Here is a 41,730-nt window from a genome sequence, read left to right as displayed (position 1 = left end):
AACTACAACCCTCACGTGCCACACTCAGAGCTTAACTGACGACACGCCGTAGAATATGGAGAGTGAGAGTTACAAAAAAAGCGGCCAATTTGGCCGCTTTTTTATTTAGTAAGGCTGCTGGCCTCAGGCAGTGCCGGGGCCAAACTCAGCATCATGGTCGATCAAGGGAATAGGGTAATCCCCCGTAAAGCAGGCATCGCAATAGCGGGCATCGCTTGCCTGACGGTCTTTGTAACCCATGGCGCGGTACAAGCCGTCTAGCGAAATAAAGGCAAGGCTATCCACGCCAATCAATTCCGCCATAGCTTTCAGATCATTCTGGGCCGCCAGCAGTTTGCTGCGTTCTGGCGTATCAATGCCATAGAAGCAGGAATGCCGAGTGGGCGGGGAAGAAATGCGCATATGCACTTCTGTTGCCCCCGCAGCCCGCACCATATCCACAATCTTGCGGGATGTGGTGCCGCGCACAATGGAATCATCCACCAGAATAACGCGTTTGCCGCTCAGAATTGGGCGATTGGGAGAGTGTTTCATCTTCACGCCCAAATGCCGGATCTGATCAGTGGGTTCGATAAAGGTGCGGCCCACGTAATGGTTGCGGATAATGCCGAGTTCAAAAGGAATGCCGCTGGCTTCGGCATAACCGATAGCTGAAGGCACGCCTGAATCGGGCACTGGCACCACGACATCGGCATCTACATGGCTTTCACGCGCCAGTTCGTGGCCGATCTGCTTACGCACTTCGTAAACAGGCAACCCTTCCAGAACGGAGTCTGGGCGAGCAAAGTAGATGTATTCAAACACGCAAAAACGCGGGTGCGTATCACCAAACGGGCGCAGGGAGCGGATACCGTTTTCATCAATCACAACCAGTTCGCCCGGTTCCACATCACGCACAAATTCTGCGCCGATAATGTCCAGACCACAGGTTTCTGATGCAAGAACCCATGAGGGCTGCTTACCATCTTCAGAAGGTAGCTTGCCAAGCACTAGTGGGCGCACACCCATAGGGTCACGCACACCAATCAGTGCCTCTTCAGACAGCACAACCAGTGAATACGCGCCGGTTACCCGTTTCAGCGCATCAATTAGTCGGTCTTCCACTGTTGCGTACAGGGAGATGGCAATCAGATGGATGAAAACTTCCGAATCCGTGGTGGACTGGAACAGGCAGCCACGGCGGATAAGTTCGCTCCGCAGGGTATCGGCATTGGTCAGGTTACCGTTATGGGCCACGGCCAAGCCGCCAAACGCAAATTCAGCAAACAGCGGCTGCACGTTGCGCAGCAGCGTGGCGCCTGTTGTGGCGTAGCGGTTATGACCAATGGCGCGTGTGCCTTTTAGCGTAGCCATAACGCGGGAATCTGCAAACACATCACTTACAAGGCCAAGGCCTCGGTGAGAGTGGAAGCGACGTTCCTGCGGGTCAAAACAGACAATACCGGCGGCTTCTTGCCCGCGGTGTTGTAGGGCGTGCAAACCCAGAGTGGTAAGGGGAGCAGCATCCTTAGCGTTCCAGATACCAAAGACAGCACATTCTTCGTGTGGATGATCATCATCCAGTGTCAGTGGATCAGGCAAGGAAGCAGACGGCGTGGGATGGGCGAGCATAAGCGTGCAGGGCCTCCGCAGAAGGTCAGAAACTGGCCGTATGGGATCACAAGGTGGCGTCATGACCTGTAGAAGGATTCCGCGCAACCCCTTTTGCGCTTAAATCCGGTAGATATGGCTGGATATGGGATGCGCCGAGCCGGATGTAAGGGGTAAGCCGGCTATCTTCTGTCAGGGCGGCCATGTCTTGGGGCTGTAGTAACCATTGTGCGGCCATAAACAGCACAACCACCAAAAACATCCCGCGCACAATTCCAAAAAGCAGGCCCAGTAACCGATCCAGCGCATCCAATGGGGTGGCTTTGACGATTCGGACAATGACAGCAGAAAGCACATAACCAGCGCACAATACCCCAAGCAGAAGCAGAGCAAAGGAGCCTATCTGTGCGCCTGTAGGGGAGGTGATAAAGCGCTGCACAAAAGGCAGAAAAGCTGCGTGAAAGCGCAGCGCCAGCACAATGGCAATGCCCCAGCTCACAAAGCCTAGCGCATGCTGGGTGAACCCTCGCCAAGCACCATGCAGGGCAGACAGGCCAATAATCAGCAGGGAAAGGGCATCTATGGCAGCCATGAGGCAGGCTTTATGCCAATGAATGAGCGACCTGTCATGCGCTTCTGTATTTTATGGCAGCTTGCTGGTGGTCACGCGCCAAGGGCGCATAACCTTGCCATTTCTTTTTTTTCGGTGCGGAGGTTGATTCAACTTCATCAACAGCTCGGCCACTTCCAGCCTGCGCAGCAGTTCTGTCCATACTTCGGCCGGATCAACATCCTGGCTTTCCCACAATTTGTGCAGGGTTTGCAGGAACAAAGTGCTTTCATGCACGATATCCTGCTGCCGGTTATCTATAAACGCGGCAGTACAGTTTGTGGCATGGAGCCCGACCTGCCGGCAGAGCCGCTTGAGCGCGGCACTAGCTGGAGGAGAGGCAGGTGGCGGTGAAGTAACCATAAGGTGAATGATGCGCTGCATCTTCACCCTTGGTCAATGGTATTAGATTGTGAAGTATTTTGCGTGCTTGTTTAGAATAACAAGTGCAGAGGTAGACTGTTCCGGATGGAGTTGATCTCCATCTGTTAAGGAAACCCCAATACGTTCAGCGTCCAGCAGGGCTAGAATGGGGTGCTGATCTTCCAGTCGTGGGCAGGCCGGATATCCGAAGGAATAGCGAGAGCCGCGATATCCCTGCTGAAGCAGTTTTTCCATATCCCGCGCATCTTCCCCGGCAAAGCCGAGTTCTGCCCGGATACGCTTGTGGGTGTATTCGGCCATGGCTTCGGCCATTTCAACGGAAAGACCGTGCAGATACAGATAATCCTGATATCGGTTTTCCTCAAACCAATCACGGGCAATATCAGAGGCTTTCTGGCCAACGGTTACAACCTGCAGGCCAATAACATCACGTTCCGGCTCTGAGATGTCGCGCACAAAGTCAGCAATACATTCACCATCCGCCTTGGGCTGGCGTGGTAGCGTAAAGCGGCAGGCTTCGGTTGTGCCGTCTTTTTCAAACAGCACCAGATTATTGCCATCTCCGGCGGCTTTCCAGTAGCCGTAAATAGCCTGCGGTTTGAGAATGTGTTCTTTGGCTGTCAGATCAAGCATCCGGCGCAGAATTGGACGGAGTTCTTGGCGCGCCCATACCAAGAAATCATCCAAAGAGCGGCCTTGTTTACGGAAGCCCCACTGGAACTGATAAAGCGCGCGTTCATTCAGGAATGGCAGAACGGCTTCTGGCGTAGCTTCCAAGACGCGGGAACCCCAGAATGGCGGAACCACGGGCGGTTCATCTGCTGTTAGGCGTTCACGCCGTGCACGGGCCGCAGCAACATCAACGGGGCCAAAGCCACGTGTTTCTGCTGTTTCTGGCGTGCGGGCATTGGTGCGTGTGGCTTTACCTTCGCGCCGTTTCTGGATGGCTGCCAGATAATCATCAAACTTCTTCTGGCTGATCTGGTCCATAAGCGTCAGACCATCAAAGGCATCACGCGCGTAGGCTACACGGCCTGTAGGCGCATAGGCGGCAACGCAATCTTCTTCCACATAGTTGCGGGTAAGTGCGGCACCACCCAACAGAACGGGTGTATCCAGCCCAGCGCGGGAGATTTCTTCCAAATTTTCGCGCATGATAACGGTGGACTTCACCAACAGGCCAGACATGCCAATGGCATCGGCCTTTTCCTTGCGCGCAGCGTCAATCATATCCTGCACAGGCACTTTGATGCCCAGATTAACAACGCGATACCCATTGTTGGTGAGAATGATATCCACAAGGTTCTTGCCGATATCGTGCACGTCACCTTTAACCGTAGCCAGCACGATTGTGCCGCGTTGCTGGCCATCTATCCGCTCCATATGCGGTTCCAGATAGGCCACAGCGGCTTTCATGGTTTCGGCAGATTGCAGTACGAATGGTAGCTGCATCTTGCCTGCACCAAACAGCTCCCCAACCACCTTCATGCCATCCAGCAGAACAGTGTTGATGATATCCAGCGGGGCCATGTTCTGCATGGCTTCTTCAAGGTCTGCTTCCAGCCCTTTTCTGTCGCCATCAACAATGCGGTCTTTCAGGCGTTCTTCTGCTGTTTCAGCCCGTTTGCGCTTCACCGCATCTGCGGCTTTACGATCTGCAAACATGGCCAGAAGCGTTTGCAGTGGATCGTAATCTTCTGTGCGGCGGTCAAAAATCAGGTCTTCCGCAACCTTCACTTCCTCAGGGGCAATCAGGTGCAGAGGACGGATTTTGGAAACATGCACAATGGCGGCTGTCATGCCCGCTTTAACGGCGTGGTCCAGATAGACCGAGTTCAGCACGGCACGTGCCGCAGGATTCAGCCCGAAGGAAATATTGGAGAGGCCGAGCACAATCTGAATATCCGGGAAGGCATCCCGAATCATTTTAATGCCCTCAAGGGTCCACTGCCCCAGTTTGCGGTCATCTTCCGCACCGGTGGCGATTGTGAAGGTGAGGGGGTCAATCATCAGGTCAGACTGTGGCAGACCGTATTTTTTGCAGGCAAAGTCTACAAGGCGGCTGGCAATACGCAGCTTGTCTTCCGGCTTGCGGGCCATGCCCTCTTCATCAATGGTCAGGGCAACAACAGCGGCGCCAAACTTGCGGGCCAGCTCCATGCGGTCTGATGCAGGGCCTTCGCCATCTTCAAAGTTGATGGAGTTGATGATGGGTTTGCCGCCGTGTAGCTTGAGGGCTGCCTCAATAACCGGCGTTTCGGTGGAATCAATTACCAGTGGTGCATTTACGGATGAGGTGAAGCGCTTGATCACTTCATCCATTTCTGCACGTTCGTTACGGCCTACAAAAGCTGTGCAGATATCCAGCGCGTTGGAGCCTTCACGGATCTGCTCACGCCCAACGGTTACGCAACCATCCCAGTCATGCGCTTCCTGGAGTTCACGCCATTTTTTGGAGCCGTTGGCATTGCAACGTTCCCCAATGGAGAAATAGGCGTTTTCCTGCCGGAGGGGCACCTGAGAATAAAGGCTGGCAACAGAAGGCACCCATACGGATGTGCGCGGCACAGGGGCAGGGCGTAGGCGGCCAGTGCCTTCTGCACGGCGGCGCAACATGGCATCCAATGCTTCTGTATGTGGGGTGGAGGTGCCACAGCAGCCCCCAATCAGGTTCAGGCCATCCTCTGTAATAAAGCGCTCAACCCATGTGGCCATTTCTGCGGGTGTAAGAGGGTAATGGGTCTGGCCGTTCACCAGTTCTGGTAAACCCGCATTGGGCTGCACGGAAATGAGTCGCGGCCAGTTTTCAGACAGCCATTTCACGTGTTCGGCCATTTCCTGTGGGCCGGTTGCGCAGTTCAGGCCCATCAGATCCACATCAAGGCTATGAATGACTGTGGCTGCCGCAGCAATGTCCGGCCCAACCAGCAAGGTGCCTGTGGTTTCTACCGTGACCTGCACAAAAATCGGGGTTGTGGTGCCCAGTTCTTTCCGTGCAATCTTTACGCCGTTTACAGCTGCCTTGATCTGAAGTGTGTCTTGGCAGGTTTCAATCAGGATTGCGTCTACGCCGCCTTCAATCAGGCCACGGGCTTGTTCTGCCAGAGCGGCTTCAAGGCTATCGTAATCAATATTGCCCAGAGAGGGCAGCTTGGTGCCGGGGCCCATGGAGCCCAGAACATAGCGGGTGCGGCCATCGGCAAAGCTTTCTGCAGCTTCGTGCGCCAATATGGCGGAGTTCTTGTTGATTTCCCGTGCTTTGTCTGTCAGACCAAATTCACCCAGTGTGATGGGAGAGCCACCAAACGTATTGGTTTCCACCATGTCTGCGCCGGCTTCAAAATAACCGCGGTGGATTTCACGGATAAGTTCCGGGCGTGAGAGCGTGAGAATCTCGGTGCAGTTTTCCTGCCCCCAGTAATCACGCTGGACATCCAGATCCAGCATCTGGATACGTGAGCCCATGCCTCCATCACAAAGCAGAACCTGATCACGGAGGGCATCAAGAAGGGGCAGACGAGAAGACATGGCGACCATAAAATATAAAAGGAAAGGGAAGGGTGCTTTCCCAACACCGCAAAGCACAAGGCTTCACGTTATTCCAGAGAGCAGCCCGTATGTCCACTAGCCTTATAGAGCAGAGCGTAAAGCCTAGAGATGGGCGGATCATGCTTCATGTTTGTATATCGGTGCCAGACAAGAAGTCTGATGACCATGAAGATGCGCTTTTATTTGTTAATACAGAAATAACGCAAGAACAGAATGCAGGGTGGTGCCATATTTGGCGTTGGAATGGAGAGGTGGGGCAGCATGCCGCGCATTGTGTGTGCTGTACCGGGCAAGGCAGCTTATCGGCCTTTTTGCTGGCGCGTGCTCAGGAAAGCGTTTTAGGGCGCTGTGCACCTTACCAATCTGTGTGGGTTGTATGCCGCAAAAATGAAGCAGAACGTGTGCAGAAACGATTGCAGAAAGAAGGATTTTTAAATTCTTTTTATAAATTTGTCGCTTAAAGCCAGTTTTCTGCCTTTATTACTACTCAGTTTTCTTTACATATTTTGCAATAACCTACACAGAAAAACTTGGAGACTGTGTCTTCTCCTGTCATAACGGCGCATGTGCCGGGCAGGAACGTATCTGCTGTATTTGTGCGGTACGCTGTATTGTTAAGTTGGTTTAACCAAAAGGGTTGTGCGTGGACCAGACTGATCATGTGCCGGAACAGGCCGGTTCTCCTTCAGATACAGATCGCGGTCAGGGAGCTCCCGTTTCTGCGCCTGTTATCCGGTTAAAAGCTGTTGTTGCAGCGGCCAAATATCATGGTCTGGAACTGGATATCCGTGATTTTGCAGCGGAACCGGGAGAAGATACGCCATCCCCCGCAACATTGGTGCGCTGGTTGGAAGAACAGGGCGCAGTCGCAAAGGCTGTGCGGATTAAGTGGCGTTATCTTGTCAAGATGGCCAACTCCCCGCCGATTGTTCTGATGTTCCGCGATGGTTCTGCCGCGCTGATGGTGAATGCGACACCAGATCGTGGGGTCGTATGGCTGCAGGATCCGCTTAAAGGCGCGGCTGTGGCTGCTGTGCCTGTAGATGAGTTGCGTCTGTCTCAGATATGGACAGGCGATATTCTTCTTATCAAACGGCGCAAAGGGGAAACAGAAGCTGATGCGCCGATCAGTCTTGGCTGGTTGGCCAATATGGTGCTGCGTGAAAAACGCTCTTTGCGCGATATTGGTATTGCATCCATGACACTAAGTGTTCTGCAGATTTTTCCGCCGCTTATTGTTATGCAGGTTATCGATAAAGTGGTGAATTACCATTCCATGTCGACGCTTGTGTCAATTTCTGGGCTGCTATTTATATTTTCACTTTACGAAGTGCTTATCAGCTATGGGCGGCGTGAGTTGTCTATGGTGCTGACAACACGCATTGATTCTCGTATTTCCCTGCATCTTTTCAGTCGTCTTTTGTCTTTGCCGCTGGAGTACTTTGAGCGTCAGCAGGCGGGGAACGTGCTTGGGCGTGTGACAGCTATTTATAAAGTGCGAGATTTTTTGACAGGACGGTTAATGAATACCGTTCTGGACTTGTTTACACTTGTTGTTATTCTGCCCTTCCTCTTTATTCTCAGTTCAACGCTGGCTTGGATGACAGTCGCCTGTGCAGGCCTTATTGGCTTGGTTGTTGTGATTGCTATGAGCCCGCTTGCCAAACTCATGGCGGAACAGCTTGCTGCTGATCGGGATAGAAGTGCCGTTCTGTACGAAAGCGTTGCGGGTATCCGCACCCTCAAAACACTTGCTTTGGAACCTATTCGTAAACAGGCGTGGGATGATGCCACAGCAAATGTTATTCGTTGGAAACTTGCAGTAGGGCGTTTTTCCAACTGGACCCAAACAATAGTTATGCCGATTGATCTGTTTATCAGTCGTGGCATTATTCTGGTGGGTGCTTATCTGGCGCTTTCTAGCTCTTCTTCCGTAGGTATGGGGGGCTTGGTTGCTTTTATGATGCTGGGGGGGCGCGTTGCATCACCTCTGGTTGGCTTGGCAAGGCTCATGGACGAGTTCAACGAAGTTATGGCATCGTTGGGAGAGGCTGCCTCGGTCCTGAACCAACCCACAGAAACAAGAGCACTAACAACAGGTATGCGCCCACGTATCAAAGGGGCGCTTTCGTTTGAGGACGTGAACTTCTCTTACCCTGGATCTACGCGATTGGCGCTGAAGAACGTCAATTTCTCCGTGCCAGCCGGTACTATGCTGGGTCTTGTTGGCCGAAGCGGATCTGGTAAATCCACCATTACACGTTTGTTGCAAGGGGTGAGTCGATCTTATACGGGCTATCTCAAGCTGGATGGTGTTGATTTGCGTGAAATCAATCTTACCCACTTGCGCCGGTCTTTTGGTGTGGTGTTGCAGGATAACTTTCTGTTCCGCGGCACCATTTATGATAACATTACGGCAGGTCGTCCCGGATTTACGATTGATGACGTAGTGCATGCAGCCAGAATGGCTGGGGCCGAAGAGTTTATTGAACGGATGCCCGCTGGTTATGAAACCTTCATTGAAGAAGGTTCAACCAATATTTCTGGGGGGCAGCGTCAGCGGCTTGCTATTGCGCGTGCTGTGATTACAGATCCTAAGCTGATGATTTTGGATGAAGCAACGTCAGCGCTGGATCCAGAAAGTGAAGCTTTGGTGAACGCCAATCTGGAGCGGATTGGTAAAGGCCGTACGATGGTTATTGTTTCTCACCGTCTATCTTCTCTTGTAAACTGTGATCAGATTTGTGTGATGGATCAAGGGGAAGTGGTTGATATTGCGCCACATGATGTTCTGCTTGAACGGTGCGATATTTATCGGACACTTTGGATGCAGCAAAACCGGCATACAGAAGGACGCGCTTCTTCTGCAGATGCATCTTTGATCGCGGAAGGAGAATAATCCCATGAGCGAACAGGATGCACAGGTCGTGCCGAACGATCCATCTGATGACAAGCAGCAGCAGGCCGTCTTGCCGGTTTCGGATGATTTTCTCAAGCAGGCTGATGATCCCTATGCACAAGGTGATATGCCCGTTGCGCTCTTGGAGTTTCATTCTCCAACAGCGGCACTGGTTAATATGCCGCCTACCCCCAGTGCGCAGTATATTATTTGGGTGATTGGCGGGCTGGTGCTGTTTTCCATGATTGGAATGACAACCTTCCCGCTTGACCGTATTGTTTCTACTCAAGGTCGTTTGGTTTCTAGTGAGCCATCGCTTGTGATCCAGCCGCTGGATACATCAATCATCCGCTCGATTGATGTGAGAGAAGGGGATTTTGTTCATAAAGGCGATGTTTTAACTTATTTGGATCCTACGCAGGCGGGCGCAGATAGTGAAAATCTGAAAACCCAGATGGATCAGTACCAAGCTGAAGTGGATCGCCTTACGGCCGAAGCGAATGGGCAGGACTATAAACCTGATGTGAATAATCTGGCTTCGTTACCGCAGGGTGAGGCTTATTTGCGGCGTATGGCTGAATTTAACGCTAAGGTTGAAAATTATAATAAGCAGATTGCCAGTTTGCAAAGTGACTTGCAGGGTTATGTTGCAAATGCTGCAATGTATGCCGCGCGTTCCAAGGTGGCTGGTGATGTGCATAAAATGCGTATGGAGCTTCAGAAGGACCAGGTAGGGAGCCGACTATCTACTTTGAGTGCTCAGAATGAGTTGATGGAAGTTGAACGTTCGCAGATTTCGGCTCAGCAGCAGGCAGCTTCCACCCGCAACAAGTTGGCTGCCGCAGTTTCCGAAAAAGAAGGCTATATTCAAACTTGGAAAGCCGAAATTTATAAAGATTTAATAGTAGCACAGCATAAACTTGCAGAAGCGAAAGGCGCGTACCAAAAAGCCATTTTACATAGTAGTATGGTAGCGCTGAAAGCTGATGAGGACGCTATTGTACTGAATATTGCTAAAATTTCTGTTGGGTCTGTTGTGACCCCAGCAGAAAAATTGATAACCCTTGTGCCTGTAGGGAAAGGGTTGGAAATTGAAACAGTTATGTCTGGGCAGGATGCCGGCTTTGTAAGGCTTGGTGATAAAGCACAGGTGAAATTTGCGACCTTCCCTTACCAGCAATATGGTGGTGCAGAAGCAACAGTTAAAACCATTAGTGCGGATTCTTTTGTATCGGGTGGAAGTAATGGGCCAAGCTCGGAAGAGGTGACACCAGATAATACGTCCAAGTCTTTTTACAGTGTCCGTCTGCGGGTTGATAAATATACATTACATGGCGTGCCCAATTTCTTTCATCCTCAACCGGGGATGCCAGTTACAGCGGACATTCGTGTGGGTAAGCGCACGATCATGCAGTATTTGTTGAATAGTATGGTGCCATTGATGTCCAATGGGATGCGTGAACCCTGATTGATAAAGGGTGTAATATAATACTCTGTGTATAGAGGATCGGGGCTTTGGTCTGGAAACTGTTTCAGAAAACATTCGGGAAGTCGGGTAAAGATGTTGAATCTCGACTTGAACAGGCCAAAACACAGTTAAAAGAGCAGCCAGCAGAAGCATTTAGCAAGCTGGCTGTTCTTGCGAGAGAAGGAAGTGCTGAAGCTCAATTTTTAGTTGGGCAGTGCTATCTTACAGCGCAAGGCGCTCCCCCAGATTTGGTGGAAGGTGCGCGCTGGGTACGTCGTGCAGGTCACAATGGATGGGCACAGGCTTCTTTCGTTCTGGCAACATTATACCTGCACGGTTTGCCACAAGAAGTGGATGCTGATTCTCCGAAATCCATTTTTGATGATGCACCCGAGCAAAGTAAGCGCGAGCCCGATTTTGTTAAGGCTGAAGAATGGGCGCGGCGTGCAGCAGATGCAGGATATGCAGATGGGCAGGCCCTGTATGGATATATCTTAACGGCTGGTCCGGAAAATATTCGTAATCCTGAACAGGCTTTGGAGTGGTATCGAAAAGCTGCATCTAATGGATGTGTGCAGGGCCATTTAGGGCTTGGGCTTGCCGCACTGGCACAGGCAAAAACACAGGAAGATTACAAGGCCGCTGCAGTCGAGCTTAAAAAAGCGGCTGATGGTGATATGGGTACTGCCCTGTATCTTATGGGGGTTATGACGGAACGTGGTATTGGCGTTCCACAAAACATTACTGAATCCACAAAGTATTTTGCAAAAGCAGCAGAAAAGAAAGTGCGTGGTGCACAGGCCAAATATGGTTTGGCCCTACTTTCTGGCAAAGGTGTTGCGCGTGATACTGTACGAGGAGAAACATGGCTAAGACGTGCCGCTTTGGCAGGAGATGCTGAAGCCGCTGCCATTTTGGGGGATATGCACGGACGGGGTGGCGAGATGCCCCCCAATTATGCCGAAGCTATTTCTTGGTATCGTTTTGCTTCAGATCAGGGGCACGCGGCATCTAGCCGTACATTAGGCAATATTTATCTCACTGGTGTAGGGGTGCCCAAAGACCCACAGGCCGCCGCGCAGTGGTTCAAGATTGCAGCAGAACAAGGTGATAAGGAAGCCACGGCTGAATTGGGTAATCTGGCCTTGGCTGGCGTTGTCCCCACTGCAGAGGCTGCCGAAGTTCTGGAATGTTATCGAAACGCTGCAGCGCAGGATGATTTTCTGGCCGCGTTCAACGTAGGGGTTGCACTCGCTCAAGGGGTGGGTTCCCAGAAAAATGAGGAAGAGGCTCTTAAGTGGATTCGTAAAGCTGCCGATAAAGTCGTGAATGCGCAGTATTGGTACGGACGTATGCTGCTAGAAGGGCGAGGGGCAGAACGGAACCCGCAAGAAGGGCGGGAGTGGATGGAAAAGGCCGCTGAATCTGGCATGACCGAAGCTCAGCTTGCCTATGGGCACTTGCTGATTACAGGAACAGGTGGCGTAAAAGACCATCCAGAGGCTTTGCAGTGGTATAAAAAAGCCGCTGAATCTGGCAATGTGGATGCTATGTTTTCTATTGGTGCCATGTATGGCGGCGGCCATGAGGTTCCAGAAGATTTGGTTCTGGCACGGTCATGGTTTCAACAAGCAGCTGAAGGTGGTCATGGCCTCGCGCAGTTGATGATGGGGCGTTATCTGGCCAACGGCATTGGCGGAGACAAGGATCTGGAAGGGGCCAGAGCTTGGTATCGGAAAGCAGAAAAACAAAATGTTTTGCAGGCAAGTATTGAGCTTTCCAAGCTTGGTGTTGGTGAAGGTGCGCAAACACCTTCCTAGAAAAATTCCTGAAAATTCCAAAAGGTTTAGCATTTTATTTTCACAGTATCATTAAAAGAATAGGTGCATGTCCATGGCCGCCCTGAATCAGTCTGAGAGTCAGCAGGCAGGGTTTGTCACGGAGGCAGACCGAATAGCATATGAACAGCGCGCAAGTGCCTTAGCGCAGGAATCTTTCAGGCAGGGGAATGCCGCTTGGCAGGCAGGGTCTCATGCTCTTGCGCGTGATTGGTTGGAAAGAGCCAACAGACAAGCGCGTGATAACCCACACGTTATGTTTGCACTGGTTTTGGCGCGTCAGGCTGTTGGGGATAATGAAGGCGCCATTAAACTTTTAGATCAGCTTTTAGAAAAATTTGATTTTCGCGAGGGATGGAGTCTGCTGGCAACATTAAAGCAGGCCAATAGAGTGGGTTACCAGGCCTTACTCGCTATTCGGCATTTGCTTACATATTATGCGTGCACACCAGATATAGAAAAACTGGCAACAATTATTACCCGTTTAAATGGTGTTTCCTGTTGGTATGGATTGCAGGGAAATGGCCAAATTGTAGGGGTAGGCCTTCCGGCAAAAGGGCTGCAACTGGTTGTTGATGGCAAAATCAAAAAAGCCGTGCGTAAAAAGGGAGCATGGTTTTGTCCTGCAGGATGGCAAACGGCGCGCACACTTTGCATAATGTCTTCTCACGGCATCTCTTTTCCAGATAGTGGCGTGTGCCCACAAAAGATCGTGCAGTGTGAAGGACTGGTGGACGTTGGGGAGAAGGGGCTGACAGGCTGGGTCTGGCAGCCGCATGATTCTGATAATGCACCCGTTTTAGATATTCGAGATGCGAAAAATAATAAGAAAATTCTAACATTTTGTGCGGAAGATTTTTGTAACTCTGTGAGTTCCAAACAGCCATTAGCGCGATATAGAGCGTTTACAGTTCCTTTTTCTGCTCTGCCGGAAGCTCCGGTAAGAGTGATAGGTCCAGACGGAAAAGATCTCGCCGGTAGCCCAATAGATCCGGATATACTACGTTCTGCAGCCAGCCAGAGTGCATCTTATATGGCAGAGCGGAGTAAAGGTAAGGAACCGCCTCGAACACACGTATCTATTCCAAAAATTATACCTATTCCAGTTATGGATGAGGGTAACGCACAGCCAAAGGTTTCGGGGGATACGGCTGAAACTGTTATTGTCATTCCAGTGTTTAAAAATGCCATGCGTACTTTGGCTTGTTTGCAGAGTGTGCAGGCAAGTCTGAAACCAAGGGCATCCGTGCACGTTTGGGTGGTGAATGATGCATCCCCGGAGCCAGAATTGGTCACCTCTGTTTCAGATTTTTGCCAGCAGGCGGGTTTCCGGTATCTGGCAAGGGCCCGCAATGGCGGGTTCCCATGTGCAGTCAATGAAGCACTTCGTCATCTCTCTGGATATGATGTTGTATTGCTGAACAGTGATACATTGGTGCCAGAAGGATGGCTGCAAGCATTGCGGAAAGTTGCCTATGCAGCCTCAGATACAGGAACAGTCACTCCACTTTCTAATGACGCCAGTATTTTTTCCTATCCAGATCAACAAGGTACAAATCTTGTACCAGATCTGGAAGAAACAGATTTATTCATGCAAATGGCACAGGCCGCCAATACAGGGCGCAGTGTAGAAGTGCCTACTGCTCACGGTTTTTGCATGTATATTCGCCATGATTGCTTGCAGCAGACAGGGTTGTTGCGTGAGGATGTGTTTGCGCAAGGCTATGGTGAGGAAAACGATTTTTGTATGCGCGCACGTGCTCTTGGGTGGAAGCACATGGCAGCCACTGGTGTTTTTGTAGCGCATGTTGGCAGTAGTTCGTTTGGGGAAAGTGCTAGCCCTTTAATGCTACGGAACCAAAAGGTTCTGGAGCAATTGCATCCGGGGTATCATGATTACGTTGCGCGATGGATGGCAGCAGATCCTCTTTTTGCGGAACGCAGGCGCCTAGATCTTGTCCGGTTTAGAAGTGACAGGGCAGAAGATTTTTCAGATCAGGCGGTCTTGTTGGTTACGCATGCCGCAGGTGGTGGCGTGGAAAAGGTCGTACAGGAACGCGTAGACTTTTGGCGTGATCGAAAAATACGCCCGCTTATTCTCCGCCCATCTGAGCAAGGATGTCTGCTGGAAGATGGAGGAAGCAAGGTAAAATATCCTTCCCTATGTTTTACGTTTACCAAGGAAATGGGGCTCCTGCTGCGGATTTTGCGTGCAGAAGGTGTGAGATGGATAGAGTTCCATCAAATAACTGGTCATGATCAGCAGGTTAAAGATCTGCCAGCACGTTTAAAATGTATATATGATGTGTTTGTGCATGATTATATCTGGTTTTGCCCCCGCATTTCATTGATGGGGTGGAAAAACCGTTATTGCGGTGAACCAGACGTGGCAACATGTGAAGTGTGTGTGACGGTGCTTGGTCGGCATGTGGATGATACCTCCAGTGTTGCGGCCTATCGCAAGGTGGCACATGCTTTTCTGCAAAAAGCAGAGCAGGTTTTTGTGCCATCACGTGATACGGGGCGGAGATTGGAAAAATATTTCCCCGATGTTCCGTTTACAGTGCAAAGGTTAGAAAAAGACAGTTTTTTAAAAAAGCAGTTTCAGATTCCAGAGCCGGTGGAGCGGAAAACCGCACAGGCAAGTGCATTTTTGGCGCAGGGGCTTAAGCGCGCCACATCGCGCATCCGGGTGTGTGTTGTGGGCGGTATAGGCCCACAAAAAGGCTATAATATTTTGTTTGAGGCTGCGGTGGATGCTGCTTTGTACGATCTGCCTTTGGAATTTGTGGTGGTAGGACATACGCCGGATGATGCAACATTATTAAAAACAGGACGCATTTTTGTAACAGGTCAATTTCAAAAAGAGGATGTTGTTTCCTTAATTCATGCAGTAGATGCCGATATTGCCTTACTTCCATCTGTATGGCCAGAAACATGGTGCTTTGCTTTGGGAGATATTTGGAAAGCTGGGTTACATGTTGTTGCGTTTGATTTGGGAGCTCCGGCAGAACGCATTCGTGCTACAGGTTTGGGGAGTGTGGTGCCATTTGGTATTTCCATACGGGAGTTGAATAAAAAATTACTGGAAAAGGGTAGGGAATTGCAGAACAAAAGAAGGCTTTCGCTTGCCTAACTCTTTCTTTACTTACTGGTGTTTTTTTGTTTTACAGTTTAGCTGAAAATTTAGGATGGAAGAGGTTTTATGTCTCAGGCAAGCCAGCAGCGGATTACTGATCTGAAAGTCACAGGTCATCTGATGACACTCCAGACCGGTCTGTTCTGTATCAGCCATGCAACAGGTCAGCAGCCGCCAACATCTGCCGGTTTGCCTGGGGTTCGTGTTTCTCTTCCACCTGTTTCTGTCCCGGGCAATGTACAGATTGTCACGTTTGAGCAAGATGGCTGGATGGGCGGCAGAAACAATGCTGCGCTAGTGCGTGTACGTCGTGGTCCAGCACAGGTGATGATCACCATTTATCAGGAACTGAACACCCGGCATGATGCGCCGCGTTTGCAGGTGATTCAGCTGAGTGCGGAATCTGATCCGCTGCCAGTTCCTGTCCCTGCTGCGATGCCTGTGGTATCTGAGGCAGAAGCACCAAAAGAAACTGCACCAGCAGAAGCTCCACTGGTTCAGAAGCCCGAAATCGGCGCGCATATTCAACGGCGAGGTGATGTTACCGGCATTCTTGGTGAATGGATGGGGGTTCCGGGTAGTCAGGCGTGGATTGAAGGTTTTGGTATTGCACCAGCTCATCTGATCCAGTCTGATGATATTGAATATCAGGCTGTTTTGGGTAAGGGTTGGCTTTCTCCGTGGGTGGAAGGTGGCCAGTATTGTGGCAGCCGCGGCATGGCATTGCCTATTTTGGGTTTATGTGTGCGCCTGAAAGGGGCCGCAGCTAAAAAATTCATTTGCCGTGTAACAGCCAGCTTTACCGACGGTACCAAAATCGGACCCGTTGATAACGGTGAACCCGTAGAAGCTGATAGCTTGGCACCGTTGGAAGCGTTCCTTGTTGAAATTCTTCCTCGTGATGCAGAAAGCAAACCCAAGCGCGGCGGCCGTAAGCGGAAGCAGAATGCTGCAGAAGATCTGGCTGCTCTCTTGGAAGAAGAAATAGAAGAACTTGAAGCCGAAGTTCTGGAAGAGGCAGCAGAGCTTCTTGAGGAAGAAGGGTTTGACGAAGAAATAGAGGAAGACGTTGAAGAGGAAATGCCGGTTAAACCGGTAAGGCAGGCAGCCAAATCTCAGCCACGTCGTGCGTCTTCAGTAACTCAGAAGCCAGCAAAACCCAAAGCGGCAGGGCGCGGTGGAGCACGCGGGCGCAAGCCTTCTCGCCGTTAAAATATTCACGGACAGGTCTGGTTTTAAATACCGGGCCTGTTTTTTATTTGTGATTAGAGCAGCACGCAGGTGCAGGTTTGAAATACCTTTTTATCCATCAAAATTTTCCCGGCCAGTACCTGCACATTGTGCGCCATCTGGTGCAGAATGATGACAACGAAGTTGTTTTCATTAGTGAAGATAACCAGAACGCCATTAAAGGTGTGCGCCGTGTAAGATATCGTATGCCTCGTGGTGCTGCGGCACAGGCGCATCTGGCTGTGCGCGAACTGGACATGGGTATGGTGCGCGCCAATGAGGTTGAAAAGGCCGCTCGCACTCTCAAAAATCTGGGGTTTCAGCCCGATATTATTATCGGCCATCACGGGTGGGGAGAACTACTGAATATTCAGGATGTGTATCCTGATGTGCCCGTCTTGGGATATTTTGAGTTCTACTATCACACTGAACCTGGGTTTGATGTTGGGTTTGATCCAGAATTTCCGCTTCAGCCCCAAATGCTGCCCATTGTGCGGGCCAAGAACGCCATTAATCTATTGGCTTTAACAGGCCCCAGTTACGGCCAGACGCCTACTGATTTTCAGAAAAGTGCTTATCCGGCGTGGGCCGCAGACAAAATTACGGTGCTGCGTGAAGGGGTCGATCTGGAGACCTGCAAGCCAGATCCCAAACTGGCAAAGAAGATTTTCAAGCTAGGTGACATTAAAATTTCACCTAAGGATAAGCTGATTACCTATGTCTCGCGTGATTTGGAGCCCTATCGCGGCTTCCATGTATTTATGCGTGCGCTTCCGCAGATTTTGGCAGAAGAGCCCAATGCTCATGTTGTTATGGTCGGCGGAGATGGTGTCAGTTACGGAGCTCCACTGGCATCTGGTTGCTGGCGAGAGAAAATGCTTCAGGAGCTGGATGGGCAACTCGATCTAAGCCGTGTGCACTTTGCGGGTAAAGTTGATTACCCGGATTTTCTACGTCTTCTGCAACGTTCAGATGCGCATGTTTATCTCACATATCCTTTTGTCGCATCGTGGTCTCTGCGTGAGGCAATGGCTATGGGGTGTGCGATTGTAGGCAGTGCGACTGCTCCAGTGCAGGAATTTCTGACCGATCAGGAAACAGCTGTGCTGGTGCCGTTTACGGAGCCAGACAAAATTGCCGATGGCGTGCTGGAAGTGCTGAATAATAAGCCACTGGCAACCCGCTTGCGCCGTGCGGTTAGAGAAAAAGCTGAGCAGACTCTTTGCATTAAGTCGTATCTGGCAGAGTATGAAGCTCTTATTGCGCGTTTAATCGCAACACATAAGGCTGAAGCTGGCCTTCTTCCTCAGGAAAAATTGGAGGAAGTAAAAAAGCCAGTCAAGTCAGCAAGGAAGCCAGCATCACGCCGGGTTTCCGGTAAGACTGTTGCCGCACGTGCTACCAAAAAAGCCATGCCTTCTGTTGCAGCAAAAACAACACGTTCTGCTGTGCGAAAAACAGCAGCAAAACCACGCAAAGCAGCTTCTGTTAAAAAGTAAGATCAGAGGCTCAGCCCGATATAATCAGGACTTATTATATCGGGCTGCTTTATTACTGTGCAGATGGAATGGACAGATTAACCTGATCGGCCAGTTGAATAACCAGCTTACGCATTAAGGATGCTGTATCCGCATCTGTAGAAACAGATCCTGTAGCCGTAAGGTGCGCACGGTTGCGAATAAGCGGTTTTTTAGGATCCCGCGGGATAACAGCCCAGTTTGCATCCAAAATTGCCTGACCATCTACGTTCACATCAAAACGTGAAACGTTAATCTGAACACGCATATTGGCGGCATCTGCCAACGGCTGGTCTGTAATCAGTTCGTTGGGGTGGGACGATGCAATTTCGTTGGTCACCAAATCTGTAATGCCCAGAGAAAGCCGTGTCGCCCAGCGTGAGCGCGGGCTGCGGATAACTTCTTCCCCCTGCCGGGTGATCATGTCTTGGCTATCAAGATAATCGGGCAGTACTGCGCGGCTCACTTCTATGGTGGTCAAGCGGGCAGAAAGATGCGGCTGCTGAATATCCCGGTCTCCCGGCATACCAAGCGTATAAAGCCGAAGGGGCGGAGAGGCGCAGCCTGCAAGCAGGGTGCATGCCCCCAGGAAAGCCAGAGCAATACGGCGAGGAGGAAACATCATGGACGGCGTCCCATCAGCAGAAGTTGCGGGTTACGTTCCACATCGCTGGCGAAGCCACGTAGGGAGGCTGCCGCAGCAGCAATATCCCGCAGTGAGGCATCCAGATTTGCTCGGTCGATAGAACGTGGTGAGAGAATATCCTGCAAGGAATCCAGAGTTTTTGTAGCAGAGGCCAATGTTGCGTGCAGATCCTTGCCACGAGCATCAAGCTGCGTATTTCCGGTATCCATCAGCTTGTCCATTTTCAACAGCGTCACGTCCAGTTTGGCCTGTAGATCCTTGATGGCATCTGTTGCAGCCTGCACTGTTTCGTGGGAACGGTCAGCCGTTTCCTTCACGCTGGAAATCAGCGGCGGCAGATCCTCACGCAAATGATCGCTCAAAGAGGTAATGGAAAGCAGGGCCAGATCAGCATGATGGCTGATATCCTTAATGGGAATCTGGCCGATAGTGTCTTTCAGCTTTTCCATGGTGGAAAGACGGACAGGAATTTCCGGCAGGTTGGTAATGCGTGGATGCAGAACAGGGGTAACGGATTTATCAAAATCCAGTTCAATGTTGGACTGTCCTGTTACAAAGCTTTGCAGGTTCAGTTCAGCACGCAAACCATTGCTGATCATTTCCTGAATGCTGACTTTGGTGCCTCCTGGCACGTCTTTCACCACATGGATCTGGTCAGGCTCCAGCGTGAGCACAACGGGAATGTAAGCCTTACGGTCCTGTGGATCAAAGCGCAGGGTAATGCTTTTAACCGTGCCTACCTTAACGCCGCGGAAATTTACGGGCGCGCCTACAGACAGGCCGGTGATGGAGTTTTGGAACACAACGGCAGCTTCACGCGAGGGGGTGAAGAAGCGCATGTGCCCAAAAGCCATGATAATGAACAGGCCCAGCAAGCCGCCAAGGATCACAAACGCGCCGATCAGAGTTTTCCGGTTTGTGCTTTGAGACATGCCGTTCAGCCTTCTGTCTTGTCTGCGGAGGGGATAGAGGCAGATCGGTTCATAAACGCCGTTACCTCAGGAATCTTGCAGGTGTCGTGCAATGCGCGCGGTGAACCATGCGCAATGGGTGTGTGTGTTTTGGCATCTAAAAAGATGCCATCGTCTGCAATGGCAAACAGGCTGGGCAGTTCGTGGCTGACAATCATAATGGTTGCCCCCAACCCATCGCGTAATGTCAGGATCAGATCATCCAACCGGGCAGACGTAATGGGGTCTAGCCCAGCGGAGGGTTCATCAAAAAACAGAATATCGGGTTCCAGGGCTATGGCGCGTGCAAGACCTGCACGTTTGCACATGCCGCCGGATATTTCGGAGGGGAACAGATCAATTGCCTGTTCCATACCCACAAACCCCAGCTTTAGTTCCACCAGACGTCGAATGGTGTCGGGCTTGAGCGAAGTGAACATTTCCAACGGCAGAGCTACGTTTTCTCCTACCGTCATGGAACTCCACAAAGCGCCGCTCTGAAACAGTACACCGTAGCGATGGTTGATATCCGTGCGGCGCGCATCGGATTGTGCCCAGTAATCTTCCCCATCTACCAGAATCTGCCCGGCAGTTGGGCGCAGCAGCCCGATCATGCTTTTAAGCAGCGTGCTTTTGCCGCAGCCTGAACCACCCATAATGGCAAAGATGGAGCCACGCTTCAGATCAAAGGAAACATTCTGCTGAATGATTTTGGGGCCGAACGATAACTGCAAATCGCGAACGGAAATAAGAGTTTCTGCGTCAGACATCATCAGATTCCAAGCGCGTTGGCTATCACGGCAAAAATGGCATCCATGGCAATAATGCCTACAATGCCAATAACGACGGCGCGTGTAGCGGCAACACCAACATCAGCCGCACTGCGTCCGGCTTTTAGCCCCACACGGCAAGCTGCCAGTGCAATAAAGCTGGCGAAAAAGAAGGATTTGATAAACCCGAAGATAAATTCCTTCAGTTCCACACCATCAAAGGTGGAAATCCAATAGCCGATGGGGGAAACATCCATCATGCTCATGGAAACGGCAAATCCGCCAAAAATCGCAACAATGGTGCCGTACAGATAAAGTAGCGGCATCATGAGCGCGAGAGACACAATGGATGGCAGCAAAATGTAACTGGAGATAGGGATGCCAAACACTTGTAAGGCATCAATTTCTTCGTTACCCAGCATGGTGGAAATGCGGGCTGCATAAGCACCGCCAGTTCGGCCCGCCATGATAATGGCTGTCATGATAGCCGAAATTTCACGTGCACAGGCAATGCCCACCAAGTCTGTAACGTAAATTTCAGCCGCAAACTTCCGTAGTTCCACTAGCCCGACAAAAGCCAGAATGGCACCCACAAGAAAGTTGACAATACCAACAATAAGCAAGGCATCGGGTCCGGCGTTCCAGATATCCAGCAACAGGTCTTTCATGCGCATGGCACTTTTGCCACGCACAGCCTGTGTGGCGCCTTTAGCTGTCTCTAATGCCAGCTCACTTACTGTACCAGTTTCAGTAAGCCCTTTGAGGGTTGCATCACCCACCCGTGCAAAAATACCTTCGGTATTGCGTGGGGGTTGCGCAGGTTCAGCTGGCGCATCCGGTAAAAGTGCCAGAAGCCTTTGTGCGGGTGCCGGAAGATTTTGCTCATCAAAATGAAGCTGCGCCTTGCTGGCAGCCTGTTTGACATCCCACAAAAAGGCAACAAAAGCCGAATCCCAGTTTTTTAAGCCGGATGTATCAATGTGGAGCGTATGGCCGGGTTCTACAGGCAGTTTGTCCTGCGGAAAGGGTGTGGCACCCCCTGCCTGAACGGTCCAAGCCCCTGCAACATTCAAGCATACACCGTCTGCCGTGTTCTGGAGAGACCACGCAGGAGTGTCGGCAGCCTTGTGAAGACCGGAAGAGGGAGATTGATCAGCCATAATTTGGTGGCGACATTACGGCACAGGCAAGCCTATGACCAGCCCCCTTGGTTCACGCATGTTAGAAGGGGTAAACCTTGAGTTTGCCTTGGTTTAAGAACAATAACTTAGCTGGCAGTCCTTTTTAACAGGCCAGCGTTGCGCCTGATGGCAGCATTGCATGGCAGGGCAGCCTTCGGCTACATGCAGCGCCAGATGGAGTGCATGCTCCATTATAAGTTTGTACTAAACGCAAAAACCTTCTGGCTGAGCCGTTTGTGGCTGCTGCATGGTATTTGATGAATCGCATACGGGAGTTTTCATGCGACGCAGACGTGGGCGGCCCCTTAACGGCTGGCTTATAGTAGACAAGCCTTCCGGCATGACATCAACCCAAGTGGTGGGGCGCGCCAAGCGGCTGTTTGATGCACAAAAGGTAGGGCATGGCGGCACATTGGACCCGTTGGCGACGGGGCTGCTGCCTTTGGCTTTTGGGGCCGCCACCAAAACCGTGCCTTATGTTATGGACGGCACCAAGGTGTACCGTTTCACCCTTAAAATGGGTGAGGCACGTGATAGCGATGATGCCGATGGTAATGTTATTGGTACATCTGATGTGCGTCCTTCTGATGAAGAACTACGGGCAGCCCTGCCGGCGCTTACAGGCGATATCATGCAGGTGCCTCCCGTTTTTTCTGCCCTGAAAGTGGGTGGGGAGCGTTCCTACGATATGGCGCGGGAAGGCCGCCCGCCAGAATTGCCGCCACGGCCCGCGCGGGTGGATCGGTTTGAGCTGATTGAACGGCCAGATCGGGATACCGCAGTGTTTGAGGTCGAATCCGGTAAGGGTGTTTACATGCGTGCGCTGGCGCGTGATGTGGCTTTGGCATGCGGGACTGTGGGGCATATTACCGTGCTACGCCGCCTGCGCGTGGGGCCTTTTACAGAAGCCGATGCGATTGTGCTGGACAAAATCACCCCAAACGACGACAACGCCCATGCTTCACCGGAACTTCTGCGTCCGGTCTCGACCGCGCTGGCCGACATCCCGGCGCTGGCCTTGACACAGGATGAAGCAGTTCTGCTACGGCACGGGCAAGCTCTCGGCCTTGTTGATCTGATGGGGCGTATCCCACAGACCGCCGAGGAGGGGGGCGTTGTGCGTGTTATGGACGGTGAGCACGTGCTGGGTATTGGCCGTCTGGAAGATGGATGGTTGAAGCCGGTACGGATTCTCTAAAACCTGATATGTTTTTTGATGGAGACATGTGATGTCGATTACTGCTGAACGTCGCACGCAAGTTATTGCTGAATACCAGACTGCACCGGGTGATACGGGCTCCCCGGAAGTGCAGGTGGCGATCCTGACCGAACGGATTAACAACCTGACCGAACATCTGAAGGCCCACGCGAAGGACTTCCATTCTCGCCGTGGTCTGCTGATTCTCGTTGGTCGTCGCCGCAGCATGCTGGATTACCTGAAGGGCAAGAGCCAGACGCGTTATGAAACGCTGATTGGCCGCCTGGGCCTGCGCCGCTAAAAACGGCTTAACGGGCGGGAAGAGGTGTTGTGCATACATGATCTCTCTTCCCGTTCGGGATTTTCGCTAGCACTTGTTTGCTGGCGTCACCATATTGGATACAGCCACAGGTTTTACATCAGGGCGTTTCGTGCCCGGTAAGCCACGGCGTTTCCGACCACATGGCGCCTGGGAGGTTTGTTCCGCCAGTCACCATGCCGTCCGAGGCGCTGTCCGCCCAGCCGGTCTGTCCTGTTGTTCTGTGGCTCTGAAGTGAAATAAAACAGAGGCTTACAGAATGTTTAACTACTTCCGTAAAGAGATTGAATGGGGCGGTCGCCCGCTGATTCTGGAAACCGGTAAGGTTGCCCGTCAGGCTGATGGCGCTGTTATGGTTACCTACGGTGAAACCGTTGTGCTGTGCACCGCCGTTGGTGCAAAAGACGTAAAGCCGGGTCAGGATTTCTTCCCGCTGACGGTTAACTATCAGGAAAAAGCTTACGCTGCTGGTAAGATTCCAGGTGGTTTCTTCAAGCGCGAAGGTCGTCCTTCTGAAAATGAAACCCTGGTTTCCCGTCTGATTGACCGTCCGCTGCGTCCGCTGTTCCCCGAAGGGTTCCGCAACGAAGTGCAGGTGATTGCCACCGTGCTGACGCACGATATGGAAAATGATCCTTCCATTCCTGCGCTGATTGGTTGCTCCGCAGCTCTTACCCTGTCTGGCATTCCGTTCTTTGGCCCCGTTGGCGCTGCTCGCGTTGGCTTTAAGGATGGCGCATTCATCCTGAACCCCACACAGGAACAGATCAAAGAATCAGATCTGGAACTGGTTGTGGCTGGCACGGCGGAAGGCGTGCTGATGGTGGAATCCGAAGCTTCTGAACTGTCTGAAGAAGTGATGCTGGATGCCGTAACATTCGGCCATACAGCGTTCCAGCCGGTTTTGGATGCCATTATCTCTCTGGCAGAACATGCAGCCAAGGAACCTTGGGCACTGGCAGAGCCGACCAAGGAAGAAATTCAGCTGCGCAAGCAGGTGGAAAAAGCTGGCCGCAAGCTGATTGCCGATGCCTATAAGGAAAAGCAGAAGCAGGTTCGCTACGAAAAGCTGAAAGCTGCGCGTGAAGCGATTATTGAAAAGCTGACGGCTGATGAACTGGACGTTGCAGCCGCCAAGCCGATGATTAAGGATCTGGAAGCTGACGTGGTGCGGTCTTCCGTTCTGAAAACCGGCAAGCGTATCGATGGCCGTGATTTGGTAACCGTTCGCCCGATCGTGCCGGAAGTGGGCATTCTGCCGCGCGTGCATGGTTCTTCTCTGTTCACCCGTGGTGAAACACAGGCGCTGGTTGTAACCACGCTGGGCACTGGGCAGGACGAACAGGTTATTGATGCGCTGGAAGGTGAATACCGCACCAACTTCATGCTGCATTATAACTTCCCACCCTTCTCTGTGGGTGAATGTGGGCGTATCGGTTCTCCGGGCCGTCGTGAAATCGGGCATGGCAAGCTGGCATGGCGCGCTATTCACCCGCTGATGCCTTCCCGTAAGGAATTCCCGTACACAGTGCGCGTGGTTTCCGAAATTACGGAAAGCAACGGGTCTTCCTCCATGGCAACCGTGTGCGGTGGGTCTCTGGCTCTGATGGATGCTGGCGTGCCGTTGAAGCGTCCGGTGGCTGGTATCGCCATGGGCCTGATCAAGGAAGGCGATGATTTCGCTGTTCTGTCCGATATCCTTGGCGATGAAGATCACCTTGGGGATATGGATTTCAAGGTGGCCGGCACCGAGCAGGGTGTAACCGCTCTGCAGATGGATATTAAGATTACCTCCATCACGCCGGAAATCATGAAGATTGCTCTGGGTCAGGCACGTGATGGCCGGATGCACATTCTGGGTGAAATGAGCAAGGCGCTGACAGAAACACGCACCAACGTGTCTTCCACAGCACCGAAGATCACCACCATGAAGGTGCCCCGGGAAAAGATTCGTGATGTGATCGGTTCTGGCGGTAAAGTGATCCGCGAAATCGTGGAATATTCTGGCGCCAAGGTTGATATTGGGGATGACGGCACAATCACCATTGCCGCAGCTTCTGATGATCAGGCACAGAAGGCCATTGATCGGATCAACGGCATTGTAGCGGAACCGGAACTGGGCCGCATTTACGATGGTAAGGTTGTTAAAACCGCCGACTTTGGCGCGTTTGTAAACTTCCTTGGTGCGCGTGATGGCTTGGTGCACATTTCCGAACTGGCGCAGGGTCGCGTTGGTAAAACCACAGACGTGGTGAAGGAAGGCGATACCGTGAAAGTTAAGGTCATCGGCTTTGATGATCGCGGTAAGGTTAAGCTGTCCATGCGTGTTGTTGATCAGAACACGGGTGCGGATATCACGGAAACTGTGGGTGAAAAGCCCTCACGTGGCCCCCGTCGGGATGCTGAATAAGCATCCCTTTTCGGGTCACTTTCAACCATACGGATAGTTGCAGGAACGATAGGACGGTCATGAAGGCGATCAATACGGTTCGCATGGGGGGTGTGGATATCCTACCGCTGGTAGAAGGCGGTAAGGGGGTTTCTGTCTCCACAGGCGTATCGGCCGGGGCGTGGGCTGCAGCAGGTGGCGCAGGCACGGTTTCTATCGTCAATGCAGATAGTTATGATGAAAACGGGCAGCCAGTTCCCCAGATCTATCACGGTCGTACGCGCCGTGAGCGGCATGAGGAACTGGTAGATTACGCCATTCGTGGCGGTATTACCCAAGCGCGTGTGGCGCATGAAATGTCCGGCGGAAAAGGCCGGATTCATGCCAATATTCTGTGGGAAATGGGATCAGCCGAACGGGTGATTACCGGCGTACTAGAAGGCGCACCGGGCCTTATCCACGGTCTCACATGCGGCGCAGGTATGCCGTATCGGCTGTCTGAAATTGCAACACGGTTTGGGGTGCATTATTATCCCATCGTGTCATCTGCACGTGCTTTCAATGCATTGTGGAAGCGGGCTTATCATAAATCTGCCGATCTGCTGGGTGGCGTGGTTTATGAAGATCCTTGGCGTGCAGGGGGGCATAATGGCCTTTCCAATACGGAAAATCCATTAAAGCCGGAAGATCCTTACCCGCGTGTGGCGGCCTTGCGTAAACTTATGCGTGGGTTTGGGTTGGATAATACGCCCATTATCATGGCGGGTGGCGTATGGTGGCTGGAAGAATGGGAAGACTGGATTGATAATCCTGAGCTTGGCCCCATTGTGTTCCAGTTTGGCACACGCCCACTGCTGACGAAGGAAAGCCCTATTCCGGAGGCATGGAAGCAGCGTTTGCTAACCCTGAAAAAGGGTGATGTATACCTGAACCGCTTCTCTCCCACGGGTTTTTACTCTTCTGCGGTCAACAACAGTTTCTTGCAGGAACTGCGTGAGCGTTCGGAACGGCAGGTTCCTTTTGCTATGGCGGCAGAAGAAGATCTGGTCGTGCCCTACGGCATTGGTGCACGTAAGCGCGAAGTGTTTGTAAAGGCAGAGGATCTGCCGCGTATTCAGCAGTGGGAACAGCAGGGCTTTACGGAAGCTCTTCGTACCCAAGATTCCACTCTGATTTTTGTGACGCCAGACAGAGCGCGTGAAATTCTGGCAGATCAGGCCGATTGTATGGGCTGTCTGTCTGAGTGCCAGTTCTCTAACTGGAGCCAGCGTGGCCCCAATTATTCCACGGGCCATAAGGCAGACCCACGTTCTTTCTGTATTCAGAAAACACTTCAGGCTGTGGCGCATGCCAGCGGGCCGGATGCGGCTCAGGTGCTGGATCATAACCTGATGTTCGGTGGCACAAACGCATGGCGCTTTGCGACCGATCCTTTCTATGCCAACGGGTTTGTGCCAACGGTGCAGCAGTTGGTGGATCGGATTATGACCGGGCGCTAAATCCGGCAGGATGTAAATAATTTCCAGAAAAAAGGCGGCTTCCATTGGGAGCCGCCTTTTTGCATTAAGCTATAATTATTGGGTTTTTATCGGCCCATCCGGGAAAGTTTTTTATCTGTTTCATACTGGTTGAGCGCATAAACGGACCAGATGGCTGCCGGAATCCAGCCAATAACAGTTATCTGCAATATCAGGCAGATAATGCCCGAAAATGGGCGGCCAATCGTAAAAAACTGAAACCACGGAAACAGTAATGCCAAAAGCAGGCGCATGGTTGGAACTCCTTATAGTGTGCCTCATGATGGGCACAGCCTTTTGCCCGAAGCAAGTCTGCTATTTCAGCCGCTAGGTGGTGCGGGTTTTGTGTGCTAGAAAATATCTGCAAGTGCCGGGTAACCGGTGCAGAAGTGGATTTGGCACATGCTCCATAATCTGGAGCGTGCAGCATGACAGAGCGGATAAACCTTGACCGAGATTTCTGACCAGCCGGGTGTACCGGAACCCTCAGACCTTCTGCCCGTAACCATTGAGGAGGAGATGCGCTCCTCCTACCTCGCGTATGCGATGTCGGTTATTGTCAGCCGTGCGCTGCCGGATGTGCGAGATGGTCTTAAGCCTGTTCATCGTCGCATCCTGTATGCCATGCATGAAAGTGGTTTTACCTACGATAAACCTTACCGCAAATCTGCCCGTGCAGTGGGTGAGGTGATGGGTAAATACCACCCGCATGGTGACTCCTCCATTTACGATGCCATGGTGCGTATGGCTCAGTCCTGGTCCATGCGGGTCAAGCTGATTGACGGGCAGGGTAACTTTGGCTCGGTGGATGGTGATAGCCCCGCCGCCATGCGTTATACCGAAGCTCGGTTAGCCAAGGCTTCCACATTTCTGCTGAATGATATTGACCGCGATACGGTCGATTTTCAGCCGAACTATGATGAAAGTGAGGAAGAGCCAACCGTTCTTCCGGCCACTTTCCCGAATCTGCTGATCAATGGTGCCACGGGTATTGCGGTGGGTATGGCCACCAACATTCCCACGCATAATCCATCAGAAGTTATTGATGCCACGTTGGCACTGATTGCCAATCCTGATCTCTCACTTGATGATCTGATGGAATATGTGCCGGGGCCGGATTTCCCTACAGGCGGCATTATCCTTGGGCGGTCTGGCATTCGCAGTGCTTTTGCCACAGGGCGCGGGGCCGTTATTATTCGTGCCAAGGCAGATATTGAAGAAATTCGCAAAGACCGTAAGGCCATTATCGTTACGGAAATTCCGTATCAGGTTAACAAGGCCACTTTGCAGGAACGTATTGCCGATCTGGTGCGCAACAAGCAGATCGAAGGCATTGCAGATATCCGCGATGAATCTGATCGCTCCGGTATGCGGGTGGTTATCGAAATCAAGCGTGATGCCACACCAGAAGTGGTGTTGAACCAGCTTTATCGCTTTACCCAGCTTCAGACATCCTTTGGCGTGAATATGCTGGCGCTGGATGGTGGCAAGCCCCGCCTGATGGGGCTGAAAGATGTGCTGGAAGCCTTTATTGCGTTCCGTGAGGAAGTGATTCTGCGCCGTTCGCGGTTTGAGCTGAACAAGGCGCGTGATCGCGGGCACATTCTGGTTGGGCTGGTTATTGCCGTTGCCAACATTGATGCGGTCATTGCGCTTATTCGTGGCGCGCCAGATGCGGCTGCTGCGCGTGAAGCTCTGATGGCTGCTCAGTGGAATGCCGCAGATGTAGAGCCCTTGCTGGCCCTGATTCATGATGACGGTAACGTGGTTGTGGACGGCAAAGTGCGTCTGACAGAAGCACAGGCACGCGGCATTCTGGAACTGCGCCTGCAACGTCTGACTGGGCTGGAACGCGATAAGATCCAGCAGGAACTCTCGGAAGTTGCCCAGCGCATTAATGAGCTTCTGGAAATTATCGGCAGCCATGTCCGCCGTATGGAAGTGCTGCGTGATGAACTTTCTGTAGCACGGGCAGAAATTGCCACCCCACGCATGACCGAAATTGCGGATTATGCAGGGGATCAGGATGATGAAAGCCTGATTGAACCTGGCCAGATGGTTGTAACCATTACGCGGGAAGGGTTTATTAAACGCACGCCTCTGGATGTGTTCCGTGCGCAAAACCGTGGTGGCCGTGGCCGCACAGGTGCTAGCACCCGTGGCGACGATATTGTTGTGCGGTCCTTTAACGCCCACACCCATCAGTGGGTCATGTTCTTCTCTTCTGGCGGTAAAGTGTATCGTCAAAAGGTCTGGCGTTTGCCAGAAGCCGGGCCAGCCGCCAAAGGCCGCGCCTTGGTGAACCTGTTGCCCGATCTGGGGTCCGATAGCATTACGGCCGTGCTGCCGCTGCCGCAGGATGAGGAACTGTGGGAAGCCCTGCATCTGGTGTTCGCAACAGCCAGTGGCAATGTGCGGCGTAACCGTTTGAGTGATTTCCGCAATATCCGCTCGTCCGGCATGATCGCCATGAAATTGGATGAAGGGGATAGCCTGATAGGCGTTGCCACCTGTCGTGAAGGGCAGGATGTGTTCCTTGCCACACGTGGGGCACGGTGTATCCGCTTCCAGATTACCGATGACACATTGCGTGTGTTTGCTGGTCGTGGGTCTTCTGGTGTGCGGGGTATCCGCCTTGCAGAAGGTGACCGCGTAATCAGCCTTGCTGTGTTGAACCATGTTGAAGCAACAGTAGAAGAACGCTCGGCTTACCTGCGGATGGCGAATGCCAAGCGACGGGCTGAAAACGCAGCAGAAGCGGTTGAGGAAGATGCAGATACCGTGCAGGCCGATTCGGATGAAGAAGAAGGCAGCAATACAGATGCACTGCTTTCTCCAGAACGCTTTGCACAGCTCGAAGAAGCTGAAGAAATTCTGCTGATTGTCAGTGATGGTGGGTTTGGGCGTCGCTCTTCCGCGTATGATTACCGTGTAAGCGGGCGTGGCGGGCAAGGCATTACCAACATGACGTTCTCAGCCAACAAGCGCGGGAAAGAAGTGGCTGCCACCTTGCCTGTTCTAGAAGGCACAGATGTAATGCTGGTCACGGATGCGGGGCGCCTTATCCGTGTGCCGGTTGATCAGGTGCGGGTCATGGCGCGTCAGGCCAGCGGTGTAACGTTGTTCCGCCTGAATGATGATGAACGCGTTACCAGCGTCTTCCCCGTTATGGATGATGGAGAAGATGAAGCAGGAGAGGCTGAGGGGGAATGAACACCCCCGTAGGTTTCGTGCCAAAGCGGGTAGGCTTTTACGCGGGCACGTTTGATCCGGTAACGGTTGGCCATCTGGATGTGATTGAACGTGCATCCCGTTTGGTGGACCGGCTGGTGATAGGTGTGGCCCACAACCCCGGCAAAAATCCGCTTATGCCATTGGATGAGCGGATTGCCTGTGTGGAAGAAGCCTTACCCGCCATTCGCCACAACACGGGTGGGGATATTGTGGTGGTGCCATTTAATTCCCTGCTGGTGAAGGCTGTGCGAGAACACGGTGCAACGCTTATTTTCCGCGGTCTTCGGGTGCTTTCGGATTTTGATTACGAAATCCAGATGAGCGGCGTAAACCGCAAACTGGATGCCGGAATTGAAAGCGTGTTCCTTATGGCTTCGGAACATACCCAATTTATTTCTTCCCGTCTGGTGAAAGAAATTGCCAGTTACGGCGGAGATATTTCGGAATTTGTAACACCAGGCACGCAGGCGCGTTTGTTGGCACGTCTGGCTGACAGGAAAAACGTTTCTGCCTGAAGTGGCAAGTATAGGTGTTACAAACACAAGGAGAGTTTCTGATGTCTTCAGAAGATAAAAACGATATCATTCATATGGATATCCCGCACGGTCGCGTCATTATTAAACTGCGCCCGGATCTGGCCCCCAAGGCTGCGGAACGTATTCGCACGCTGGCGGCAGAAGGTTTTTACGATAACGTACCTTTCCACCGTGTTATTCCCGGTTTTATGGCGCAGGGTGGGGACCCAACGGGTACGGGTATGCATGGCAGCAAACTGCCGGATCTGCCCGCAGAATTCACCAACAAAGCCAAGTTTGAACGTGGCACCATCGGCATGGCTCGGACGTCTGATCCGAACAGCGCCAACAGCCAGTTCTTCATCATGTTTGAACCTTCTCCGCACCTTGATGGTCAGTACACCATTGTGGGTGAAGTGATTGAAGGCATGGAAAACGTAGATAAAATCAAACATGGCTCTGGCATGTCCGGCATGGTGAAGGATCCGGATCGGATTTCTCGCATGCGTCCGGCAGTTGGCGAAAAATCCTGATTTTTCCTAATATCTGCAAAAAAGCGTCACTCCTGTTGGGGTGGCGCTTTTTTTTTATGTCTGAAACCCATCAAACCATCTGATTTTACAGGAATGGCACAAAATTCTTTCTACTGCTTGACAGGGGTAAGGTAATCCGTTTAGGAACACCTCCATCGCGCAGACATCACGTTTTGCACGGTTAAAGGTGTGAGCCGGTAGCTCAGTTGGTAGAGCATTCGACTTTTAATCGAATGGTCGAGGGTTCGAGTCCCTCCCGGCTCACCATTTTAAAATCTTCCAAAATATAAAAGATAGTTTCAGCCCATATACCTGTTGGGCTATGCCGTTTTTTCCCATGGGGGAATCGGGCCGTAACATTCAGCAAGATAGTCAATCATGGCCCTCACTTTTAACGGAATGCTTGTGCCGGGCGCATAAACGGCGTGTAAGTCTGGCCCCGGTGTAGTGGGGTAATCCAACGATAAAGCAATCAGTTGGCCGCGTTGCAGTTCCTGGCTCACAACAAAAAGTGGCAAATAAGCAATTCCAGCGCCAGCTACTGAGGCCTCCCGCAAGGCATCTCCATTATTGGCGGAGAGCAGGCCGGAAACAGAAACAGTTTTTTCTCCGTTGTCTCCAAAATGCCAGCGCGATGCACTGTTGTTCCCGCTCAGGGTGTATCCAAGGCAGTTGTGATGTTGCAATTCATCTACCTGCGTGGGTGTGCCAGCTTTTGCCAAATAAGACGGAGAGGCACAGATAACCATACGCACAGCAGCCAATTTACGGGCACGCAGCGTGCTTATCGTAAGGTTGCGGATACGCAGTGTAAGATCCCAACCTTCCTCAACCAGATCTACAGGACGGTCATTCAAGCCAAGCTCTATCTGAACCTGCGGATACCGTCGGCTGAATTCCGGCAGATAAGGTGCAACATACCTTATGGCGAAGGAAACAGGGGCATTCAGGCGTAATTGCCCGCGTGGTTCACGGTACTGTTCGCTTACGGTTTGTTCCATGTTTTCCACATCAGCCAGAATTTTCTGACAGCTTTCCAAAAACAGGCGTCCTGCTTCGGTTAAGGAAAGATGCCGCGTGCTGCGATGAAAAAGAGAAACGCCTAACCGTGTTTCCAGTGCCGTAACATGTTTGGTCACCATTGTTGGGGACAGCGCCATAAGACGCGCGGCCCCAGTAAAGCTGCCTGCGGCTATAACTTTAACAAAAATCTGCATACTGGTGATGCGATCCAGCATTTATAACGCCCCAGCATGATGGAAACGGTTGGTTTTTTCTAGCATAGGCTGTGGCTCCTTTGTCATGCAGGCCGTATGCTGCCAAAAGCAGCATTGCGGCATGTTTGAGGTTGGAGGAGATGTGGCAACAGGTAAATCTGTAATGGGCAAATATATGTGCGGAATGCTTTCTGCCTGTTTATTGCTGCCCATGTTGCCGGCTGTGGCGGGTGAAGATGGCCTGCATGCTCTTCCCGTTCCTGCAGTGCAGGAAGAATCTCTGGATGGCCAGCAAAGAGCATCTCTTTTTCTGCCTATAGGGGCGGAGGTTGCTCTTGCTGCTTTTTGGTCCGGGCCTGACCTATTGATAGTAGCGGATCGTCCTGTGGCTTCATTCGTTCATAATTTGATAGGGCAGGGCGTATTTGCAGATACGGATGTTACGGTTTTAGAAAATGCAACTATTCTGCGTATTCATGCGCCGTCTCATCCACATATTATGCTGCGCAAAAAGCTGGATGGTTGGTTGCTGGAGCAGCTTCCACAAGGCGATGCGACGAGCGTAAAGTCTGCACCGCCTGCTGTTATGCTGCCAGAAGCCGTTCTGTTCCCTCAAAAACAGTCTGGGCACGTTATTTCATTTCCAGATCCAGCTACCGGCGTGCGTTTGCTGATTGCACCATCTATTATGGAAACCGGGTCTCGTTCTCCCTATCGTGGCATAGGGTATGGCGTGCGTGGATCTGCCCAAGGTGTTGTGGTGGCGGCAGATTCATCACAGATCAAACTGGATGTTACTGTAGATAAAGGCGTCTTTCTTTCCGCATTAGGGCTTGATGCTTTGCCAGTAGGGCAGGGAGCACCAGAAACCGCACCACTGGAAGGTGGGCAGGATTGGTTCTGGTTAGGGTTACATTCTGCACCAGCCGCTGTTTTGCAAAAGGACTGGCTTGCAGCAAAGGCAGACGCTGAGAAGGCCACCCCTTCTTTGCGGTGGCCTGCGCAGGTTGCTGCTGCACGCGCTGCTTTTGCCGCCGGACACCCAGAAGATGCATGGCATCTTGTCAAGACTATGCCCCAGCGTTCTGAACCGGGCGGCCCACCAGCGGGAGTGCTTTTTCTGCGGGCTTGTGCAGCGTTGTTAAGCCACGATGTAAATACCGCAGCGCCCGTTCTGGCTCAGATGGAAGGGGCTGCTCCAGAACTGGAGATATGGCATGCGCTGTATTTGATGTTGAGTGGTGCAAACAGCAAAGATGCATCTGTTCTGCTTGCACGCCATTACGAACAGATCCTCCACTACCCACAACCAACGCGCGATCTGCTTCTTCCGCAGGTTATAAATTATATTGCACGTTATGGCACGGATGAGGCAGCACTCATTCTGGAACCTCTGCCCACTGATGGCGTTTATGATCTGGCGCGTGCGCATATGCAGGAACGTGAAGGAAATGCAGAGCCAGCACGGATTACTCTGGAAAATCTGACAGCTGCGGCAGACCCGGAAAAAGCCGCCTATGCGCGTGCAGATCTGGTGGCCTTTCTGTTGCGGCATGATCAGATTGATGCAGGCATGGCTGCAGAGAGCTTTCAAAACCTTCTTGATGGAAAAGAAGGCGTTGGAAAGGCTATGCCTTCCGTGCGCGCATATACCAATTTCTTACTGTCTTCAGCACTTGTGCAATCTGGGCAGGTAAAACAGGCTTTAACAGTGCTGGATGGGCTTTCTGCCTCAGCAGAAATTCCGCAAGACAGGCTGGAGGTTTTGCGACGTCAGGCCTTGTATGTGCTTGCGTTTAATACTTTGCCATCTGGCAAAGCTGTGAGCGGCAAGGATGGGGCATTATCCGCAGAGCAACGGGTGCATATTTTACAAATCCAACTGCCTTTGCTGGAAGATAATACATCCAAGGCAAAACTGTTGAGAGGCTATGGAGCACTTTTGTTGCAGATAGGGCAGGCCGATGCTGCAGTTATGGCGTTTAAACAGGCGGTTGTACTCACGGCTGACCCGGTAGCGCGGGCGGAAATACAGGAGCAAATTGTTCAGGCGGCTTTCAGGGCAGGCAACGTGAATGCCGCCATGGAGGCATTGGAGCAAAGCACTGTGCCCGGTTTGCCAGAGGATATGGCAGCGCGTCGCCATTACGATGAAGCGCATCTTGCATTGACCAAAGGGGATAGAGCAGGCGCATTGGCCCTATTGTCTGATGATGAATCCGACACGGGTTTGGAACTGCGCGGGCAATTATATGAGCAAGGCAAGCAATGGGCAGATGCCGTGCAGGTGGTAGGGCGTTTGGCTAGTCATGCCCTGCCAGAAACAGGGGCTTTAACACCGCAGCAGCAAGACCTTGCCATGCAGCTTGCCACCGATTCTGCCGCAGCACATGATGCAGATACTTTGCTGCGCCTTAAGGCTTGGTTGGCGGGGCGAACGCTGGGAAAAGAGCAGGATCGCCAGTTTGACGTGCTTGTGAAACAAACTGTGCATTCTTCTGCAGAGCGTTGATTATTCTGTATTTTGGGGTGGCGTGTTTCTGAAAAATTTATGAAACACGTAAATAATGCTTGCAACGTAAGCGCAGGGGTCCTACCAAGCGCGCTCTTGGCCCAAGGGGGCAATTTTTGCCCAACAGGCTGTCTACTGGTTTGGGGGTACGTCAATGAACGCACTTGCTCAACTGGGGATGGTCTCGGAACACCCGAGCAATAACCAGGCATTTTCTGTTCCGGTCTCGTCTGCTGACGAAGAGCGTAAAGATTACTTCGTCGAAAAGAATGGCGAGAAGTTTGCAGGTACTCACCTGCTTGTCGATATGTGGGGCGCCACAAATCTGGATGATCCAGAAAAAATCGACGCAACACTGTGCGAAGCAGCGAGAGCTGCCGGGGCCACAATCCTGCACAGTCATTTCCATCATTTTTCACCCAATGGAGGTGTTTCTGGCGTGGTGGTGCTGGCTGAAAGCCATATTTCCATTCACACATGGCCAGAACGCGACTTTGCTGCGGTGGACATCTTTATGTGTGGTGCGTGTGATCCGCACCTGTCCATCCCTGTTATGCAGCGTCTTTTTCAGGCTAAGCGGCTTGAAGTGGATGAAGAACGCCGTGGCCGCGTAATTGCCTAAAGGCTGTTTTTCTTAAAGTTGTAAAACTCTGTTTGACGGTCGTGCTGATACAGTTCTGAAAAAGGGCAGTGTCAGCACGGCCCATCTGCGTATGTGGAAGATAAAGCTGGTATGGCAGAAACATGGATTGAAGAAACCCTGTACGATAACTGGGGGCAGCGGTTCCGTGTGGTAAAGGAACTGGCGCGCACGCGTAGCCCGTTTCAGGATATTGTTGTTTTTGAAAGTGACTCCCACGGTCGTGTGCTCATGCTGGATGGCGTGGTGCAGATTACCGAGAAGGATGAATTTGTTTATCAGGAAATGCTCACGCATGTTCCGCTGTTTACACATGCCAACCCGAAAAATGTGCTGATTATTGGCGCAGGGGATGGTGGTGTTCTGCGCCGCGTTCTGGAACATCCCGGTATCGAAAAAGCCGTGATGGTGGAAATTGATGGTGCTGTAATAGAACTTTCAAAACAGCATCTTCCTTCCATTGCCGGCGATGCATGGAATAACCCACGCGCGGAAGTGATTGTGGGGGATGGGATAGATTACGTTGCGCGCGCGGCGGATGCCTCGTTTGACGTGATTATTGTTGATAGCACAGACCCGATAGGGGTGGGCGAAGTGCTGTTTACAGATTCCTTTTACGAACATTGCGCACGTATCCTGACCGCTGAAGGGCTGATTGTGAACCAGTGTGGCGTGCCCTTTATGCAGGCGGATGAACTGCATGAAACCAGCGTGCGACGTGCCAAGTTCTTTCCGCATGTGTCTGCCTATGTGGCCGCTGTGCCAACCTATGTAGGTGGGTTCATGACACTAGGGATCGCCAGTAAGGGCAGCAACCTGCAAGCGCAGGATGTGGAACAGGTGCGAGCCCGTGCGCAGGAAGCTGGTATTTTGGGGAAAACCCAGTACTGGACGCCTGAAATTCACGTAGGGTCTTTTAATCTGCCACCGTATATTGCCAAGCATCTGCCCAAGGTTGCTGGCTAATTATCGCGCCAGGAACCGTGATTGACTTGAAAGCGAAATGATGTCACGGTTCCTGAACGCAGAGGGAGAGACTGGCCTAGCCAGCGCCGAAGGAGCAACCGCCCCGGAAACTCTCAGGCAGAAGGACCCTGCGTTTTAAAACTTCTGGAGAGAGGTGCAATCGCACCCGCCGACGGGATAGCGATCTCAGGCAAAAGCACAGAAGGGGCAGCGGATTGTGTAATCCGGAGCCTCGTGTTGTGCTGATGTGTCTGTCAGATTGCAGTGGGTTCCGGCCTTTTTGGCAAGGCGGCGTGCATGGGCACCGATACTCTCCTTCATACTCCCCTCTATTCATTGCATGAAGAATCCGGCGGCAAGATGGTGCCGTTTGCGGGTTATGCCATGCCTTTGCAGTATGCAGATGGCATTATGGCCGAGCACCGGCATGTGCGTGAGCATGTTGGGCTGTTTGATGTCTCCCATATGGGGCAAGTGCTGCTGCGCCCGCGTTCGGGTGATGTAGATGATGCTGCTTTGGCGCTGGAAAAACTGGTGCCAGCAGATATCGCTGCCCTTAAGCATGGTCGCCAGCGTTATACCCAGTTCACCAATGCCAAAGGTGGTATTCTGGATGATCTGATGGTGGCGCGTCTGGAAGATGGCCTTCTGCTGGTGGTGAATGCCGCATGTAAGGAAGCAGATCTGGAACTTCTGCAATCTGAACTGGTGGCAGAATGTGTTGTAGAACTGCAGGAAGATCGGGCGCTGCTCGCCTTGCAGGGGCCAGAAGCCGAACAGGCTTTGGCTGTGTTTGCCGATGATGTGCGCAAGATGGTGTTCATGGATGTGCGCACTCTGGATGTGGATGGCGCCCGATGTGTGATTTCCCGTTCTGGCTATACGGGCGAAGATGGGTTTGAAATTTCTGTTTCCGCCAAGGATGCAGATCGGGTTGCCCGTAAACTGCTGGAACAGCCCAACGTAAAACTGATTGGCTTGGGTGCGCGAGACAGCCTGCGGCTTGAAGCCGGCATGTGCCTGTATGGTTCCGATATTGATACTACCACCACGCCGGTTGAAGCTGCACTTGAATGGTCTATCCAGAAGTCTCGTCGTAACGGTGGCGCACGTGCTGGTGGTTTCCCCGGTGCGGATATCATTCTTGGCCAGCTTGAAAATGGTGTAAGCCGCCGCCGCGTTGGCTTGCGGCCGGAGGGGCGTGCACCTGTGCGGCATGATGCGCCTTTATATGCCGATGCAGAATTTGCCACGCATATCGGCAAGGTCACCTCTGGCGCATTTGGCCCCACAGTGGGTGGGCCGGTAGCGATGGGCTACGTGGCGACCAATGACAGCCAGACAGGACACACCGTTTTTGCAGAATTACGTGGGCGTTCCGTGCCTTCCGTAATAAGTGCACTGCCTTTTGTGCCAGCGCATTTCAAACGCTAGGCCGTTGAGACACTGATTTAGCTTGACTGGAGAAATTGAGAAAATGACCCTGTATTTTACAAAAGAACATGAATGGCTGCGCGTTGATGGTGAAACGGCAACCGTTGGCATCACGCGCCATGCAGCTGATGAACTGGGTGAACTGGTGTTTATTGAAGCCCGCCCATCCGGCACGGAAGTGAAAGCCGGGGAATCCATCGCAGTTGTGGAATCTGTTAAGGCAGCTTCCGATATTTATGCGCCAGTTGATGGTGAAGTTTTGGAAAACAATGCTGCGCTGGCAGATGATCCGGCACGGGTAAGTTCTGACCCGGAAGGAGAAGGCTGGATTGTTAAATTCCGCGTTGCCAATCCAGATCAGCTTTCCGGTCTGATGGATGCCGCAGCATATGCAGCTTTTGTAGGCTGATTTCTGCCTGATTGGAAAAAATGGCCCGTTCCAGACGGGCCTTGTTCAGGAAAAATTTCTACATGTTCTCCCTTGCTCCCGGTTCGGATGCACGTTCCCAACACAGTCTTGAAGCTCTACCTGCTTTTGCTGCTCTAAAAGCTGAGGGCGAGGCGTTTGCTACGCGTCACATTGGCCCAACTGCAACAGATCAGGCTGAAATGCTGCGGGTTGTTGGTGCTGCCTCTTTGGATGATCTGATAGACCAGACACTTCCTGCTTCCATTCGCGCACAGAAGCCCTTGGGGCTTGGTGCGGGGTGGACGGAAACGCAGGTGCTTGCGCGTCTGCGTGAACTGGCCGGACAAAATCAGGTTATGACATCCCTGATCGGGCAAGGGTATTACGGTACGGTGCTGCCAGCTGTTATCCAGCGGAATATTCTGGAAAACCCGGCATGGTACACAGCTTACACGCCGTATCAGCCAGAAATCAGTCAGGGCCGTCTGGAAGCTCTGCTGAACTTCCAAACCATGATTACAGAGCTAACAGGGTTGGATATCGCCAACTCTTCTCTGTTGGATGAAGCCACGGCAGCGGCAGAGGCCATGGCATTGGCCCGCCGGGTGGCTACCTCCAAATCCAATGTGTTTTTTGTGGATGCAGAGTGTCTGCCGCAGACAATCGCGGTATTAAAAACCCGCGCAGAACCTATGGGCATTACGCTCCAGATTGGTCGGCCCGAAACCGATCTGGATGCCCAAAACGTATTTGGGGCTATTTTCCAGTATCCCGGCACATCTGGCCAGATTACAAACCCGCAAAAACAGATTGAAAGCCTGCATGCTGCTGGGGCTATTGCGGTTATGGCGGCAGATCCGCTGGCTTTAACGCTGCTTGCCGCCCCAGGTGAACTGGGGGCGGATATTGCCATTGGTTCTACCCAGCGCTTTGGTATTCCCATGGGGTATGGTGGGCCGCATGCCGCTTATATGGCTGTGCGAGATGCCTATAAACGCAGCATGCCGGGGCGCTTGGTCGGTGTTTCAGTCGATAGTGCTGGGCGTCCGGCGTATCGTCTTGCCCTGCAAACCCGTGAACAGCATATTCGGCGCGAAAAGGCCACGTCCAACATTTGCACCGCGCAGGTGTTGCTGGCTGTTATTGCAGGTATGTATGCTGTCTATCATGGGCCAGAAGGTCTGAAGGCAATTGCACAGCGTATTCACGGTCTTGCTGCTACATTGGCCGCTGGTTTGCGGGCGCTGGGTGTAACCGTTGAAACAACCGCATTTTTTGACACGTTGACGGTAAATGTAGGTGAAGGTGCTGCTGATTTACTGGAACGTGCACGTTCTGCAGGCATGAACCTGCGGGATGCAGGGAACGGACGCATTGGCATCAGTCTGGATGAAACCAGCACCCCAGAAACCGTTTACGCTGTGTGGTCTGTTTTTTGTGCCGAGCACGGACGTGTAGAAAAAATGGCACAGGCACTGGCTGCTGCTTCCATAGCATTGCCCGAGGATGTGCGCCGCCAGTCTGGTTTTATGGCACAGCCTGTGTTCCGTTCCTGCAGTTCAGAAACAGATATGCTGCGTTATCTGCGTCGCTTGTCAGACAAGGATCTGGCGTTGGACCGGACAATGATCCCGTTGGGGTCTTGCACCATGAAGCTGAATGCCACGGTGGAAATGCTGCCGATTACGTGGTCTGGCTTTTGTGACATTCATCCGTTTGCACCGGCAGATCAGGCAAAAGGCTATCAGGTTCTTTTGCAGGATCTGGAAAAGTGGCTGTGTGCCATTAGCGGTTATGATGCGGTTTCTTTCCAGCCCAATTCTGGCGCGCAGGGGGAATATGCAGGCTTGCTTGTTATTCGCGCATATCATCAGGCGCGGGGGGAAGGGCATCGGACAGTTTGCCTGATTCCAGCTTCTGCACATGGCACCAACCCGGCTTCTGCCCAGATGGCGGGCATGAAAGTTGTGGTCGTAAAGTGCGATGCAGGCGGCAATATTGATCTGGAAGACATGCGTGAGAAAATAAAAACGCATGCGAATGATCTGGCCGCAGTGATGATTACCTATCCTTCCACTCACGGTGTGTTTGAAGAAAACATGCGTGAAATCTGCGACCTGGTACATGCAACCGGCGGGCAGGTGTATGTGGATGGTGCCAACATGAATGCTCAGGTAGGGCTGGCGCGCCCGGCTGATTATGGTGGGGATGTCAGCCACTTTAACCTGCATAAAACCTTCTGCATTCCGCATGGCGGCGGTGGCCCGGGTATGGGGCCAATTGGTGTGCGGGCGCATCTGGCACCTTATCTGCCCGGAAACCCGGCAGATGTAGATGTTTCCATGGCTGTAAGTGCGGCTCCTTTCGGGTCTGCTTCTATTCTGCCGATCTCATGGGCCTATATTCGCCTGATGGGGGATGAAGGGCTTAAGCGGGCTACGCAGGTGGCTATTCTCAACGCCAATTATATTGTGAGCCGCCTGAAAGATGCTTACCCCGTGCTTTATCAGGGCGCGCATGGGCGTGTTGCGCATGAATGTATTCTGGATCTGCGTCCAATAAAGAATGCAACAGGCGTAACCGTGGATGATATGTCCAAGCGTTTGGTTGATTACGGTTTTCATGCGCCAACGGTGAGCTTTCCGGTGGCTGGTACCTTTATGATTGAGCCAACCGAATCTGAAGGAAAAGCAGAGCTGGATCGTTTTTGCGATGCCATGCTGGCCATGCGTGAAGAAGTGCGTGCTGTTGAAAATGGTGAGGTGACGGCAGAAGATGCAGTATTACGTCATGCGCCCCATACAGGCCTTGAGCTGACAGCAACGGAATGGGTGCATCCTTATACACGGCAGGAAGCATGCTTCCCCGGTAATGTGCAGCTAGCGACCAAATATTGGCCACCAGTAGGCCGAATTGACAACGTATATGGTGACAGAAACCTAGTTTGTTCTTGCCCGGACATTGCGGAATGGATGGAATGAATTAGACGTTTCTTCTTGCTATTAAAAAAGGGGAGCAGCAAATCTACGGCGTGTCGTCAGTTAAGCTCTGAGTGTGGCACGTGAGGGTTGTAGTT

The 41,730-nt window shown here is 52.1% G+C and carries 29 protein-coding genes, 1 tRNA gene and 1 riboswitch; of the genes, 20 read left to right on the top strand and 10 right to left on the bottom strand.

From position 1 onward, the window contains the following. Nucleotides 1–123: 123 nt before the first annotated feature. Genes purF through metH form a run of 4 tightly spaced genes read right to left on the bottom strand, consistent with a single transcriptional unit; the run spans nt 124 to nt 6,112 of the window. Complete coding sequence (gene purF, locus APA10_RS04030) at nt 124–1,611, bottom strand: amidophosphoribosyltransferase (RefSeq protein WP_003630129.1); 1,488 nt, start codon at nt 1,609–1,611, stop codon at nt 124–126. A 46-nt stretch (nt 1,612–1,657) separates the two neighbouring features. Next, nucleotides 1,658–2,182: a CvpA family protein gene (locus APA10_RS04025; protein ID WP_003630130.1), complete on the bottom strand. Its 525-nt coding sequence runs from the start codon at nt 2,180–2,182 to the stop codon at nt 1,658–1,660. A 51-nt stretch (nt 2,183–2,233) separates the two neighbouring features. Next, nucleotides 2,234–2,584, bottom strand: a complete 351-nt coding sequence (locus tag APA10_RS04020; protein WP_003630131.1) for a hypothetical protein — start codon at nt 2,582–2,584, stop codon at nt 2,234–2,236. 21 nt (nt 2,585–2,605) lie between these two features. Further along, nucleotides 2,606–6,112, bottom strand: coding sequence for a methionine synthase (gene metH, locus APA10_RS04015; protein WP_035365958.1), 3,507 nt, complete (start codon nt 6,110–6,112; stop codon nt 2,606–2,608). 664 nt (nt 6,113–6,776) lie between these two features. Here metH and APA10_RS04005 point away from each other — a divergent pair. From APA10_RS04005 to APA10_RS03980, 6 genes are all read left to right on the top strand, one after another. Continuing rightward, nucleotides 6,777–9,032 (top strand): peptidase domain-containing ABC transporter, encoded by a 2,256-nt coding sequence (locus tag APA10_RS04005; protein WP_003630137.1) that lies wholly within the window; start codon nt 6,777–6,779, stop codon nt 9,030–9,032. A 4-nt stretch (nt 9,033–9,036) separates the two neighbouring features. Continuing rightward, a complete protein-coding gene (locus APA10_RS04000; protein ID WP_003630139.1) occupies nt 9,037–10,500 on the top strand; it encodes an HlyD family type I secretion periplasmic adaptor subunit in 1,464 nt (487 codons plus the stop codon). Nucleotides 10,501–10,547: 47 nt separating this feature from the next. Then, a complete protein-coding gene (locus tag APA10_RS03995) occupies nt 10,548–12,320 on the top strand; it encodes a tetratricopeptide repeat protein (protein WP_003630141.1) in 1,773 nt (590 codons plus the stop codon). A 67-nt stretch (nt 12,321–12,387) separates the two neighbouring features. Continuing rightward, on the top strand, nt 12,388–15,474 hold the full coding sequence (locus tag APA10_RS03990; RefSeq protein WP_003630144.1) for a glycosyltransferase: 3,087 nt from the start codon (nt 12,388–12,390) through the stop codon (nt 15,472–15,474). 69 nt (nt 15,475–15,543) lie between these two features. Beyond that, the gene (locus APA10_RS03985) at nt 15,544–16,689 is read left to right on the top strand and encodes a hypothetical protein (RefSeq protein WP_003630148.1); all 1,146 of its coding nucleotides are present in this window, start codon (nt 15,544–15,546) and stop codon (nt 16,687–16,689) included. A 77-nt stretch (nt 16,690–16,766) separates the two neighbouring features. Next, a complete protein-coding gene (locus tag APA10_RS03980) occupies nt 16,767–18,206 on the top strand; it encodes a glycosyltransferase family 4 protein (RefSeq protein ID WP_003630151.1) in 1,440 nt (479 codons plus the stop codon). A gap of 52 nt (nt 18,207–18,258) precedes the next feature. On the opposite strand, the gene APA10_RS03975 is transcribed toward APA10_RS03980, so the two are convergent. Genes APA10_RS03975 through APA10_RS03960 form a run of 4 tightly spaced genes read right to left on the bottom strand, consistent with a single transcriptional unit; the run spans nt 18,259 to nt 21,750 of the window. Beyond that, nucleotides 18,259–18,846 (bottom strand): PqiC family protein, encoded by a 588-nt coding sequence (locus tag APA10_RS03975; protein WP_014457521.1) that lies wholly within the window; start codon nt 18,844–18,846, stop codon nt 18,259–18,261. Next, the gene (locus tag APA10_RS03970) at nt 18,846–19,802 is read right to left on the bottom strand and encodes an MlaD family protein (RefSeq protein WP_003630154.1); all 957 of its coding nucleotides are present in this window, start codon (nt 19,800–19,802) and stop codon (nt 18,846–18,848) included. Before APA10_RS03970 ends, APA10_RS03975 begins: the two co-directional genes overlap by 1 nt. 5 nt (nt 19,803–19,807) lie before the next feature. Then, on the bottom strand, nt 19,808–20,593 hold the full coding sequence (locus tag APA10_RS03965; RefSeq protein WP_003624184.1) for an ABC transporter ATP-binding protein: 786 nt from the start codon (nt 20,591–20,593) through the stop codon (nt 19,808–19,810). Further along, nucleotides 20,593–21,750, bottom strand: coding sequence for an ABC transporter permease (locus APA10_RS03960; RefSeq protein ID WP_003630155.1), 1,158 nt, complete (start codon nt 21,748–21,750; stop codon nt 20,593–20,595). Before APA10_RS03960 ends, APA10_RS03965 begins: the two co-directional genes overlap by 1 nt. A gap of 301 nt (nt 21,751–22,051) precedes the next feature. On the opposite strand from APA10_RS03960, the gene truB reads away from it, so the two are divergent. The 4 genes from truB (at nt 22,052) to APA10_RS03940 (ending at nt 27,176) form a co-directional block, all read left to right on the top strand. Further along, nucleotides 22,052–22,969 (top strand): tRNA pseudouridine(55) synthase TruB, encoded by a 918-nt coding sequence (gene truB, locus APA10_RS03955; RefSeq protein ID WP_035352292.1) that lies wholly within the window; start codon nt 22,052–22,054, stop codon nt 22,967–22,969. A 31-nt stretch (nt 22,970–23,000) separates the two neighbouring features. After that, nucleotides 23,001–23,270, top strand: a complete 270-nt coding sequence (gene rpsO / locus APA10_RS03950) for a 30S ribosomal protein S15 (RefSeq protein WP_035365961.1) — start codon at nt 23,001–23,003, stop codon at nt 23,268–23,270. A gap of 277 nt (nt 23,271–23,547) precedes the next feature. After that, nucleotides 23,548–25,698 carry a polyribonucleotide nucleotidyltransferase gene (gene pnp, locus APA10_RS03945; protein WP_003624193.1) on the top strand — a complete coding sequence of 717 codons (2,151 nt, stop codon included), beginning with the start codon at nt 23,548–23,550 and terminating at the stop codon, nt 25,696–25,698. Between the two features lie 59 nt (nt 25,699–25,757). After that, the gene (locus APA10_RS03940; protein ID WP_003630158.1) at nt 25,758–27,176 is read left to right on the top strand and encodes an NAD(P)H-dependent flavin oxidoreductase; all 1,419 of its coding nucleotides are present in this window, start codon (nt 25,758–25,760) and stop codon (nt 27,174–27,176) included. Nucleotides 27,177–27,262: 86 nt separating this feature from the next. On the opposite strand, the gene APA10_RS03935 is transcribed toward APA10_RS03940, so the two are convergent. Next, a complete protein-coding gene (locus tag APA10_RS03935; RefSeq protein ID WP_003624197.1) occupies nt 27,263–27,448 on the bottom strand; it encodes a YqaE/Pmp3 family membrane protein in 186 nt (61 codons plus the stop codon). Nucleotides 27,449–27,641: 193 nt separating this feature from the next. Here APA10_RS03935 and gyrA point away from each other — a divergent pair, with 193 nt between their 5' ends. From gyrA to APA10_RS03915, 4 genes are all read left to right on the top strand, one after another. Then, a complete protein-coding gene (gyrA, locus tag APA10_RS03930; protein WP_035365963.1) occupies nt 27,642–30,407 on the top strand; it encodes a DNA gyrase subunit A in 2,766 nt (921 codons plus the stop codon). Then, nucleotides 30,404–30,943 carry a pantetheine-phosphate adenylyltransferase gene (gene coaD, locus APA10_RS03925; protein ID WP_003630161.1) on the top strand — a complete coding sequence of 180 codons (540 nt, stop codon included), beginning with the start codon at nt 30,404–30,406 and terminating at the stop codon, nt 30,941–30,943. Before gyrA ends, coaD begins: the two co-directional genes overlap by 4 nt. Before the next feature lie 41 nt (nt 30,944–30,984). Then, entirely contained in the window at nt 30,985–31,476 is a 492-nt protein-coding gene (locus tag APA10_RS03920) for a peptidylprolyl isomerase (protein ID WP_014457518.1), read from the top strand. A gap of 191 nt (nt 31,477–31,667) precedes the next feature. After that, nucleotides 31,668–31,743 (top strand) — tRNA-Lys (locus tag APA10_RS03915). Between the two features lie 53 nt (nt 31,744–31,796). On the opposite strand, the gene APA10_RS03910 is transcribed toward APA10_RS03915, so the two are convergent. Then, nucleotides 31,797–32,714: a LysR family transcriptional regulator gene (locus APA10_RS03910; protein ID WP_003630162.1), complete on the bottom strand. Its 918-nt coding sequence runs from the start codon at nt 32,712–32,714 to the stop codon at nt 31,797–31,799. 64 nt (nt 32,715–32,778) lie between these two features. Between APA10_RS03910 and APA10_RS03905 the strand changes: the two genes are divergently transcribed. The 6 genes from APA10_RS03905 (at nt 32,779) to gcvP (ending at nt 41,635) form a co-directional block, all read left to right on the top strand. After that, nucleotides 32,779–35,205, top strand: a complete 2,427-nt coding sequence (locus tag APA10_RS03905; protein ID WP_174714362.1) for a tetratricopeptide repeat protein — start codon at nt 32,779–32,781, stop codon at nt 35,203–35,205. 154 nt (nt 35,206–35,359) lie between these two features. Continuing rightward, the gene (gene speD, locus APA10_RS03900; RefSeq protein ID WP_035365965.1) at nt 35,360–35,827 is read left to right on the top strand and encodes an adenosylmethionine decarboxylase; all 468 of its coding nucleotides are present in this window, start codon (nt 35,360–35,362) and stop codon (nt 35,825–35,827) included. A gap of 111 nt (nt 35,828–35,938) precedes the next feature. Beyond that, nucleotides 35,939–36,811, top strand: coding sequence for a polyamine aminopropyltransferase (gene speE / locus APA10_RS03895; RefSeq protein ID WP_014457514.1), 873 nt, complete (start codon nt 35,939–35,941; stop codon nt 36,809–36,811). A gap of 52 nt (nt 36,812–36,863) precedes the next feature. Continuing rightward, a riboswitch (glycine riboswitch) is annotated at nt 36,864–36,949 on the top strand. Nucleotides 36,950–37,108: 159 nt separating this feature from the next. Further along, complete coding sequence (gene gcvT, locus APA10_RS03890) at nt 37,109–38,245, top strand: glycine cleavage system aminomethyltransferase GcvT (protein ID WP_035365968.1); 1,137 nt, start codon at nt 37,109–37,111, stop codon at nt 38,243–38,245. Nucleotides 38,246–38,288: 43 nt separating this feature from the next. Next, nucleotides 38,289–38,654 carry a glycine cleavage system protein GcvH gene (gcvH, locus tag APA10_RS03885; RefSeq protein WP_003624219.1) on the top strand — a complete coding sequence of 122 codons (366 nt, stop codon included), beginning with the start codon at nt 38,289–38,291 and terminating at the stop codon, nt 38,652–38,654. A 20-nt stretch (nt 38,655–38,674) separates the two neighbouring features. Continuing rightward, nucleotides 38,675–41,635: an aminomethyl-transferring glycine dehydrogenase gene (gene gcvP / locus APA10_RS03880; protein WP_174714361.1), complete on the top strand. Its 2,961-nt coding sequence runs from the start codon at nt 38,675–38,677 to the stop codon at nt 41,633–41,635. Nucleotides 41,636–41,730: the final 95 nt, after the last annotated feature.

Origin of the sequence: Acetobacter pasteurianus subsp. pasteurianus LMG 1262 = NBRC 106471 (genome assembly GCF_000285275.1) — a bacterium.
Taxonomy (GTDB): domain Bacteria; phylum Pseudomonadota; class Alphaproteobacteria; order Acetobacterales; family Acetobacteraceae; genus Acetobacter; species Acetobacter pasteurianus.
This window is presented reverse-complemented; position numbering and strand designations above follow the sequence as displayed.

Excerpts from the sequence above, each read along its gene's own strand:
- purF (WP_003630129.1), bottom strand. The coding sequence starts at position 1,611 with ATGCTCGCCCATCCCACGCCGTCTGCTTCCTTGCCTGATCCACTGACA.
- APA10_RS04025 (WP_003630130.1), bottom strand. The coding sequence starts at position 2,182 with ATGGCTGCCATAGATGCCCTTTCCCTGCTGATTATTGGCCTGTCTGCC.
- APA10_RS04020 (WP_003630131.1), bottom strand. The coding sequence starts at position 2,584 with ATGCAGCGCATCATTCACCTTATGGTTACTTCACCGCCACCTGCCTCT.
- metH (WP_035365958.1), bottom strand. The coding sequence starts at position 6,112 with ATGTCTTCTCGTCTGCCCCTTCTTGATGCCCTCCGTGATCAGGTTCTG.
- APA10_RS04000 (WP_003630139.1), top strand. The coding sequence starts at position 9,037 with ATGAGCGAACAGGATGCACAGGTCGTGCCGAACGATCCATCTGATGAC.
- APA10_RS03990 (WP_003630144.1), top strand. The coding sequence starts at position 12,388 with ATGTCCATGGCCGCCCTGAATCAGTCTGAGAGTCAGCAGGCAGGGTTT.
- APA10_RS03985 (WP_003630148.1), top strand. The coding sequence starts at position 15,544 with ATGTCTCAGGCAAGCCAGCAGCGGATTACTGATCTGAAAGTCACAGGT.
- APA10_RS03975 (WP_014457521.1), bottom strand. The coding sequence starts at position 18,846 with ATGTTTCCTCCTCGCCGTATTGCTCTGGCTTTCCTGGGGGCATGCACC.
- APA10_RS03970 (WP_003630154.1), bottom strand. The coding sequence starts at position 19,802 with ATGTCTCAAAGCACAAACCGGAAAACTCTGATCGGCGCGTTTGTGATC.
- APA10_RS03965 (WP_003624184.1), bottom strand. The coding sequence starts at position 20,593 with ATGATGTCTGACGCAGAAACTCTTATTTCCGTTCGCGATTTGCAGTTA.
- APA10_RS03960 (WP_003630155.1), bottom strand. The coding sequence starts at position 21,750 with ATGGCTGATCAATCTCCCTCTTCCGGTCTTCACAAGGCTGCCGACACT.
- truB (WP_035352292.1), top strand. The coding sequence starts at position 22,052 with ATGCGACGCAGACGTGGGCGGCCCCTTAACGGCTGGCTTATAGTAGAC.
- rpsO (WP_035365961.1), top strand. The coding sequence starts at position 23,001 with ATGTCGATTACTGCTGAACGTCGCACGCAAGTTATTGCTGAATACCAG.
- pnp (WP_003624193.1), top strand. The coding sequence starts at position 23,548 with ATGTTTAACTACTTCCGTAAAGAGATTGAATGGGGCGGTCGCCCGCTG.
- APA10_RS03940 (WP_003630158.1), top strand. The coding sequence starts at position 25,758 with ATGAAGGCGATCAATACGGTTCGCATGGGGGGTGTGGATATCCTACCG.
- APA10_RS03935 (WP_003624197.1), bottom strand. The coding sequence starts at position 27,448 with ATGCGCCTGCTTTTGGCATTACTGTTTCCGTGGTTTCAGTTTTTTACG.
- coaD (WP_003630161.1), top strand. The coding sequence starts at position 30,404 with ATGAACACCCCCGTAGGTTTCGTGCCAAAGCGGGTAGGCTTTTACGCG.
- APA10_RS03920 (WP_014457518.1), top strand. The coding sequence starts at position 30,985 with ATGTCTTCAGAAGATAAAAACGATATCATTCATATGGATATCCCGCAC.
- APA10_RS03910 (WP_003630162.1), bottom strand. The coding sequence starts at position 32,714 with ATGCTGGATCGCATCACCAGTATGCAGATTTTTGTTAAAGTTATAGCC.
- APA10_RS03905 (WP_174714362.1), top strand. The coding sequence starts at position 32,779 with ATGCAGGCCGTATGCTGCCAAAAGCAGCATTGCGGCATGTTTGAGGTT.
- speD (WP_035365965.1), top strand. The coding sequence starts at position 35,360 with ATGAACGCACTTGCTCAACTGGGGATGGTCTCGGAACACCCGAGCAAT.
- speE (WP_014457514.1), top strand. The coding sequence starts at position 35,939 with ATGGCAGAAACATGGATTGAAGAAACCCTGTACGATAACTGGGGGCAG.
- gcvT (WP_035365968.1), top strand. The coding sequence starts at position 37,109 with ATGGGCACCGATACTCTCCTTCATACTCCCCTCTATTCATTGCATGAA.
- gcvH (WP_003624219.1), top strand. The coding sequence starts at position 38,289 with ATGACCCTGTATTTTACAAAAGAACATGAATGGCTGCGCGTTGATGGT.
- gcvP (WP_174714361.1), top strand. The coding sequence starts at position 38,675 with ATGGCCCGTTCCAGACGGGCCTTGTTCAGGAAAAATTTCTACATGTTC.